This is a genomic window from Actinomyces acetigenes, from assembly GCF_031296635.1.
Classification (GTDB): domain Bacteria; phylum Actinomycetota; class Actinomycetes; order Actinomycetales; family Actinomycetaceae; genus Actinomyces; species Actinomyces acetigenes.
This window is the reverse complement of the sequence record NZ_JASPFC010000026.1, coordinates 1-40,895: the sequence shown is the minus strand read 5'-3', so window position 1 is coordinate 40,895 and position 40,895 is coordinate 1. Positions and strand designations below refer to the sequence as shown.

Genomic DNA, 40,895 nt, shown 5'->3' with positions numbered 1-40,895 from the left:
GCCTCATCGGCGTCGAGCCCGACGACGTCGTGGCCGTCACCGAGGACGGCGCACCCGCCGGGGAGCGCACCCTGGCCCTGTGGCAGCCGGCCCTGCGCGACCCCTGGGTGCTGCCGGTCCCCAGCGACGGCGGTCCGGCACCCGTAGGCTCCCCGAGCCCCGCCGCGCTCAACGGCACCAGCTCCTCCGCAAGCTCCCCAAACCCCACCGCGCCTCGGCCCGCGTACGCCGACGGCGACAGTCTCCCTGCCCCCAGAGCCACGCCGCCCCCGCAGCACGTGTCGGGGACAGAGGCCCCGCCGAAGGCCGGCACCGAGGTCATCGCCTCCGCCGCCCACGGCCGGCCTTCTGTCACGAGCGGCGCTACCCCGCCTGGCAGCGTCGAACCCGACTCGGGCGATCTGGGCGAGGACCCGTCGGCGCGGCGCAGCGCGGTCGTCGAGGCCGCCGAGCTGCTGGTGGACCTGCTGAGCGTGGGCGCCCGGGCGCTGGTGTTCGTGCGCTCGCGTCGTTCGGCGGAGGTCGTGGCCGAGCGGGCCCGCCACACGCTGGGGCTCTCGCTGCCCGAACTCGTCGGCACGGTGGCGGCCTACCGCGGCGGCTACCTGCCCGAGGAGCGCCGGGCCCTGGAGGCCGACCTGCGCTCGGGCCGGCTGCGGGCCCTGGCCACCACCAACGCCCTGGAGCTGGGCATCGACGTCACCGGACTGGACGCGGTCCTCATCGCCGGCTGGCCGGGCACGCGCGTCTCACTGGGTCAGCAGGCGGGCCGGGCCGGACGCGCCGGGACCCGCGGACTGGCCGTCCTCATCGCCTCCGACAACCCGCTGGACGCCTACCTGGTACACCACCCCGAGGCGGTCTTCGCCGCCCCCGAGGCCACGGTCTTCGACCCGGCCAACCCCTACGTGCTCGCGCCCCACCTGTGCGCCGCCGCCTCCGAGGCGCCCCTGCGGGCCTCGGACCTGGCCCTGTTCGGCCTGCCCGACGACGCCCTGCTGCGCGAGCTGGAGGGTCGGGGCGCGCTGCGGCGTCGGCCCACGGGCTGGTTCTGGAACGTCAACCTGCCCGGGCGGCCCCAGGACCTGACCTCCCTGCGCGGCGACGGGCCGCCCGAGGTGCCGGTGGTGGAGGCCGACACGGGCGTCGTCATCGGCACAGTCGACGGCGCGGCCGCCGACTCCACCGTCCACGAGGGCGCGGTCTACGTCCACCAGGGGCGCGTCTACGTGGTCGAGGAGCTGGCCGACGACGTCGCCCTCGTGCGGCAGAAGGCGGCGGTCGGCTACCGCACGCGGGCCCGGTCGCGCTCGAGCGTGCGCATCATCGCCGAGCGCGAGCAGCAGGTCTGGGGCCGGCCGGGTCCGACGACGCCGGGCGATAGCCGTGAGCCGTCGGCGCGCGAGCCGGAAGAACTGGCCGTCTCCGATGCAGGCTCCGGTTCCGGCGGCGACTCCGGCGGGAGTTCCGATCCGGCCAGTGGCGGTCCCGGTCCAGCCGGCAGCGGGCAGGCGGGGTCGGCCTCCGGCGCAGGGCACGAGCCCCCGAGCACGACGGCGATCACCTGGTCCTTCGGCTCGGTGGAGGTCACCAGTCAGGTGACCGGCTACCAGCGGATGGCGCTGCCCGGTGGGGAGGTCGTCTCCCAGCACGCCCTGGAGATGGACGAGCACGTGCTGCCCACCGCCGCCGTGTGGTGGACGATCCCACAGGAGGTCTGCGAGGCGGCGGGTCTGGAGCCCACCGACCTGCCCGGGGCTCTGCACGCCGCCGAGCACGCGAGCATCGGGATGCTGCCGCTGCTGGCCACCTGCGACCGCTGGGACATCGGCGGGCTGTCAACGGCGCTGCACCCGCAGACGGGGGCGCCCACGGTCTTCGTCCACGACGGGCACGCCGGCGGGGCGGGCTTCGCCGAGCGCGGCTACCGGGCCGGGCGCGACTGGCTGGAGGCGACGCTGGCCGTCATCGAGGGCTGCGGCTGCGCGAGCGGCTGCCCCTCCTGCGTGCAGTCGCCCAAGTGCGGCAACAACAACGAGCCCCTGGACAAGGCCGGGGCCGCCGTCCTGCTGCGGCTCCTGCTCGAGGCGGCGCCCCAGCACCCCTCAACCGCCGACCCCGCTCACCGAGAACTGTCCAGAACGGACGACTTTGACGCACCCTCCAGCCCAGTAACCAGAAGTAACTGAGCTTCGACCTGCTGCTTTGCGAGTCGCACTCCCCAGGAGCAGCGGCAAAGTCGTCCGAAACGGTCAATCCGGCCGCCAGACCTGACGCGACGTGATGCCACCCCATACGTGGGCATGAACGTAAATTCATAAGACGCTCTCCCTCATATTCATGAGATGCTCGCCCTCACGCAACGTGAGACTGATACGTTCCCAGCATGCTCCTTCGATTACTGCGCACGCACCTGCGCCCCTACACGGGGCTGCTGGTGTGCGTCCTGGTGCTTCAGTTCGCTCAGGTGATGGCCTCCCTGTACCTCCCAACCCTCAACGCCGACATCATCGACAAGGGTGTGGCCACCGGGGACACCGGTTATATCTGGCGGATGGGCGCGTTCATGCTGGGGGTGAGCCTGGCCCAGGGCGTGTGCTCGGTGGCGGCGACCTACCTGGCGGCGCGCGCGGCGATGAGCATGGGCCGGGACCTGCGCGGCGAGGTCTTCGACCGGGTCAGCGGCTTCTCGGAGCGGGAGATCTCCGCCTTCGGGGCGGGCTCGCTCATCACCCGCAACACCAATGACGTCCAGCAGGTCCAGATGCTGGTGATGATGAGTGCCACGATGCTGGTGACGGCGCCGGTCATGGCGGTGGGCGGCATCGTCATGGCGGTCACGCGCGCCCCGGGCCTGTCGTGGCTGATCGGGCTGTCGGTGCCGGTCCTGCTCGTGGCGGTGGGGCTCATCGTGGGCCGGATGCTGCCCCTGTTCCGCTCCTACCAGGACAAGCTCGACGCCATCAACCGGGTGATGCGCGAGCAGCTCACCGGCATCCGGGTCATCCGCGCCTTCGTGCGCGAGGAGGCCGAGACCGAGCGCTTCGGGGACGCCAACACCGATATCGCCCGGGTCGGCGAGCGCGTGGGCCAGCTCTTCGTCTTGCTGTTCCCGCTGGTGATGCTGGTGCTGGACGTGACGATCGTCGGCGTCATCTGGTTCGGCGGCCACCGGGTCGGCGACGGCGACGTGGAGGTCGGCACCCTCATCGCTTTCATGTCCTACCTCATGCAGATCCTCATGGGCATCGTCATGGCGAGCTTCATGACGATCATGATCCCGCGCGCCGCCGTGTGCGCCGAACGCATCAGCGAGGTGCTGGCAACGGCGCCGACCATCACCTCCTCCCCCGACGCCGTCGACACCTTCTCGGCCCCTGGAACGGTTGAGATGCGGGACGTCACCTTCGTCTACCCCGACGCCGACGCCCGCGTCCTGGCGGAGGTGAGCTTCACGGTCCAGCCCGGCACGACGACGGCGATCGTCGGTTCGACGGCGTCGGGCAAGTCCACGGTGGTGCGGCTGCTGGCCCGGCTGCTTCAGGCCAGCAGCGGGCAGGTGCTCATCGGCGGCACCGACGTGCGCGAGGCTGACCCCGAGGCGCTGTGGGCTCAGATGGGGCTCGTGCCCCAGCAGCCCTTCCTGTTCGCCGGCACCGTGGCCTCCAACCTGCGCCTGGGGCGTGAGGAGGCCACCGACGACGAGCTGTGGGAGGCCCTTCAGGTCGCCCAGGCCAAGGACTTCGTCTCCAAGATGGACGGGGGCCTTCAGGCGCCCATCGCCCAGGGCGGCACGAATGTCTCGGGTGGTCAGCGTCAGCGCCTGGCCATCGCCCGGGCCCTGGTGCGCCGACCCGACATCCTCATCTTCGATGACTCCTTCTCGGCCCTGGACGTGTCCACCGACGCGCGGCTGCGCGAGGCCATGGGGCCGGCCACGGCCGGTATCACGAAGGTGATCGTGGCCCAGCGCGTCTCCACGATCACCGAGGCCGACCAGATCCTCGTCCTGGACGGCGGCCACCTGGTGGGCAGCGGCACGCACACCGAGCTGCTGGCCACCTGCGCTGTCTACCGCGAGATCGTCACCTCCCAGCTCGGAGCGGAGGCCGCAGCATGAGCAGGAACGCGAGCAGCCGCATGGGCAAAAACACCAGCGGGAACACCGGCAAGAGCGCCGGGAGCGGCGCGGGCGCCGCCGTCGGCCCCGACGAGCTCAGCGAGGAGGACCTCAAGCTGGCCGCTGAGGCGCAGGCGTCCTCGGGCGACAGGCACGCCGGGCCGCCCCCGGGCAAGGCCGAGGCCTTCTGGCCCTCCTTCAAGCGGATGGTCGGGCTGCTGGGCGCCTACCGGGTCTCGCTGGTGGTCGTGGCCCTGGCCGCCGTGGGCACGGTCGTGCTGGCGGTGGCGGCCCCCAAGGTGCTGGGCCAGGCCACCAACGTCATCTTCGAGGGCGTGGTCTCCACGATGCTGCCGGCCGGCACCACCAAGGCCCAGGCCATTGAGGCCCTGCGGGCGCGGGGGATGGATGACTTCGCCACCATGCTCTCCGCCATGGACGTCGTCCCCGGCGCAGGCATCGACTACACCCGCCTGGGTCGGATCCTGACGGTGGTGCTGGCCCTGTACGTGGGTTCGGCGGTCCTGAACTGGCTCCAGGGCTGGCTCATCAACCGCATCACCATCAAGGCCCTCTACCGGCTGCGCGCCCAGGTGGAGGACAAGGTCCACCGCCTGCCGCTGAGCTACTTCGACACCGTCCAGCGCGGTGAGCTGCTCAGTCGCCTGACCAACGACGTCGACAACGTCACCAACACCCTCCAGCAGTCCCTGTCCGGTGCCCTGACCGCGATCCTCACGGTGGTGGGGGTGTTGGGGATGATGTTCTCGATCTCCTGGAAGCTGGCGCTGGTGGCGCTCATCATGTTCCCGCTCATGGGCGTGGTCTTCGGGGTGATCGGGCCGCGCTCGCAGAAGGCCTTCACCCACCAGTGGGCGCGCACCGGCAAGATCAACACCCGGGTGGAGGAGTCCTTCTCCGGGCACGCCCTGGTGCAGGTCTACGGGCGCACGGACTCGGTGCGCGAGGCCTTCGCCGCCGAGAACGAGGAGCTGTTCCGGGCCTCGCTGCGCGCCCAGTTCCTCTCCGGGATCATGATGCCGATCATGCAGGTCATCGGGAACATCAACTATGTGGCCATCGCGGTGGTCGGCGGCGCCATGGTCGCCTCCGGGTCGCTGCGCCTGGGCGACGTGCAGGCTTTCATCCAGTACTCCCAGCAGTTCTCCCAGCCCCTGAGCCAGCTCGGTGGCATGGCCACGGCCGTGCAGTCCGGGACCGCGAGCGCCGAGCGGATCTTCGAGCTGCTCGACGCCGAGGAGGAACGTCCCGACGACGTCGCCCCGAAGACCCCCGCAGGCACGGCCGACGCCTCGGGCGCAGCAGGCACCGCGACCGCCGATGCCGCTGGAGACGCCGCAGAGGCCGCAAATGCCGACCGGGCCGCGGGGGCCAGCCCCAGCGCCGCGACGGCTTCGCCGAAGGGTCCGACGGGTCCGGGTGTCATCGAGATGGAGCACGTGCGCTTCTCCTACAGCCCGGAGGTCGAGCTCATCCGGGACCTGTCGCTGCGGGTTGACCCCGGGCACACGGTCGCGATCGTGGGGCCCACGGGAGCGGGCAAGACCACGCTGGTCAACCTGCTCATGCGTTTCTACGAGCTCGACGGGGGGCGCATCCTCATCGACGGGCGCGACATCGCCACCATGACGCGCCACGACGTGCGGCGCCGCACCGGCATGGTCCTGCAGGACCCGTGGCTGTTCGCCGGCACGATCCGCGAGAACATCCGCTACGGGCGGCCCGGGGCCACTGATGAGGAGGTCGAGGCCGCCGCGAGGGCGTGCTTCGTCGACCACATCATCAAGGCCCTGCCGCAGGGCTACGACACGGTTCTGGAGGAGGACGCCGCCAACATCTCCGCCGGCGAGCGCCAGCTGCTCACGATCGCGCGGGCCTTCGTGGCCAATCCGGCCGTGCTCATCCTCGACGAGGCCACCAGCAGCGTGGACACCCGCACCGAGCTGCTGGTCCAGCAGGCGATGAACGCGCTGCGCGAGGGCCGCACGAGCTTCATCATCGCCCACCGCCTGTCCACGATCCGCGACGCCGACACCATCCTGGTCATGGAGCACGGCGACATCGTCGAACAGGGCAACCACGACGAGCTCATCGCGGCCGGCGGCGCCTACGCGCGCCTCCACGCGGCCCAGTTCGCGGGCGGCGCCACCGTCGCCGTCGAGGACTGAGGCTGGGGCTGAGCAGGGCCGGGGTGGGCTCGGGGCGGGCTGGCTGAGTCGGGTCAGGCTGGGCCTGAGGTCCGGCTGCATCCGCCGGTGTGAAGGCCGGTTCTCGCCAGTCTCGACCGTCGAGGACGCACGGTAGACCTCGCGGACTGTACCCGTGACAGGCGTCGTCGAGGGCTAACGTGCGTCCTCGACGCCTCAGGCGCCCCAGCGCACCGTCTCAACGACCGGATTCGGGCCGGTTCACGGCCTGGGCAGGGCATCGACGGGGCCGGCGCGGGCCTGGGCCGTGGCTTGGCGGGGTCGGCCAAGAATCGTCGTCGGGACGACGACGCTGACGGTGACGTCCTCGCCGGTCACGGAGCAGGAGCTCACCGAGGCGCCGTTGGCGGCGGCGACGCGCCCGGCCATGGCGCAGGGGTCGCCGGGGGCGATGACCGAGGACAGGACCGTGGCACCGGAGACGGCAGCGAGGTCGGCGGCGGCCCGGGCCCGGCCGGTGGCGCTCTGGGCCTGGATGAGGCCCGTGATGCCGAGCGCCGCCGCCAGCAGTACCGCGATGACGCCCAGCGCGTAGACGGTCCCCGAGCCGCGCTCGTCGCAGCCGGGACGATTTCCCCAGGCACCCCGCGTGGCTGGTTGCCGCACAGCTCGTCCAGCCGGGCGGCTGAGCGGCCCGCCGGTCTGCCGACTCAAGGTCGCGAGCGCAGTCGCGGCGAAGGCCAGCGGGTCTGGCGGATCCGGGGTGTGGGCCGGCTGTCGGCTCTTGTCTCCACGGCGGCTCATGGACTGCTCGGTTCGGTGTAGGTGCAGGCGCGGGCGCGCGCCGTCAGACCCAGCCCACCCAGGGGTCCGGGGACGGGTCGGGCGGCGGTGACGCAGGTGAGCTCGCCCTGCTCGAGGTCGAGGCTCACCCCTCCGGCCACGCGCTGGGCGGCGCTGGCGTAGTCGCCCTGGCCGATGGCGGCCTGGCGGGCGGCGGTGCGGGCGGCGTCGGCCACCCGCAGCTGGGTAACGCCTGCGCTGACCGCCGCCAGCACCATCAGCAGGACGAGGACGACGGCGGGCAGCGACAGTGCCGTCTCGGCCGTCACCATCCCCTGCTCCCCTCGTCCGGTACACCCGTCCTGGCCGCCGGCCCCACGGTCTCGTCGGGGCCGGCGACCAGGTGAGGGGTGCGGTTCCGCGCGGCCGGAGGGCCGGCGGGATGCGGGACCCGGGCGGCGACGTCGGCCCGCACCGGGTACCCGGGCCACTCGGGGGCGAGCGCGCCCACCTGCTGCGATGACGCCGCACATCACACCGAGAGCGCCGACTCGATGATGGACTGCAACGCCCCGCTCAAGCTGCCCGAGCGCATGAGCGCCAGCAGCAGGCCGGCGAAGGCCGCGGCCGCCAAGGTGCCGATGGCGTACTCGGCGGTGGCCATGCCCTCCTCCTTGGCCGCCAGTCGCCGCAGGAGTGACGGCAGCGCTGACGCATCACCCGGACGGGCCAGCATCACACTGGTGCGCAGAGCGCGCAGGGTGGTCCTGGTGGGTCTCCTCATGGTGGTTCTCCTCTGGTCGGTGGGGACCAGCGCACCGCTGCTCCCCAGCGGGCGCCGTGCCCGCACCATCAGCATCGGACCGCCCCGAGCCTGCGCGCTCGGGGGCTTGTCAGCCCTGTGGAGACCACTTGCAGTCCCAGCCCTGTGGACCCGGGGATCGCCCGCGCCTTCGCCGATCCGCCCGGCAATGTGGATGGAGGCACGGATCGCGCACTAGATGTGCCCGCCGTAGGCGTCGTCGGTCTCGGTGGAGACCCAGCGGTTCCGGCCCTTCCCTGTCACCTCCCGTAGCAGTGGAGTTTTCTCATCGGGGGTGGTGGCGCCGAGAAGGGTGGATAGGACTGGGGTGGGGTGTGTCTGAGCGGGGTGCACGCGGAACCGTGCGTCGGAGTTGTTTTCGATCAAGAAAACCTGCTCGCAAGAAAGGCTCCGCGAGGGTGTCCTATCACTCCACTCTCGACGTCCCTATCGCTACCGTGCGTACCGTCAGCGGCTGGCTGACCGCCCACCGCCACCCCCACGACACCCGACCCCGCCAACGGGTCGCCACCACCTGGGTCCAGGCCGTGGCGGTGCTGCGGTGGCTCAAGGACGGCACCGATGTGCGGGTCCTGGCCCGCGACAGCGGGGTCTCGCAGGCCACTGCCTACCGGTACCGGCACGAGGCCCTGGAGGTCATCGCCCAGCGGGCTCCCAACGACATCACTGACGTCCTGGACAGGCTCCGGCGCAGAGGCGAGCCTTTTGCGTGCCTGGACGGCAGCCTGGTGCGCACTGACCGGGTCGCAGCCCGCACCCACGCCCTGCCGGCGCTGTACCGGGCGGCCTCACTGGGGCCGCCAACCCTGGCGGACAAGGGCTACACCGGGGCCGACATCGGTATCAAGGTCCCGGACAAGAACCCGAGCCCCGACCCGACACCAGATGACGCAATGAGCCGATCGCCTGCATACGAGCGCCGGCCGAGAGAGCAAACGCCCCGATCAAGCACTTGAAGGCCCAACGACAGTCACCCTCAGCCCCACAGCCATCACCGATATTACCGACACCCAGGTCCAAGCCATCCAGGACCGCCTCAACCGCCGACCCCGCATCGTCTTGAAAGGACAGACCCCAACTGAGAAACTCAACGACATCATCAACGGTGCAAACACCACCCGACCCCACCGTGACAACAGTCCAGACAGTCTGCTACAATCTCCACAAAATCAATCCCCATCTACTCTTATCCTGGATATTAGAAATATGAATTCCCCAAATGTATCACTGCAAGCAGGCCCTGCATTAAAGAGTTTCTGGAGGGCGACATTTTTTGATAAACGAACTTTCTCGGCACTGTTGACCATACCTGCGGTCGCAACAGCACTGTTGGGCGCGTTCTTGCCCACCTTATGGGATCACCTCTCCTCATGGCCAGCCAGAAGTACTGCAATCATCGTGTTTGTTGCGACGGTGGCGCTCCCCACAGTTCTTAATACATACCGCGAGAAACTGATAGAGAAAGAGGTTCAGAGAGAAGAAAAGGACGAAGACGACATCACGAAAGAATTGGTTGGACTTCTTCAAAGCTATATTCCACAAGCCCTCGAAGGGCTTCCCGACCTACAAGGAAAAGGCACAAGAGGCCCGGAATTCAAACTCGTCAAGGAGGCAATCTTAGGAACAGTTCGAAGTATTTGCGGATCACCCAAAAATGAAGTACGCGCCGTCTGGTTCGACGTTGACGGAAATAAACTTGTCGCCGCCGAAAATCGAGGACGAGAAATGCGAACACATCGCGAATTCAGCAATAGAAACACTAAAAACAACGCCTCAGGTAATGAGGTCTGGGAAACCGCGAAATTGGGTACCGCAATCCTATATCCAAATTTGTCCAACCCGGATGAGCGACCCAAGCACTACCAGAGACCTTCTGGCCCCATCGAGTATGAGACGTTCATCACTTGCGGTATCGTCGACGCAAACGGGCAGGTTCTCGGCATGCTGAACATCGATGCGCGCGAAGCAGGATCGCTCACGGAAGTGGACCGTGCTATCGTAGGCTTGTGTGCGCGGATCGCATCAGTTGCATACTCACTGGCATAGACCTCATGCGGACCCGTCGAGAAGGAAGCGCAAGCATGACGAGGACGACGAAGCCCACGACTGCCCCACTGAGCACAAGCAGCGACCAGTTGCGCAAGATTGGCTCGTCTGATGAGGCCGTGGCACGGCGCTACTACGAGGAGGCCATGCGTCTAGCTGGAGCGACTGTAACTGCAAGCACTAGGACGACATCGACTAAGGCGAGAAGCCTTCGTAAACGCTCCGCACTAGTCAAGCAGTGGAAGACAGCCTAGGACTAGGAGGCTTATTCACAGGGCTTGCCGACGCTGGTATCTGTGCAGGTCACAGCACCTTTGACGGATGCTGTGAATAAGTTTCTAGGTCTTAATCAGATCTTTGTACTATATACGGCTCCTCTACAGACTTAATCTGGGAACAACAACGTCCACAAGGAGCCTCAGCCCTCGATGAGCTCGCGGATCTCGGCGGCGGTCAGGGCCGCCGGGCTGAGCCCACCCGAGCCCACCGCAGCACCCGTACCGCCCTCGCCGCCGGTCTCGGCCTCACCGGCCCCCTCGACGACCCGGGCGAAGAGCTCGGCCTTCTTCTCCTTGAGGGCCATGACCTTCTCCTCGATGGTGTCGGCCGAGACGAGCCGGTAGACCATGACCGGCTTGTCCTGGCCGATCCGGTGGGTGCGGTCGATGGCCTGCTCCTCGGCCTGCGGGTTCCACCACGGGTCCAGCAGGAAGACGTAGTCGGCCTCGGTGAGCGTGAGCCCGAAGCCTCCGGCCTTGAGGGAGATGAGGAAGACGTCGGCCTGGCCGGCCCGGAAGGCGTCAATGACCTCCTGCCGGTTGGGGGTGGAGCCGTCCATGTAGGCGGTTCGCACACCGGTGGCCTCCAGGTGCTCGCGTACGCCGGAGAGGTAGCGCGTGAACTGGGAGAAGACGAGGGCGCGGTGCCCCTCGGAGAGGATCGGCCCCAGGTACTCGACCAGCACCTCGACCTTGGCCGACGGGCTCGACCGCCGCCCCGGCCCCCTGCGGCCCGCTGCGGGGGCGGTGACCGCCTTGCCCTTCGCGGCCCTCGCGCCGCGGGCCGCCCTCTTGCCGGAACCGTCCTTCCCGCCGGCCGCACCGCCGCCCGCGTCCGCGGCCCCCTCAGTCCCGGCAGTGTCGATGTCCCCGGGCTCGGTCCCGTCCCCGCCGTCAACGAGCGCCGGGTCGAGCGCCATCTGCCGCAGGGTGGTCAGCGCCTTGAGCGCGGTGAAGCGCGACTGGGCGGTGTCCTCCTCCAGCAACCCAAGGATCCTCTGGCGCTCGCGGGCCAGGCGCTGGTCATAGGCCTTGCGGTGCTTGGCGCCCAGCTCGACGGCCAGGACCTGCTCGGTCTTGGCGGGCAGGTCCGCGGCCACCTGCTCCTTGGTGCGCCGCAGCAGGAAGGGCCGCATCCTGCGCCGCAGCCGCCCCAGCGCCTCGGCGTCCCCACGGTCGATCGGCTTGCGGTAGACCTGCCCGAAGCGCTCCGGGTCGGGCAGGAGCCCCGGCGCCGCAATGCTCATGAGCGCCCACAGGTCCATGAGCGAGTTCTCCAACGGCGTGCCCGTGATCGCGATGGTCGACGGCGACCGCAGCCGCCGCACGGCCTTGTAGGTGGCCGAGGTGTGGTTCTTGACGAACTGGGCCTCGTCGCACACCACCCAGGCCCAGTCCTGGGCGATGAACTCCTCCTCGCACAGGCGCGCGATCGTGTAGGAGGTGACGACGACGTCGCAGCCCTCCGCGATCTCCTTCAGGGTCTGCTCGCGCTTGGCGGCGGTCCGCCTCACGGCCCGCACCCGCAGCCCCGGGCAGAAGCGCTCGGCCTGCTCCACCCAGGAACCGACGACGGAGGTCGGCGCGATGACAAGCACCGGCCCGCTCCCCTCCGGCTCACCAGGCTCGCCGGAGTCGGTCGGCTCGTCGGCCGGCTCGTCGGCCGGCTCAGCGGCCGGGCCGCCTGCCCCGTCCTGCGGGGTGCCCCCCGACTCGGTTCCGGCGTCGACCGGCTCCCGCCCCTGGGCCTCCTCGCGCTGCTCGATGAGGCGCTGGACGGCGGCGAGCACCTGAACGGTCTTGCCCAGTCCCATGTCGTCGGCCAGGACCCCGCCGAGGCCCGCCTGGCGCAGGAAGTCCAGCCACCGGTAGCCCTCGAGCTGGTAGGGGCGCAGCGTCGCCCGCATCCCCTCGGGCACGGCCGCCCCATCACCGGCACCCTCACCAGCGCCCGCGTCGTCAGCGGCCCCGCCGGACGACCCGGCCGCGGCCTCGGCGGCGCGCGATCGCTCCAGCAGCCGACCGACCCGCTCCTTCCAGCGGGCCGTGGCCCGTTCGATGACGCCGAGGGACTCCAGGACCTCGTAGTAGCCGGCGTGCAGGGCGCTGACCCGCAGCTCGCCCTGCGCCTGCGGGTCGGCCAGCTCGCGGCCCTCCTCCATGAGGCGGGCCAGGGCCTCGATCTCCGGACGGTCGATGCTCACCCAGGTGCCCGACTCCAGGAGCACCTCGGGCTCCCCGGCGGCCACAGCCGCCATGAGCAGCGCCAGAGGGATCTCCTCTTCGCCCACGTGGACGCGCACGGACAGGGAGAACCAGTCTGGGCGGTCCTCGTCGTCACTGACACTGGTGGTGATGACCGGGGCGGCGTCGGCCTCACGGTAGTCGGGGACGTCGTCGTCGACCTCGACATCGAAGGCCTCCAGCTCGCGCAGGACCGGCAGCGTCTCAGTCATAAAACGGGCCGTGGCCATGCCGCGCAGGTCGAGGGGCTGCCAGAGGGCCGGGTGCTGGCCGGCCAGGGGCAGCAGGTGGTTGAGGACCTCGCGGGCCAGGCGAGTCTCGCCCTCCAGATCTCGGCCGGCGGTCTCGCCCTCGATGCGGCCCTCGGCCGCCGCGGACAGGTCGGGCAGGCCGTGAGCGTGCCGGACCTCACCGTCCTCGCTGACATAGCGAACGGACCACTCAGTGGTCAGGTGGTGCTCGGCGGCGTCGACATGGACCGCGAGCGCGGCGCGCAGCGTCGTGGGCCGGGGCATGCGGATGGAGGCGTCGGCGGACAGGACCGGCAGCGCCCGGGTGAGGGCCTCAAGGTGCTCGGTCTCGAAGCGCGCGACGTCCCCGGCCGGGATGGTGATGGCCTCGCCGTCGCCCAGCAGCACCCGGGAGAGGGCCTCGGTGGGGCGCGGCTCGAGAGGCATGAGAAGCAGCTCGCGCCCGGGCATCCACGTGTAGAAGCCATGAACCGGGTCGCCGATCGGCATGAGGGAGAAGTTCAGGCGCAGTCCGGGGACCAGCAGGCGGCGCAGCTCCGCGACGTCGTCGAAGTCCAGGGCGGGGGTGATGGCGACGCCGCCGTCCTCCTGGCGGGTGAGGTGGACGCCGCCGCGCAGGCCCTCGGCGAGGTGGACGGGCATGCCGCGGCGCTGAGCGGTGGTGAGGGTCAGGCCGGCCGCCACCCCGCGGCGCAGCACGTCCCAGACGCGGGCGGGCGCCGTCATCAGGGAGAGGCGGTCGTCGGCGTAGTAGAAGCCGTAGCCGCCGGCCATGCCGGACAGCTCGCGCAGAACGCCCATGACGGTGGGGTCGACGTCGTCATCCAGGCCCCCGGCGGCGATCTGGCTCCAGGAGGCGCCCTGCCGGTTCCAGCCGCGCTTGCCCTCAATGAGCGGCAGCATGGACAGGCCGGCAGGAGTGCCCCACATGCTGCCGGGATCGTCGATGATCTCCAGGGCCATCCGACGGCGCGGGGCGCGCTCCACCCGCAGCAGGCCGGCCAGCCGGCTCTCCCAGAGGGAGACCTGACCGGAGGCGGCGTCGTCGGGCCCCTCCTCCGCCAGGGCGCGCGCGGTGATGAGCAGGGCGGCCACGTGCTTGCAGTTGCTGCCCACCGGGCACGAGCAGGTGCCGGACCAGGCCGCCGGGGCGCTGCGGGCGCCCTGCTTGCGGAAGGCCATGGTCTGGTAGGTGTGCGCGCCCGATCCCTTGGACTGGGCGGTGATGATGTCCCCATCCCCGGCGACGCCGATGCCGCGCACCCGGCCCTTGCGCGCGTAGTCCAGACCGCGCAGAAAGGCCCGGTGGCCGACCCGACTGATGATCTGGTCATCAGTGAGCTCCACCGGCCAGTCGTCATACCGAATCGCGCGAGCCATGGTCCCAGGTTAAACGGGGGGTACGACACCTTCGGGCGTCATCCGGCCACCGAGCGCACGCCCAGCGCGAACGGCCCGGCCGCAGCCACGCGGTCAGGCGGGGCGGGCAAGAGGCAGGCCGCGGCCGGCCGAGAAGGCGAGCCGGCGGCGAGCGGGCGCCTCCCCCACGAGGAGGAGCCGGGTCGGGCCCGAATCTCGCACCCCAGAGGGATCACATTCCGATGACGGCGCGTTGTACTGGATTCATGAACGCGATGCTGATCTGTGAAGAGCTGTTCCTGCTGCTGACCAAGGACTCCGGGAAGCCGGAGAGCCGCATGACGTACCCGGCCTACGGGCTCACCGGCGCACTGCTCACCGACCTGCTGCTGGCCGGCCGCATCGGCCTGACCGAGGAGCGCAGCCCCCGCATCTACATCGTCAGCTCCGAGCCGACCGGGCACCCCGTCCTGGACCGAGCCCTGGAGATCCTGCCTGCCAAGAACGGCAAGCGATTCTCCTCCCTGGTGTCCTGGGGCAGGCTCAACCCCACCCGCCACATCGCCGAGTCCTTGGAGGCGGCCGGGGTGGTGCGCATCTACACCGGCGGGCTGTTCGGGTCGCTGAACCCCAGCTACCCCACGCTCGACCCCGTCCCCGAGCGGCACCTGCGCGCACGCATCGACGCCACCCTGCGCGGGGTGCAGCCACCGACCGCCTCTGATGTCGCCCTGCTGTCGATCCTGCAGGCGCTCAGGGTCGCGCCGACCATCCTGCCGCAGCAGGAGACCGGTCTCAGCCGCGGGGAGCTCAAGCGCCGGATCCAGGAGATCTCGGGGGAGAGCCCCGTGGGGCGTGCGGTGCAGCGGGCCGTGGAGGCCGTGACGATGGCCATCGTGGCAGCCGCGAGCGCCGGGGCAGCGGCCTCGTCGAGCTGATTCTGGGCCGCCCCTCCGGGCCCGTCCCGGCCTCGTCGGCGGGTAGCGTCATTCATCTCCGAGGGCCCGCAGCAGCAGATCCTGTTCGACGTCGGACAATGGCTCGGTCTCATCATCCCCGGTCGTAAAGGCGATCCCGGCGAGGACCGCCCCCAGGACCAGCCGGGCTCCGGCATGAGGATCCAGGTCGACGGCGCCCTCACCGCGCGCCAGGGCCTGATCCCGAATCTGCTCCAGGTGAGAGCGAGTGGCGGCGAGGAGTTCCCCGAGGAGCAGCTCCTTGAGCTCCGGATCCTGCGGCAGCTCGCCCAGAAGAGACAGCACCGCCTGACCTGTGGGCCCCGACAGCGCCCGGTTCTTGTGGGCGATGAAGGCCTGCAGGTCCCCTCGCAGTGAACCGGTATCGAAGGTCTTGGCCGCGGCGGCGCCGGAGCCTACAGCCTCGTCGGCCACGCCGGTCTCGATCATGCGCCTGGCCGAGGCCAGGACGAGCTCGCGCTTGGTGGGCCACCGGCGGTAGAGGGTGGCGGTGGAGACGCCCGCGCGCCGGGCCACGGCCGCCGTCGTCAGCGCGGCGTAACCGCTCTCGGCCAGGAGATCACGCACGGCCAGCATGATCGCCGGCCCCAGAGCGGCGTCAACCGGCCGCCCAGGAGTGCGCTTGCTCCTCGGTGCCTGTGAGCCGACTGCGTTCATGGGGAGATGGTACCGATCAATAGTGAAACTGATTGACTTCGTTTCCTAGGGCTGTCAGGCTACGCCCATGCGATCCTCGGAAACGCGCTCCATCAACGACTTCGATTCCACCATCGACCTGAGCAGCATCCCGGTCGACACCAGCAGCCCCGTTATGGTCACCGGCGCCACCGGCTACCTGGGCAGCTGGGTCACCAAGGGCCTGCTCGACGCCGGCATCACCGTCCGTGCCGCCGTGCGCGACCCCCAGAACACGAACAAGGTGGCCCACCTGAACCGCATGGCCGAGCAGACACCGGGTACTCTGCGTCTCTTCGCCGGCGACCTGCTCCAGCCCGGCTCCTACGACGAGGCGATGGAGGGCTGCGCGATCGTCATTCACACCGCCTCGCCCATTCTGCACTCGACGGACGACCCACAGCACGACCTGATCGAGCCGGCCCTGGAGGGAACCCGTAACGTGCTGGCCGGAGTCGAGCGCACGCCGTCGGTCACGCGGGTGGTCCTCACCAGCTCGATCGTGGCCATGTACGGCGACGCCGTCGACATCGAGGGCTACCCGGGGCGAATCCTGACCGAGACCTGCTGGAACACCACCTCCTCCGCCGGCCACCAGCCCTATCCCTACTCCAAGACCCTCGCGGAGAAGGAGGCGTGGCGGCTGGCCGCCGAGCAGAGGCGATGGGACCTGGTGACCATCAACCCGGCCATGATCGTTGGTCCCGCCCTGGGGAGCGCACCCACCAGTGAGAGCTTCTCGACCGCGCGGATGCTCATCGACGGCACTGCTCGCCTCGGAGCGCCACGCCTGGGAATCAGCGCCGTCGATGTCCGCGAGGTGGCCCAGGCGCATATCGCCGCCGCTTTCCTGCCTGAGGCCCGCGGGCGCTACATCGTCTCCGCTGAGGACACCGATCTGTTGGCCCTCGCCGGGAGACTGCTGCCGCGCTTCGGGCGGTCTTTTCCTCTACCGCGGCGGCCTTTGCCCGGACCGGTGCTCCTGGCGATGGCACCCAGGGTCGGGCTGACACGAGCCTACGTGCGACGCAACGTGGGCTACACGGTCCGCGCCGACGCCTCGCGGAGTCGGCACGAGCTGGGCATCCGCTACCGACCGGTGCAGGCGTCGCTGGAGGAGATGGTCGAGCAGGTGCTCGGCCAACGGGGATAGGCACCCGTTTGCTCGCCGACGGAGGCCGTCACTCTCCGCGGGGCCGACGACGTCGGGCCGCCCGGGAGGTGGCGCCGTGTCTGCGCACGTGGTGCCAGCGCTCGCGCCACAGGGCGTGCTCCTGCTCGATTTCGGCCAGGCGCGCGGCCAGGCGGTGGGACTCCTCCAGCGACAGGCCCCGGGTGTGCATCCCCAGCTCGGCCAGACGCGCCATCGCCGGTGTCGCCTGCTCGCGCAGGTCGGGCAGGCCCACCAGATCGGGCTGCGCCGGCCGCCTCGCTTCTGTCGCCGGGGTGCGCTCCGTCACCGGCAGCCTGATGCCGCTGGGCGGCGACGCCGGTCGGCGCGGCTCCGAGACCTGCTCGCCGACCGGGACCGTGGCCTCCTCGGGAGTGCGTCCGTCGGGGGCGGCCGGCCCCTGGACCACGCGCATCACCTCGTTGGCCGGAACGTGGTCGCTCCGGTCGCCCAGCGCCAGCCCGGCGGCCGGCAGGACGAGCACCGACAGCACCCCGGCCAGCACGAGGGTGGAGGCGAAGGAGGTCGACATGGCCCCGGCGCTGACCGCCACCTGGGTGACGGCCACGATGATGGGCAGGGCCGTCGTCGAGTAGACGGCGATCTGGAGGCTCTGGCGCATTGAGTAGGCGCGCGAGCCGTCCCTGCGGCGCTCCGCCCGGGAGGCCAGCCACACCGGCACGCCCCGCACGAGCACCAGCAGCACGAAGAAGGCCAGCAGGTTGACCAGGTCCCCGCCGTTGAGCCTGGCCTCGATGCCCATACCGGAGGTGACGAAGAAGATCGGGACGAAGAACCCGTAGGCCAGCCCGTCGAGCTTCTCCTCGAACTCGGCGTCGCCCTCGGGCAAGGCGTGACGCAGGACGAAGCCGGCGGCGAAGGCCCCCAGGATGACGTCGAGGTCGAAGATGGCGGCGATGGCGCACAGCCCCACCAGGAGCAGGACGGTGGCGCGGATGGTGGTCTGGGCCGTCGTCGAGGCCCCCAGGTGGATGGCCTCGACCAGGCGGCGCCCCACGCGCTTGACGCGGCTGGTGAAGCGGACGATGAGCAGGGTGATGAGGAGGAAGACACCCAGGATCACCATGCTCGCCCAGGTGGAGCGTGAACCCAGCAGCAGCGCCATGACGATGACCGGCCCCACCTCGCCGACGGCGCCGTGGTTGAGGATCGAGGCGCCCACCGCCGTGGGCAGCAGACCCCGGTCGCGCAGGATCGGCAGGATCGTGCCGATGGCCGTGGAGGTCATGGCGGTGGCGATGGCGATGCCGTTGGCCGACGCCGCCCCTCCGGTCACCCCGATGACGCTGACCGCACCGAAGGCCAGCCCCAGCGAGAGCAGCCAGGCGACGGCGGCGTGGCGCCCGCCCGCCCCGCGCAGCTCGTTGACGTCGATCTCGTAGCCGGCCATGAGGAAGAGGAAGGCGACGCCGAGCTCGCGCAGCAGCTCGATCGAGGAGTCCTCGACGGCCAGGCCCAGGCCGTGGGGGCCGATGAGCATTCCGCCCAGGATGAGCAGGACGACCTCAGGCACGAGCCGTTTGGGAATGGTCCAGGAGATCAGCGGCGCCATGAAGGCCACTGCGACGATGAGCAGCAGGGAGGTGAAGACCTCGGCCATATCGTCTCCTTGTCTCCAGTCGGGTGCGGGGATGCGGGCAGTGCGGGGCGCGGGGCCGGGCCCGGCGCAGGTCCGCACGAGCCAGTGAGACTACCCCGACCCCGGACCGCCGGGCCCGCTGTCGGGGCTACCGGGCGCGCGAGCCGCCACAAGGCGTCACAATGGAAGCATGCTTATGCCGTACTCTCCCTCCGCCGAACCACTCACGCGCCTGGCCGATGGGACGGTCAAGCAGATCAGCCCCTTCACCGGCACCGAGGTGTGGACCGTGCCGGGCCGCGCCAACCGGCCCATCTCGCACCCGGTGGCGGAGGTTCGCCCGCTGGAGGAGGCCGACCGCACCCACAGCTGTGCCTTCTGCGCGGCGCGCTACCTGGATACGCCCCCGGAGAAGGCACGCATCGTGCGCGGGGCCGACGGCGGTTTTGAGCGCCTCGACGCCGTCGCCGCCTCCGCCCTGTTCGACACGGTGGCCGAGTTCCGGCGGGTGCCCAACCTCTTCGAGATCCTCTCCTTCGACTACTGGCACACCAACCACGGCTACGAGATCCCTGACGCCGCCCGCGAACGAATGGAGGCCTACCTGGCTGACCCGGCCGGCGTCGAGCACGTGGAGCGGGTGGCGCGCACCAAGCTGGCAGCCGCGGGCGCGGACCCGGCCTCCTGGGACACCATGAGCGAGCGGGACCGCCACACTTTCCTGGCGGCCTTCTTCGCCGGGGGGCACGACGTCATCATCGGCCGGCGCCACTTCACCGACGACGCTCTCGACACCACCGGCCTGGCCGGCTCGGGAACGCTGAGCGTGGCCGAGCACCGCGCCTACACGCACCTGGCGATCCACGCGATGCACAGCCTGTACGAGGCCAACCGGTGGGTGCGCTACGTGGCCGTGTTCCAGAACTGGCTGCGGCCGGCCGGGGCGAGCTTCGACCACCTGCACAAGCAGCTGGTGGGCATCGACGAGCGCGGCGTGACCAGTCAGCTGGAGCTGCAGAAGGTGCGGGCCAACCCCAACCTGTACAACGAGATGGCGGTGGACTACGCCGCCTACCAGGGCCTGCTGGTGGCGAGCAACGACCACGCGGTGGCCTTCGCCGGGTTCGGGCACCGCTACCCGACGCTGGAGGTGTACTCGACGTCGGCCATGCCCGAGCCGTGGCTCATGAGCCGCGAGGAGGTCGACGCCGTCTCCGACCTGGTGCACGCCCTGCACGCGGCCACGGGCGCGGACGTTCCCAGCAACGAGGAGTGGCACCACAAGCCGCTCGACGTGGACCAGCCCATGCCCTGGCACATCACGCTCAAGTGGCGGGTCTCCACCCTGGCCGGTTTCGAGGGCGGCACGAAGATCTACCTCAACACCATTGACCCGTGGACGCTGCGTGACCGAGTGGTGGCGCGCCTGGAGGACCTGCGGGCCGACCGGCTCATCGCGCCGATGGCCGTGGGTGAGGAGTGCCCGACGGCGCCCAACCGGCTCCTGTACAACCCGGTCCTCACCGCCCGGCCGTAGCCGGGACGCGGAGTCAGGCCGCGCCGTCCGCGCTTCCGGGCAGGACCCAGGCGTACTGCACGAGGGTTGGGGCACGCCCACCGACTCAATTTGTGACATGCAACACTTTTCCTGCGCGCACCTTGTCTCTCTAGAGGGCCGTACGTACATTAGCCACACACGAAGGAGCCCCCATGTCGCCCACAAAAACCCAGAGGATAGATCTCCGCGCCACACGACGCCAGGAGACCCTGATTCAGCAAGCCGCCTCCCAGACAGACCGCTCCGTCAGCGAGTTCATCCTGTCCTCAGCGACACTTGAGGCTGAGCGCATTCTCGCCGATCGTCGCTGGTTCTCCGTGACATCAGAGCAGTTCGATGCCATTGAGGCCGCGCTGGACGCTCCGCTGGAGGAAACGCCCCGCTTCGCACGCCTATGGAACCGCCCCTCACCCTTCGGGACCCACATCGACCTTAACAACGAATCGTGAGTAGCGGACACCTCGAGGCCCCTCGACGCCTCACCCGACAGGATGTCACGACAGGATTTCACAGCGGAGCAGTAGAACTGGACGACTGGTTCCAGCGATACGCATGGCAGAACCAGAAGGCCAACAACGCCGTCACATATGTCACTACCCAGGATGATGTCATTCTCGGTTACTACGCCATCACGACGGCTGCCTACTCCCGCGATGACGCACCGGAGGGACTCAATCACCGCAGCCGACCTGAGGAGATTCCGTGTATCCTCCTGGCCCGGCTCGCAGTGGACGAGCGGGCCCAGAGGCACGGAATCGGCGCAGCACTGCTCAAGGACGCGATCGAGCGGTGCTACACGCTCAGCCGAGAAGTTGGCGCCGCTGCCCTTGTCGTGCACTGTCGAGATGAGCAGGCACGTTCCTTCTATCTCACCAACGGCGACTTTCTTCCATCACCCGCTAACAAATTGCACCTGCTGCTCTCCATGAAGCAAGTGACCCGAACACTCAACGACTCATAATTTTCTCTTTCGCCACCCTTGCTTTAGTGAGCCATTCTAAATGGTCAAACTCTCGGAACACCAAACTACCTCTAACATATTCACACGGATCCCAAAACCACCCCCGAAGATTTCTTTGTTCGATTTCCTCAAATAAAAGATCGAAGTCATTCAAGCGTTGTTCCAGCAGATAGATCGTTGCCAGATCAACCAGAATAGCCGTTTCGTCAGCTTGACGGAGGCCTCCACTGTCATTACGCGCCTCCGATTTGATTTGCTCAAGAATAAGCTTAGCACCTAACGGTGTCGTCGCCATGAGAGAACAGGCCAAAATTAACGAGCAGCGAGCATCTCCGGGGGCCCTACGCACAGCTCTGCGTGCGAGATCAAGAGCTCCACTATAATCGGAGACTTGCAGAAGTTTAACAACTTGCTCCCGTTGTTGCTGATCCGTCATTCCCTCAATGACATCCCCCGCAACACCCCGAATAAGCAAGCGATTTGATAGCTCACTCACAATATCCACCATAGATATGTGGCGCTCATTCAAAATGGAAGCCGGAATTCCCAGACGTTCAACCACCCGATGTGAGCTATCTAGATAAGCCAGTTCCCACATAAGTGAACTTGCTGACCACTGATTCAAATAGGTCATCGTTAAGCGCTCAAAAACCCATATGGTTGCATCTTCTCCTGCTGGAAGCACTAGATCTGATTGCTCAACATCAGTTTTGGTGTACCCACTTACTCTATAATCAACCAAATGAGAAACTGCTGCCGTTTCACACCATCTATTCGCCAGTTTCTTAAGTGACCCCTCGTTAGCGATAAGCATTAACTGACTCAACCCAGCAGGCCGAACCCGCTCGCCTTCGCTAAGCTCCTCGTCTAAAATCTTTACCCACTGAGAAAATGGTCCATCGCCAGAATAAGACAACTCGCCTACATAATATCGAATCACCAATTCCATCATGGCATGTCGAATCAGTCTTTTACGTAACCATGTTCTTAGCACCATATCTGCACCAAGGCCACGCTCACCCAACCGCGCCAAGGCAGAGGTGAGACGTATTGTCCGCCGACGTGACAGTTTCGACTCCCGTCCGTCGATAGCCTCACTCACAAGTCGAAGCAGCGCCGTAGTTGGCCACGATTGATCAGGACAATCATGGCCACAATTAAGCAGAAGTCGCCCTGCATCGAAATCCTGACCTGAGCCGGCAACGAATTCACGAAAATCATTGCACGCTTCCGTTCCCCCACAGAACGAATGACCTGTTCTTTCACATTGAGCAGCAATACGTATGATCGACTCTGAGACTTCACGCAGTTCCATGGGCTCACACTCCACGCGCAGGGCGGACAGGGATCTTTCAGATTCTACCCATCTTGCGAAGTAACAAACTGATACCCGGTGTCGCTAACCTCTAGTCACGATCGATCTTACGTCTACATAGGTTGGAGCCCGGCTACTGCATGTTGACGCTCCTGGCTCATACTGTAGAACCTTATGGTGGCGCGCCTGGAGGACCTGCGGGCCGACCGGCTCATCGCGCCGATGGCCGTGGGTGAGGAGTGCCCGACGGCGCCCAACCGGCTCCTGTACAACCCGGTCCTCACCGCCCGGCCGTAGCCGGAACGCGGAGTCAGGCCGCGCCGTCGGCCCCGCGCGGCCGTCAGCAGCCCAGGGCGCTGCGCTCCTCCGACCCCACCCCGCCCAAGCGCCCACACCGTGAACGTCACTGACCTTGCGCGCTCACTCCTGTACGTACATTGTCTGTGCCACCAAGGAGGCCGGAGCGTACCGATCTCAACAGCCCGCAGAACCCAGAGAATCGATCTGCGCGCCACGCCGCTCCAAGAAGCTCTGATTCAGCAAGCCGCCTCCCAGACGGACCGCTCCGTCAGCGAGTTCATCCTGTCCTCAGCGACGCTTGAGGCTGAACGCGTTCTTGCCGACCGTCGCTGGTTCTCCGTGTCATCACAGCAGTTCGATGCCATTGAGGCCGTGCTGGGCGCTCCGCTGGAGGAGACGTCCCGCTTCGCCCGTCTACTGGCCCGGCTCGCAGTGGACGAGCAGGCTCAGACGCGAGGGATCAGTGCAGCACTGCTCAAGGACGCGATCGAGCGGTGCTACTGGCGCACTCAATAGGCACCGTCTACCACCCCTCCCAAACACGAAGCGCCATAAAACACTCAAACCGAATTCGCCACTTGGTTGTTTAAGTGGTGGACAAGATGGGTCCTGCAACCCATGGTTAGTTGTCCCCATGTTTGAAATCCCATCCCAAGAGCATCCACATTAAAGTAATAAGACCGATCGTCCCCGACCGGCCGATGCCTACCACATCCACCTCACCCCATCCCCTCAAGCATGAACCACGGGTGCACTAACAGTACGTGATTTGACATCGCCGTGATCACTTCCCGAAACTCAGAGAAAGTAGAACCCATGACAGAGACCGCTTCAGACAGTGCTGACAGCAACAAGGTTGACAATATGAAGCTGAAGGCGATCGAATACGTCGCCGACGAGACTTCCGCAGTTCAAACGTTTCTGAACTCCACGTGGATAACAAAAGACCACACCTATAGCGAAGAAGGATACACAGGAGTTGTCACTGGCCACCAGACCGTCAGCCAGATGCAGTCCCGCCTAGGCGAGAACCTATGGAACTCCTCGATAGCCGAGCAGTATTTTCAACGAGTCAGAGACTCCCTGAACTCGACGGACACTGCACTCAATTCGATTTCAGGCACCCTTAAAACCGCAAGAGATTACCAAGTCAACTGGGTCGGCGAAAAGGTTACGCCCGAGAGCGAAGAGGCGTCATGGCAAGCCGCCCGGTAGGAAACCGGGACACAAGCAGTTGACAGACATATCCTCGCCAGCAATCTTCCCGTTGCGACACCACTCACCTCATCATAGAAATAAGCCCCGCAGATGATGATCTGCAGCACACACCCAGAGAATGCGAGAAACAACAATGACGTACGTTAAGTATGATATGACAGGAATGAGGGCATTGATTGATGATCTCAACGATCGTGCCGCAGAAATCGACACACAGCGCAGGCGCATCAGAGATTGTAGTACGCGTAACCACGATCCCGTGCCTGATGCTGCCCTCGCGCTTGACAAATCTTCGGGACAGTCCGATGCGGCGGCGACTACCAATATGGGCGCATCCGCAAGCGCAGTAGAGCAAATTGCCTTCGACCTCAAGGAAAGACACGACGTTATCGTCGAGATCAATAGCCTTGGAATTAGTGACGCCTTCAATTCGGGCACATTGACATACTACATCCCTGACGACCAGGATGATACCGTTGTAAACATGCGGACTTTCAATGTCGATGCGGCACGGCAGGCCAGATCGGAAGCCGAAGAATCAAAGACACTAACCGGCGACGACCTGCTTTCCTTCTTGACCAGCAAAGTCCACAGCGGCCAGAACAACCCAATATATGCCGCGGTGTTCGCAGACACCCTGGGGGCAGAGGGCATGGCAAATCTCGCTGAGAGCGTTCAGACGTACTGGGAATTATGGCAACAGAATCCAGCAACCAATGGCACCGAGGACATTGCAACAAAATTCAATGAGACTCAGGAGAAGTACTTCGGCGCATTGTCCGCGCTTTCCATAACTCTCGGAACAGCATCCGCATCCCAAATATGGACACCCCAACACAAGCAAAAGTATGCACATAGCCTGGCATCACTTACTAACGATGACAACACGCCGCCGTATATGCCTTACGCAGTCAATCTACTTCTGTCCGGGGCAAACCACTCGGCAACAAACACAACTACTTTGGGAGACGCTGCCGCCCAAGCTGGAGGAGTATTTGACTCGGAGTTCCTCTCGACCGTTGCTAAGGACCTTCAAGAGTACGAGCAGAACTCCTCGGGAATACCCTCATGGAAAACGAAAATGATGACCAACATGTACCCCATGAGGAGGATGGGGGACTGGGATCCGTTTACCGGACTCCTTACCGCAATGGGCCGGAATCCTGAGGCGGCACTGAACTACTTCGTTCCACCATCAGAAGTAGTTCACGGAGACAATGGTTATACGGTAGAGGACTCACCGACATTCAGTTGGATCATGTCCCGCCACTGGGATGAGACAAGCATGGAGGGGCTGACTGCCGCATTTGCCGGCGTCTCTACGCTCCGCGTTCCTGACGAAGGATCCAAGGATGAACAAGCAGCCTGGATCACCGAGCAAGCCACGCTAGCACTGTCAGGCCTTAGCAATACATCAAAGTTCAGCCCAACCTGGTCTCCACTATCTCGCCAGAACGCGGCCATCATGCTGGGAAACTCTATGCCAGACGTTGATGCCGCCGCACGCAAAAGTGATGCCTCGCAACCATCAAGTCCTTCTGAGAAAAGTTATCCAAAGGTATGGTCCGCTGTTCGCACAAAGGAAGTTCGAGCCCTCCTTCAAGAGGTTGGAACTGACGATACCGCACTAGCCACACTCGGAGAATCGGCTGCACGTTTCTGCGCTGAAAGGACAAAGGCCGACTCGGATATAGAACAGTACACCAATAGCTCCACAGAAACAGCAGTAAGACAAATTGGAAACGACTGCAAGTCCAATGACATGATGATCGGCTTCATACTAGGTACAGCTCAGAAGGGCAGAGAACTCGGCAGAGAAGAGAAAGACGCAGGTATTAATTTCCTATTCTCGGCATTATCGAACGGCATGAAGTTTATTCCCTCACCCCAGTCTGCCGCAGTTGGCTCCGCCGTTTCTATCGCTCAGTCCTATGCTCTGGACTATACCAAAAGCGTGGTCACATCCAGCTCATCAGACAGCACGGCAATGAGCGGCAACGCACCAACGAAACCCGATATCGAATCATATGGGTCAGCATGGAGAGCACAGAACATAGCCAATACTTTCAACACCCTCACAGAAGCGGGTCTTATTCCTGATGGCGCACACCTTAATGCTAATGGCGGGGATTATGACTATCCTCTTATTAAGGCCGACGGGACCATTGATATGGATAAGCTCACGATCAAGGCAGACGGGTCGAACGATAAAGAAGATATCGATAAATACAGCAGCATACTGAATAACCTGTCTAACGATAGTGAGTTCAACGTTTTGGGAGCCCAGAGTGAAGACAGAGAAACGGCATACAAGTTAGGAGTCGACGAAGGCCGTAAATGACTAGGGTGACGTCTGGTCCTTGTCCGTCGCCCGCTCGGGCATAGTCCGTTCTCGTGGGGTGCCCAGTCGCCCGTCTCATACCTCACGTCCGTTCCGCATCACCGATTCGCCCGCTCGGCTATCCCAGTGGTCGTAGGGATGGTCTTTGGCGATGACCGTCCCTGTTGCATGCCTGGCAGCAGTCATGCAACAGGGACGGTGGGTCCATGGGAGTAACCCGTCAGCGATCCCAGGGGGTATGCACCGGGAGCACCAGTCGTCAGCAGCCCAGGGCGCTGCGCTCCTCTGACCCCACCCAGCCCGAGCGGCTCTCCAGGGCGCGGAACCAGCGGGCCAGCGCCGGCCAGAAGGAGACTGACGGCGCCTCCCCGCCGGGGTAGTGCTGGCGCCCGCCGTACTCGTAGGACTGGACGGTGGTGAACAGGCGGATGTCGCTGCCGGTGGGCTTGTCGCCGCACAGGTACTGGCCAATGGCGACGACGGCGGACAGGGCCGGCCCGTCGAGCATCGTCAGGCCGTCCTCACGGGAGGCCTCCATCCGCGTGGCGCGGGCCAGGAGGGTGTCGATGACGTCGAAGCCCACGAGGACGCCGTTGGCCGCCGCCGCGGCCTTCTCCGGGTCCTGGGAGTGAGTGGCCACCGCGTGGCCGACGTTGATCTGCGAGCCGATCCACGTATCCCAGGCGTCGGTGGAGTTGCGACGGTTGAGCGGATAGAGGTCCGGGGCGCCCTCGCGCTGGAGGTCCCACCAAGCAGTGGACAGGTCGAAGAGCATGTCGCCGGAGTCGTCGCTGACGACCTCGCCGGTGGTGGTGTCCACGAGGGCCGGAACGGTGGGGGGCGGCTCGTAGCCGGGGGTCTTCTCGTAGACCTCGGCCAGGGAGCGGGCGCCGAGCGCCGGATCCACGCCGGGTTCGCCGTCGGGACCGGTCAGCTCCCAGTAGCCGTCCGCACCCTTGCCGTAGCTCCAGGACACAGGGATCGCCTCGGTCAGGCCCAGCAGGCGCCGGGCGATGAGGACGCGGCGGCACCACGGACAGGCCCCCGATGCCACGAGTCGGTAGCGCCCCGCCTCCACGGGCAGGTCGCCGCTGGGTACGAATCGGTGTGAGACTGCGATGGCCAAGGGGTGCCTCCCGGGAGGGTCGTCGAGGGGTTGGATGCCCACGGCTAATCATTCCTCGCATATCGGCCGCCGTCACCCGATTCTCACGGGGCGGAATCTCGCATCCCGTACCCGCCGACGCCGACGGTCCTCACTCAACGGGGACATCCTGCGCGTGGGGTTGCACTACCTCTCGGCCAGGGCGGCGTCGCAGTCCAGGACAGTGTTGTGGGCCGGGGAGGAACCGCATCGCGGGCCGCGCAGCCCGCGCCACACGTCAGCGCAGCGTCTCCTCGATGGAGGCCACGAACTCCAGGGCGTCATGCCCGTCCCAGTACGGCTCGCCCAGCAGGTCGCGCACGCGGGCGCAGGCGGCCAGGGCCTCGTCGCGCTCGCCGCGCTCGGCGTGCAGGCGGGCCAGCATGCACAGGGCGCGCGAGGCCGAGTCGCGGTCCTCGGTGTCCATGTAGCCGTCGTAGGCGGCCTCGCAGTGCTGGACGGCCTGCCAGTTCTGGCCGGTGCGCCACAGGATCCAGGCCATGTCGTCGTGCCAGTCGCCGATCTCCCACGCCGAGGAGTAGCCCTCGGTGTCGGCCACGCCGGCGAAGGCCTGGCGGGCCTCCTCCATGATCTGGCGAGCCTCGTCGAGCCGGGCCCGGGCCATGGGCAGGGTGAGGTCGTCCACCAGCGCCCGCGCCGAGCGGCGCAGCGCCCGCCCCCGGTCCAGGCAGCCCTGGTCGGTGCGGGTGTCCTCCAGGTCGGCGGCCTGGCGGAACAGGGCGGCGGCGCGCACATTGTCCTTGAGGTTGGAGGCGGCCATCGCCGCGTGCGAGAGGTACTCCCCCGCCAGCGCCCGGCGCCCCTGGTCCTGCAGGATCCGGGCGGCTTCCAGCGAGTGCTCGGCGACGCTCTCCTCCTCACCCATGGCCATGCCGGTCTGGGCCAGGAGCCGGTGCAGGTACAGGGCGATGCTCCTGGCCCCGGTGCGCTGGGCCAGAGCCAGCGCGGACTCCAGGACCTCGGCGCTCTCCAGGAAGCGCTCAGAGGCCTCCAGCGCCGAGCCCAGGGACAGCAGGGAGGCCACGGCGTACAGGGTGATGCCGGCGGCCAGCATGATGTTGGCCTGCTCGCGGAACTGGGCGATGGCCTCATCGAACTGGCCCACCTCCATGGAGGAGATGCCCAGCAGACGCCGACCGCGGGCGGCCAGGACCGGAGAGACCTTCTCGTGGCGGCGCATGACCTCCTCGGCCAGCAGGCAGCCGTTGTAGACGTCGCCGCACTCGGCCAGGACCTCGGCGCGCGCCATGTCGAGGATGTCGTCCATCCGCTCGGCGTGGCGGTCCTCGGGGACGGCGTCGGCGGCGCGGGCGACGACCTGGATCGCCCCGAGCGCCTCGTCCTTGGCGTGCAGGTCGGTGAGGACCGAGGCCCCCACGAGCAGGGCGTCGGCGGCCAGGACGAGCGCGTCGGTGCCCCCGGGGTCGAGCAGCTCGGTGGACACCAGGTCCTCGACCTGGGCCTCGATCTGCCCGATGAGGGAGGTGGCCCGTTGCAGGCGCTCATCGCGCACGGTGTCCTGGGAGCGCTCGGCGATGGAGTCGGCGGTGATCTCGTTGTCGAGGTTGAGCAGGTCCACGTAGTAGGCGCCCAGTGGCCCGAAGGCCAGCTCGATGAGGGGGCGGATCCGCAGGCGCTCGGCGATGGCCTCGTCCATCTCGGTGCGGCAGGTCATGGCGGCGGCGCGCAGCAGCCCCGTGTGGTACTCCAGGCCCGGGATCTCCTCACCGATCGGGGGCAGCAGGTCGCGCGTGGCCACCTGGTCGACGACGTACCAGTAGTCCATCGTCGAGGAGCCGATGGTGCGGCGGTGGTCGGCGTAGCGGCGCACCGCCTCCTCGCCGTTGCGCACCGGCCGGGGCCGCACGAGGTCCACCAGGGGGAAGGGCTCATTGCCGCTCTGGTGGCTGGTGGCGGCGTGGGCGCGTCGGCCGGCCGTCTCCTGGCTCGACGACGTCGTGCGGGGCGCGTGCTCCTGGACCAGGCCGTTGTCGTCGGCCACGAGACCCAGGAGGGAGGCGACGTCGGGGGCGGCGCCGTCCTCGTCCACGGTCAGGCTCGTCTGGGCCGCCTCGGGCAGCTCCTCGGAGGGCTCCAGGAGGTCGACCTCCACACCCAGCCCGTGGACCGCGCCGGGGGCGGCGTCGAAGGCGGCCCGGGCCAGGGAGCGCTCCAGGTGGTCGGAGACGGTGGAGTTGCCGTTGCGCGTGTCGAACTGCTGGGCCAGGCGCCGGGCCCAGCCGGTCATCTCGGCGTAGGCGCGCGAGATCGTGGTGGAGGACTCCAGCCCCGGCAGCGGGTACCACAGGTCGGCGGCCGGGACCTCGACGCCGAGGGGCTCCTCGCCGCGGCCGGCCCGCTCGGCCTCGCGCAGCACCAGGCTCATGCCGCGCAGGGCCGACAGCAGCACGTAGGCGGACTCGGTCTGCGCCAGCCAGGACAGGTGACGGCGCAGGATCTCCAGGCCCCGGTCCACCCGCCCCACGAGGGCCAGGTACTCCAGGTGGTAGGACAGGGAGATGAGGGCCTTGGGGTTGCGGCGGATCTCCCGGTAGGAGCGCAGGTGCGCCTCCCAGGCCGCCCGGGGCCGGCCGGAGGCCAGCAGGGGCAGCAGCACGAGGGACTGCGTGGTCTGGGGCTGCACTGAGCAGCTGACGGCGCCGGTCAGCGCGGGCACGGCGGTGGCCACGGCCAGCTCCCAGGCCTCGGTGCGGTAGGCGAAGGCGACCTGGCGCATGGGGTCGCAGCCCTCGCAGTCGGCGTTCTCGTCGCGGTGGGTGGCCCGCCAGGCGGCCAGCTCCTCGGCGGCCTCCTCCTCGAGGCCCAGCAGGCCGGCGACCGAGGCGCGCTCTCCGTGGACGACGTGCATGGAGGCGCCCCCGGAGCGGTAGAACTCCTCGAGGCTGGCCTCGAGCTGGCGCACCTTGTCCTTGGAGACCCTGGGGTTGGCTGCCGCCACGGCCACCGCCCACTTGAAGTGCCAGTGCAGGGTGCGCACCTGGGCGTCGTCGAAGGCCTCGGGGCGGCGCTGGTAGCGGCCGAGGTTCCACGAGAAGGGCGCCAGCGCCTTCCACGCCTCGTTGCCCTGCTGGTAGGCCTCGGTCAGGGCCAGTCGGGTGGCGATCCGCAGGTCCTCGTCGCCCAGTGCGTCCGCCCAGCTGACGGCCTCCGCGATGAGGGCCGAGGTCTGGGGGCCGTGGCCGAGGGCATCGGCGTAGGCCAGACGCTCGAGGATGTCTTCGCGTGTGGTCATGGAGTCTGTCCTTCCGGGCGGAGCCTGACGTTGCACCGTCATGAGGCGAAGGCTTCCACCGTGTGCTGCAAGAACGCACGGAATGCGGTCCGTGTACCCCAGGGACGCCGTGGGTGGAGCGTCATCCCGCACCGCTCACCGGTGAACGGCGGCATGGGCATGTCGGGCTCCTTTCGTCCAGAGGGCAGTTGTCCGACGTCCAGTGTTACCGAACAGTTATAGAATCCGCTACTGCAACGGCCAGCGGCAACTCCGCCTCAGGGCATGTCGGGGACGAGCGCCCCCACCGGACCGGCCGGCTCCAGGACCGCCCACCCCGACGCAGGCTCCCACCACTCCAGTGTTTCCAACGGATGCCGCCGCGCCGGGTTCGTCAGACCTGCGCGAGCTAGGACACGAGCAGGGGCTTGGGGGTGTCGGTTGTCTCAGCCCCGGTTCCGCCCTCAGCATCACCCGGAGCGCCGGGGGCCGGCCCGTCGACGACGGCGGCCATCTCCACCGTCGCATCGGCCGTGTCGGCAGCCACGCCGACGGTCACATCGGCCGTCATCGCGGCGACAGGAGCCTGCGCGCTCAGGTGAGCGGGCTCTCCTCCCACGGCCTCAGCAGCGCCGGCGCCGCCGGCGGTCCCGGCGGCCTGGGCAGGCCGGGGCGCCTCGGGCAGGGCAATCACGGTCGCCCCGCTGCCCTCGCCGTCGCCATGGGTCTCGACCTCGGTCTCCGGCCCGCTCTTAGCCCGGGACGCGGGTGCGCTCTCAGCCTCCGGCCCGGCGTCGGGCCGCCTGTCGGCAGGGGCGTCCTGGGCGGCCAGGAGACCGAGGACCTCGCGCAGGGCCGTATCGACGCCGTCGAGGATGAAGTCCAGGGTGCCGGCCAGCTGGGCGTCGTCGAGCCCGACCCCGATGTTGGTGAGGACCTCGGCGCACAGGCCCAGGCCGGCGTCGTCGACCTCGGTGTAGAAGGCGGGGATGAGCCGGCCGCTGGAGACCTCCTGGGCCACGGCGCGCACCCGCGAGAGCTCCGCGGAGCCCGGCAGGTCGGCGGCGAGCTGGTAGTGGGCGCGCACGGCGAGGATCCGGCGGTCGACCACCATGAGCACGTAGTCGAACCCGGCCGCCGAGAAGCGCACCACCCCCTCGGACAGGTCGAGGTCGTATCGGTGGCCGCGCGCGGCCAGCCAGGCGGCGAGCCGCCTGAGGGTCACGGTCGGGGTCACTGACCCCTCCGGCTGATTCCACCAGGCCATCAGTCCTCCTCCCAGGTGACGAGCTCGGGGAAGCGCTCCTGGACGGTGGAGAAGAAGGCAAGGGTCATGCCCAGGCCCATGTCCATGAAGGCGTCGAGCTGGGCCTGGCTCATGCCCGCGCCGACGTAGGCCACCATCTGGGTGCTCAGCAGGAGGCGGCCGGGGTCGTGGGCGGGGGTGACGGCCAGGTCCGGGCCGTAGGTGGAACGGTGCTGGGCGTCGATGAAGGCGCGCATCTCATCGAGGCGCTCGGCCGCCGGGCGCCCGCGCCACATGCCGGCCACGACGAGGGCGGCCTCCTGGTCGTGCAGGTAGACGCCGATGTCGCAGCCCGGGAAGCCCATGAAGACGGCGCCGTCCTCCTCGGGGCCGGCGGTGATGCCGTGCTGGGACAGCCAGGTCTCGACCCGCTGAAGGGTCAGAGCTGGTTGGGCGCTCATGGGATCTCTCGCCTCCTTCCCGGTGCGGGACGTGATGCGGATTCGGTGCGGGTGGCGCCGCTGGGGCGTGCGGCGCGCAGCTGATGATCCGGCCTGGGGCCGGTGGTGATGCAGGGTGGGCCGTCAGAACTCGATGTCGGAGGCGATGTCCGCGACCGTGTCGACCTGGCCGGTGCCGACCTGTGTGCTGCGCACGCTACCCGTTGAGGCCCCCCGACCCCTAGTCGAGCGCGGGGCGCCGACGGCGTCGGGTCGGCTCCCGGCTGCCGGGATCCCTGAGCCCGCCGGCCCGGCGGGGCCCCGGGAGGCGGCGGGGGCGCCGGGCCCCTCCGGGAGTCGCGCCAGCGCCTGGTCCAGGGAACGGCCCAGGACACCGGAGGCCGACTCGGCCAGGGTCAGGCAGCGCGAATCCATCTGCTCGGAGGCCGTGTAACCACGGCGGCCGGCGGCCGGGCTGCGTCGTCCTTTGCCGGCGCGCGCGGTGGGCTCGTTGCGCCCGGGGCGAGTGCGCTGGGGGGCACCCGCAGAGGCGGCCCCCACTCTCCCGTCCTCCCTGGCACCGGATGACCGGGAGAAGGAGGCGCTGTCTTGGGACTTCTTGCGGAAGCCGACCATGGTGGTCCTTTCGGGAACGGTTCCGAACGGCGTCGGGCCGCACGGGGGACGAAGAACTGACAAGCCGACGGGACGGCGAAGGAGTCGCGGCACGTCGTCGAACTCGAGCCGTCTGCGGATCGCCCGAGTGCCAGGCTGGGCGGACGGCGGGTGGGAACGCTAGCGGGGCACCTCGCAGGAGAGCTGGTCGGCGGCGTGGGCCTGCTGGCTCCACAGCTCCTCGGTGAAGGTGTTGTCCAGGATGGAACGGGCCAGGGGCTCGTCGGGGCGCATGATGTCGCGCACCGTCTGCAAGATGAGCTGGCGGCGGTCCTCGAGGCCCTCCTGGCCCAGGATCTGGGCTGAGCGGCCCAGGCCACCCATGAAGTTGACGTACTCCATGGCGTGGTACTGGGGGGAAACCTCGTCGGGGCGCAGCTGGTGGGTGCGGGTCTCCAGCGCCTTGCGCACGTCGCGGCGCAGGGCCTCCTGGCCGCCCTGGGAGCGCACGTAGAAGGGAAGCAGCCGGTTCATCATGAGGTAGTGGGCGATGGCGTAGTCGACGTAGTAGAAGAAGGCCAGGCCCACCCCCTCCTCGGCGGCCTGCTCCGACTCGGACTTCTGCCACTCGGCGTAGCAGGTGGTCTTGGCGACCTCCTTGGCCCAGGTGGGCGCGGCCGCCATGGCCTCGGTGGGCTGGAAGGCCACGCGCGACTTGCAGCGCGGGCAGGTGATGAACACCGGCATGTGGTAGAGCTCGGGCAGCGGCACCGGGTCGCCGCACTTGTCGCAGGTGAAGGAGAACTGAGCCTGGCGCCAGTCGGTCATGGCCCGGTTCCACTCCTCGCGGGCCTGCTCGGCGCGGCCGGGGGCGAAGACCTCCTCGATGATGTTGCGCAGGCGCGCCTCGAAGCCGCCCACGAGGTTGGCCGCGTCCTGGAGGCGGGCGGAGAGCTGACGGTCCTCGTCGATGGACAGGTCGGCGTCGATGTCCAGGAAGGGGGCGAAGTGCTTGGCGAAGACCCTCTGGGCCTTGGTGTGCAGGAACATGATCTGGGCCTCGACCTCCGAGCGGAAGGCGGAGACGGAGGCCGGATCGGTGATCTGCATCTCCATCGCGGTACGGGCCGAGCTGACGCCGAACTCCCGGGCGCGAGCCTCCAACCGGTCCAGGTAGGTGCTCAGGCGCTGAGTGAGTGCCTGAAGCCGCCGGTAGTAGCGGACGTAGGCGGACATGTCAGGCTCCTTGCGGTGGAGGATCGGGATTATCACTGAGGAAGGCGCCGATTGCCGAGGCTGTAGACACGCGACCCGGGGCCGGCGACCACGCCGACGCACGAGCCCGGCACAGAGACGCCCACGGCTGCCAGCACTGTGGATGCTACTCAACTAGAGACTTCAACTGCGACCTGTTCGTGATCTTTTGACATCGCCAGGCTCAGCATCCGGGCAGGACTCCCCCTTGCCATTCCTCCGACGACATGACTTCTCGTCCGCCCACAATGGCGGCGCCATGCAGGAGAAAAGTCCTGGCGTGACCCGCGTCGGAGCGAACCGAGAAACGCCGATAAGTGACAAGGATCACGACGTCGATGTAGGTGCGATCCGGCTGGCCGGAGCCTGCGACGAGACCTTCCTGTGACCCGCAGCTGGCCCAACGGCCCTTGAACCGCGTGTTCGTAGGGTAGGTCGCCAGTTCGTACCCTTAACCCCCGAACGCGAGGCATAAGGTACGAACGCGACGACGGGGCCGGCGGCTACGCGCGCACGCCCTCCACGTCCTTGAGGGCCTTGGTGAGAGCCTCCGCCACCCCACGCGCTCCAAGACTGCGGTTCTTCGCACTCAGACGCTTGAGTGCCCACCTGAACAGGTCTTCCTGGGAGGCCCACTCCGGGTTCTTCGCACATGCCTGGGCCATGAGCCCCACCAGCTCGCGGGGATGGATCTCCTGGATGGACCCCACATGGTCCAAGGCGTTACGACGGTAGGTCGGAGCCGCGAGCGCGTCGTCCCGGCAGGCCCACACGAAGCCGTCCTCGTCGAAGTAGGCGAAGGCCTCCCCCAGGGCCGCCCGGATCGACTCCTCGCGTGATTTGACGGTTCGCGACAGTCCGAAGGCGCGGGAGATCTTGACGTAGAGCCGATGCTTGGAGATCGGGGCCTCGACCTGGCAGATGGCAGTGGCGACCTCGACAAGCACCTTCCTGGCCTCAGGGTCAGTACTGGCTCGGTCGAGGATCTCCAGGGGGCGCACACCCGCCGGGGTCCAAGCGGTGTACTCCTCGCCAGGGGCACGCGGGCCGGAAGCAGGAACCGGCGCCTCGCCGCCCACGTCGGTGGCGCCCCGGGCATCAGCCTTCGAGTCGTCGTCGGTCAGCGACGCAGCGTCCTCAGCACGGGCAGCCTGCCCCGACTCGAGCACGGTGGTTGACGGCGTCGGCGGCACCCAGTGGCCGCCGGCTGCCGTGACGAGTCGGGCGACGACGGCCTTCGGGTCTGCCACCCATTCGGGCATCCAGACCCGCTCGACCCGCTGCCAGCCCATGGTGTGCAGGACCTCGACCGGCAGCAGGTCGCGGTCGACGACGCCCTCTCGTTTGTTCCACTGCGGCCCGTCGAGCATGACGGCCACGGTGGGGAGGTCTGGCTGGTCGGCACGTGCCAGCACGAGGTCGATCTCGAAGGTGGAGTGACCGACGCCGGTGTGGACCACGAGCCCGGCAGCGTCCAGCGCCTCGGCGATCTCACGCCGGTGCCAGTTAAGGGGGCTCTGCGAGGCCGGCAGGGCCCGTGGGGCCCGTCCCTCGGCGGCCTGGTGGAGGTAGGCGCGCAGGTCCTTGACTCCTCGGTGGGCCGTGCGCTCGGCGTGCAGGTCCTGGGGGTCGAAGCTGGTGAAGATGATGATCTGCCTGCGGGCCCGAGTGATGGCCACGTTGAGGCGGCGCTCGCCGCCTGCGTGATTGAGGACCCCGAAGTTCAGCGGCAGGTCACCGTGCGAGTTGGCGGCGAAGGTCGCTGAGAACAGGATCGTGTCGCGCTCCTCACCCTGGACGTTCTCCAGGTTTCTGACGAACAGGCCGTCGCGGGCGTCGAGGGCCTCAATGACTCGGGGTGATGCGGCCTTGCGCAGCCTGTTCTCGATGAGGTCGCGCTGGCGGTCGTTGAAGGTGATGACGCCCAGCGAGGGCAAACGCTCGGGGGATGCCTCGACGTGCCGGAGCACCTCCTCCACGACGCGTTGAGCCTCGTGCGGATTGGTGTTCGGAGAAACACTGGGGTGCCGAGCCCTGTCCTCGGGCCGGAAGTAGCGGCCGCGAACCCGCCGCAGTGAGATGCCGTGCCCACCGGGGCCGTCATCAGAACCGGCGGCCATGGTCAGCGGGCTCGGGAAGGTGAGCAGCTTGCCGTCGTAGTAGTGGCGGTTGGAGAAGGCGACGAGGGACTCGTCCCGGCTGCGGTAGTGCCAGGTGAGACGGCGCTGAAGCAGACCACTATCCAGGCACCGGGTGAGGATGGAGTCGGCCTCGGCCGCCTGCTCCCCTCGTGTCTCGCCGGCAGCGGGGGTGGGGGGCATCTGCTTGGGGTCACCGACCACGACCGCACTGCGGCCGCGCCCCATGGCACCCACGGCATCGGCCACCCGGATCTGGGAGGCCTCATCGAAGACGACAATGTCCACGTAGCGGCGGTCGGCCGGGAAGAACCGGGCCACCGAGTCGGGCGAGACGAGTAGGCAGGGAGTCAGGGCGGTGATGAGGTCGCCGTAGGTGCGGATCAGCTCGCGCACACTCATGGCGCTGCGACGACGGTTGAGCTCGCTGCGCAGTGCCTCGGCGCGGGCGGCGGCGCCCTGAAGGACCTGGTCGCGGTGGGCCAGGACGACGTCGAGCAGTTCGGGGGTGAGGGCTGCCCGCAGCTCTTGGAGAGTGCTGCGGTAGCGGTCGATGAGCCGGTTGTGGGCGGCGGCGTCGAAGGCGTCCAGGCCGGTGGCGCGGGCCCGCTCCTCCAGGGCGGCTTGGGCGGCCGCAGAATCGGCGGAGTCTTCAGAGCCCCCGAGCTGGGCAAGTATCTCTCGGAGCCTGCTATAGGACGGGCCAGCCGGTGCCGGCTCGTACAGGCCTCGGCGGTAGGTGTCGAGCTCGGCGCGGATCCCTGCCAGCTCGGAGCGCAGCACAGTCGGGTTAGAGCGCTCAGCCACTTCACCGGCGCCGACCTCGGACCCGGCGCCGTCTCCGGGCTCTCCTCGCCGCAGGGCCAGGGCGCGGCGCAGTGCCCGACGAACCTCGGTCGGCTTCATTCCGTTGTCGTGCAGGTTGAGCAGCAGGTCCCCGATGCCGGTCTCCTCGCGCAGGCGCCGAGCGACGACGTCGAGGGCTGACTTCTTCTCGGCGACGAACATGATGGTCCGCCCCGTGGCCAGTGCCCGGAAGATGAGGTTGGAGACGGTCTGGGACTTTCCCGTTCCGGGCGGCCCCTCGACGACGAGGCTGCGTCCGGCGACGGCGTCGGCCACGATTCGGGCCTGAGCGGAGTCCGCGGCCAGGGGCAGGTCCTGGGTCGCCTCGTCGATATCGAGATCCGTGTGAGCCGGCCCAGCCGGGTCCACGAAGTTGTGGTGCCCTCCGGCCATGAGGTGGGCGACGAGAGGGTTGGCGGAGATCGTCGGCCAGTGGTCCTCGAGGTCCTTCCACATCCGGTAGGTGGAGAAGCGGAACAGTCCCAGGTGGACCGTGGGGGTGACGACGTCGTCCCAGCCGGCACGTCGCAGACGGTCGCGCACGTTGTCGAGAGTGGCTCGAAGGTCGATGCCGTGCTCGTCAAGCTTCGGGCTCCTCAGCTCGGTGAGCTCGATACCGGTGTCCCGCGCGAAACGGTCGAGGAAGGAGTAGTTGGGTGTGGAGGCGCCGGTCTCGTCGAGGATAAGCCTGAAGTCGTCGCCGATCCGCTCGAGGTTGACCGGAATGAGGATGAGCGGGGAGTGCAGGCGGCTGCCGTCACTGTCCCAATGGAGGGTGCCGATGGCCAGGTAAAGATTGTTGGCGCCGGTCTCCTCGACGGCGGTACGGGCGCTGGTGGCCAGGGCCTGGAGGCGCTGCACACGCTCCTTGGGTGCCAGCTCGACCTCGACGGTTCGTTCCTGCAGGAATGATTCCGCTCGGATCTGCTCCTGCTGAAGGTCGTCGTCGGACAGCCCAGCGGGCCGGTATCGCCCCGCGGCGAGGGTGATGTACTCCTTGTCATTAACAAGATCCTCGAGCTCATCGATGAGCGCCGGCGGGACGCGCAGCTCCACGGCGTCGCGAGAGATGCGATTGATGAGGGGGTTGCGCAGGGAGAGGTCGAGCAGGCTCTTCTGCCAGTTTTGGACCGGTGTGGGCGCCTTGGGCACGGGCAGGTTGTCAGAGGTCATGGAGTTCATGCGGTTCATGGGTGGTGAAGGGATGGGCGTCATCCCGCTCGCCCGACTCGGCTGGGCCGGCTCGGACGCCCCGCACACCACGAGCCTGTCGTTGAGGGACGCCGATGGCCGCCGGTGGACGGCCGCTGCGGGCAGGGGATAGGGATTGCTCCGGCCGACAAGCGCAGATTACAACGGCCCTGAAAGGAACAGACCATTCCTCCGAAGAGCCCCTCCCCCGCGTGTTCGTAGGGTAGGTCGCCGGTTCGTACCCTTAACCCCCGAACGGGCGGCATAAGGTACGAACGCGACGGCGGGTCTTCCGCACTGGTGTCTTACAGGCGGGCGGTGCGGGCGGGGTCGAGGCTCAGGGCGACGCACGTCCCGGGAGCGTGGGGGCGCCGGGTCAGGGCGGTAGCACGGGTAGCACGGGCCGGCTCACGCTCAGCCGGGACATCCGCCCCGACTCCGGCCAGCCCGTCCGGTCCGGCCAGCCCGTCCGGCCCCGCCAGGCCTGCGAGCCGTTCGGGGTTGAGCTCGACCTCCACCTCCCACTGGCCGCGACGCAGCCGCGAGGCCAGCACGGTGGCCGGCACGGTGGCCGGCACGGTGGCCGGCAGGGTGGCCGGCAGCGTCCCCGGTGTCTCCGGTGCCGCCAGTGTCTCCGTCTGCGCGGACCCACCCCGCTCCCCCGGTTCCCCCTCAGCGGCCTCCACCACGCGCAGCGCGCCGGGGGCGAGGGCAAGGTCGCCGACGACGTCGAATCCCAGGAACCGCGCCACCTTGCTGCTGGCGGGGTCGGCCCACAGGCGTTGAGGGGTGTCCAGGCGCAGGAGGCGGCCCGCCTCCATGACGCCGACCCGGTCGGCCACGGTCATGGCCTCGTCCTGGTCGTGGGTGACGTAGAGCGCCGTCGTACCGCCCTGGCGCAGGATGGTGCGCACGTCGGTGGCCAGCTGCTCGCGCAGGGCCCGGTCCAGGGCGGACAGGGGCTCGTCGAGCAGCAGGAGCCTCGGCGCCGGGGCCAGCGCCCGGGCCAGGGCCACCCGCTGGGCCTGCCCACCGGACAGGGTCGTCACACGCCGCCGCTCGAAGCCGGGCAGGCCGACGAGCTCGAGCATCTCGCGCACGCGCTCGCCCCGCTGGGCACGCGGCAGGCCGGTGAGCCCGTAGGCGATGTTGCTGCCGACGTCGCGGTGCTCGAAGAGCTGGCCGTCCTGGAACATGAGGCCAAAGCCGCGCTTGTGGACGGGCACGCGCACCATGCTCCGCCCGTCCCAGGCGACCTCGCCGGCGGCCACGTCCTCCAGGCCGGCCACCGCCCGCAGCAGGGAGGACTTGCCCGAGCCCGAGGCCCCCAGGAGGGCGACGACCTCCCCGGCGGCCACCTCCAGGTTGACGCCGTCGACGGCGCGCAGGTCCCCGTAGGTCACGGCGAGTCCGCGCACGGACAGGCCCGTCGAAGCACTGGTGCCACTGGCAGTAGGGCTCATGGCCGCTCGCCTCCGTCCGTCCTGGGCCCGCGCACCCGAGCCGCCTCGTTGCTTCCACCCGTCGCGCCCGCCGCTTGCCCACCGGCCCGCAAGGAGACCCCACGATCCGGGGCCGGCAGACGCTTCGACGTCCCAGCCGGCCCGGGCGCCGGGTCCGAGGCGGATACGGCGTCCGCCCGTCGCTCGCGGCGAGTCTCAATGCGACCGCCGCATCCGCCCGCAGTGCCCTTGACGCCCGCCAGCCTGCGCCCGTCCAGGTTTGCAGCGCTCAGGAAGTCTGCCGATCGACTGCTTCGTGCCCCCACGTGCCGACGTCGCCCGGGGCCGAGCCGGGTCTGGAGCCACTCGCAGCCGAGCATGACGGCGGCGCTGCCCACCGCCAGGACCACGCCCCCTGCCAGCGCCATCCCCTGGTTCTGGGAGCCGGGGCTGCCGATGAGCCGGTAGACGACCACCGGCAGGGTCGGCTCCTGGGGGCGGGCCAGGAACGACGTCGCTCCGAACTCCCCCAGCGACGTCGCCAGGGCGAAGCCGGCCGCCAGCCCGCCGGCGCGCAGCAGCTGGGGCCCGTCCACGGTCGCCAGCACCCGGCCGGGCCCGGCCCCCAGGGCGGCCGCCGCCTCGCGCTGACGCGGGTCGATGGCGCGCAGCGCCGGCAGTAGGGTGCGCACCACGAGCGGCACAGCCACGACGGCCTGCGCCAGCGGCAGGATCCACCAGGAGCGGGTCAGGGCCAGCGGCGGGCGCGCCAGGGTGATGAGGAAGCCGAAGCCGACCGTCACGGCGGACACGCCCAGCGGCAGCATGAAGGCGGCGTCGAGCCCGGCGATGACTCGGGCCAGCGCCCGGCTGCGGGGTCGGCGCGAGACCACCAGGCACACCGCCACCCCCAGGCTCAGGGCGATGGCCGCCGCCGCCACGGACACGGACACCGAGTTGGCGGCCGCCTCCCACACGGTCACGAGCAGGGCGCTGCGCCCGCCGGTCGAGCCCAGGTCGGTGTAGTTCGCCAGCGTCCAGGCGCCGTCGCGCTGCAGGGAGCGCGCCACCAGCACCGCCATCGGCGCCACCAGCAGCCCCCCGACCGTGGCCGCGGTGACCGCGAGCGCGGGGGTGT

At 68.2% G+C, this 40,895-nt stretch carries 29 protein-coding genes; 13 read left to right on the top strand and 16 right to left on the bottom strand.

Annotated elements, in window-relative coordinates:
• The 3 genes from RIV14_RS10255 to RIV14_RS10245 form a co-directional block, all read left to right on the top strand.
• Positions 1-2,189, top strand: a 2,189-nt coding sequence (locus tag RIV14_RS10255; protein ID WP_309325169.1) for a DEAD/DEAH box helicase, incomplete at its 5' end; no start/stop codon positions are given.
• Between the two features lie 197 nt (positions 2,190-2,386).
• Positions 2,387-4,120, top strand: coding sequence for an ABC transporter ATP-binding protein (locus tag RIV14_RS10250; RefSeq protein ID WP_075372465.1), 1,734 nt, complete (start codon positions 2,387-2,389; stop codon positions 4,118-4,120).
• Positions 4,117-6,309 (top strand): ABC transporter ATP-binding protein, encoded by a 2,193-nt coding sequence (locus RIV14_RS10245; protein ID WP_075372464.1) that lies wholly within the window; start codon positions 4,117-4,119, stop codon positions 6,307-6,309. Before RIV14_RS10250 ends, RIV14_RS10245 begins: the two co-directional genes overlap by 4 nt.
• Before the next feature lie 240 nt (positions 6,310-6,549).
• Here the strand turns inward: RIV14_RS10245 and RIV14_RS10240 are convergent, their stop codons facing one another.
• From RIV14_RS10240 to RIV14_RS10230, 3 genes are all read right to left on the bottom strand, one after another.
• On the bottom strand, positions 6,550-6,954 hold the full coding sequence (locus RIV14_RS10240) for an Rv3654c family TadE-like protein (RefSeq protein ID WP_075372463.1): 405 nt from the start codon (positions 6,952-6,954) through the stop codon (positions 6,550-6,552).
• Between the two features lie 134 nt (positions 6,955-7,088).
• A complete protein-coding gene (locus RIV14_RS10235; RefSeq protein WP_075372462.1) occupies positions 7,089-7,403 on the bottom strand; it encodes a TadE family type IV pilus minor pilin in 315 nt (104 codons plus the stop codon).
• A gap of 200 nt (positions 7,404-7,603) precedes the next feature.
• Positions 7,604-7,855 (bottom strand): DUF4244 domain-containing protein, encoded by a 252-nt coding sequence (locus RIV14_RS10230; RefSeq protein WP_081381842.1) that lies wholly within the window; start codon positions 7,853-7,855, stop codon positions 7,604-7,606.
• Between the two features lie 476 nt (positions 7,856-8,331).
• Between RIV14_RS10230 and RIV14_RS10225 the strand changes: the two genes are divergently transcribed.
• Together RIV14_RS10225 and RIV14_RS10220 are read left to right on the top strand one after the other, a co-directional pair.
• On the top strand, positions 8,332-8,850 hold the full coding sequence (locus RIV14_RS10225; RefSeq protein ID WP_143224208.1) for a transposase family protein: 519 nt from the start codon (positions 8,332-8,334) through the stop codon (positions 8,848-8,850).
• A gap of 103 nt (positions 8,851-8,953) precedes the next feature.
• Positions 8,954-9,940: a GAF domain-containing protein gene (locus RIV14_RS10220; protein WP_075372459.1), complete on the top strand. Its 987-nt coding sequence runs from the start codon at positions 8,954-8,956 to the stop codon at positions 9,938-9,940.
• A 418-nt stretch (positions 9,941-10,358) separates the two neighbouring features.
• Here the strand turns inward: RIV14_RS10220 and RIV14_RS10215 are convergent, their stop codons facing one another.
• Entirely contained in the window at positions 10,359-14,093 is a 3,735-nt protein-coding gene (locus RIV14_RS10215; protein WP_075372458.1) for a DEAD/DEAH box helicase, read from the bottom strand.
• A gap of 254 nt (positions 14,094-14,347) precedes the next feature.
• On the opposite strand from RIV14_RS10215, the gene RIV14_RS10210 reads away from it, so the two are divergent.
• A complete protein-coding gene (locus tag RIV14_RS10210) occupies positions 14,348-15,010 on the top strand; it encodes a GOLPH3/VPS74 family protein (protein WP_075372457.1) in 663 nt (220 codons plus the stop codon).
• A gap of 48 nt (positions 15,011-15,058) precedes the next feature.
• Here RIV14_RS10210 and RIV14_RS10205 read toward each other — a convergent pair whose 3' ends face one another.
• Positions 15,059-15,706, bottom strand: a complete 648-nt coding sequence (locus tag RIV14_RS10205; RefSeq protein ID WP_143223455.1) for a TetR/AcrR family transcriptional regulator — start codon at positions 15,704-15,706, stop codon at positions 15,059-15,061.
• A gap of 67 nt (positions 15,707-15,773) precedes the next feature.
• Here RIV14_RS10205 and RIV14_RS10200 point away from each other — a divergent pair, with 67 nt between their 5' ends.
• Entirely contained in the window at positions 15,774-16,877 is a 1,104-nt protein-coding gene (locus RIV14_RS10200) for an NAD-dependent epimerase/dehydratase family protein (protein ID WP_075372456.1), read from the top strand.
• Between the two features lie 28 nt (positions 16,878-16,905).
• Here RIV14_RS10200 and RIV14_RS10195 read toward each other — a convergent pair whose 3' ends face one another.
• Positions 16,906-18,516, bottom strand: coding sequence for a cation:proton antiporter (locus RIV14_RS10195; protein WP_075372455.1), 1,611 nt, complete (start codon positions 18,514-18,516; stop codon positions 16,906-16,908).
• A gap of 169 nt (positions 18,517-18,685) precedes the next feature.
• On the opposite strand from RIV14_RS10195, the gene RIV14_RS10190 reads away from it, so the two are divergent.
• The 3 genes from RIV14_RS10190 (at position 18,686) to RIV14_RS10180 (ending at position 21,014) form a co-directional block, all read left to right on the top strand.
• Positions 18,686-20,032 (top strand): DUF4921 family protein, encoded by a 1,347-nt coding sequence (locus RIV14_RS10190; RefSeq protein ID WP_075372454.1) that lies wholly within the window; start codon positions 18,686-18,688, stop codon positions 20,030-20,032.
• A 173-nt stretch (positions 20,033-20,205) separates the two neighbouring features.
• Positions 20,206-20,502 carry a type II toxin-antitoxin system TacA family antitoxin gene (locus RIV14_RS10185; RefSeq protein WP_075372453.1) on the top strand — a complete coding sequence of 99 codons (297 nt, stop codon included), beginning with the start codon at positions 20,206-20,208 and terminating at the stop codon, positions 20,500-20,502.
• Positions 20,499-21,014: a GNAT family N-acetyltransferase gene (locus RIV14_RS10180; protein ID WP_075372452.1), complete on the top strand. Its 516-nt coding sequence runs from the start codon at positions 20,499-20,501 to the stop codon at positions 21,012-21,014. The genes RIV14_RS10185 and RIV14_RS10180 overlap by 4 nt, the downstream gene beginning before the upstream one ends.
• Here the strand turns inward: RIV14_RS10180 and RIV14_RS10175 are convergent.
• The gene (locus RIV14_RS10175) at positions 21,001-22,329 is read right to left on the bottom strand and encodes a hypothetical protein (RefSeq protein ID WP_143224207.1); all 1,329 of its coding nucleotides are present in this window, start codon (positions 22,327-22,329) and stop codon (positions 21,001-21,003) included. The two genes, RIV14_RS10180 and RIV14_RS10175, sit on opposite strands and share 14 nt — an antisense overlap.
• 396 nt (positions 22,330-22,725) lie before the next feature.
• Here RIV14_RS10175 and RIV14_RS10170 point away from each other — a divergent pair, with 396 nt between their 5' ends.
• The 3 genes from RIV14_RS10170 to RIV14_RS10160 all read left to right on the top strand — a co-directional run bounded on the left by RIV14_RS10170 (position 22,726) and on the right by RIV14_RS10160 (position 26,188).
• Positions 22,726-23,145 (top strand): type II toxin -antitoxin system TacA 1-like antitoxin, encoded by a 420-nt coding sequence (locus RIV14_RS10170; RefSeq protein WP_275531674.1) that lies wholly within the window; start codon positions 22,726-22,728, stop codon positions 23,143-23,145.
• Between the two features lie 300 nt (positions 23,146-23,445).
• On the top strand, positions 23,446-23,844 hold the full coding sequence (locus RIV14_RS10165) for a hypothetical protein (protein WP_143224206.1): 399 nt from the start codon (positions 23,446-23,448) through the stop codon (positions 23,842-23,844).
• Positions 23,845-23,980: 136 nt separating this feature from the next.
• Positions 23,981-26,188: a DUF6571 family protein gene (locus RIV14_RS10160; protein WP_143224205.1), complete on the top strand. Its 2,208-nt coding sequence runs from the start codon at positions 23,981-23,983 to the stop codon at positions 26,186-26,188.
• A 259-nt stretch (positions 26,189-26,447) separates the two neighbouring features.
• Here RIV14_RS10160 and RIV14_RS10155 read toward each other — a convergent pair whose 3' ends face one another.
• The 9 genes from RIV14_RS10155 to RIV14_RS10115 all read right to left on the bottom strand — a co-directional run.
• The gene (locus RIV14_RS10155; protein WP_081381267.1) at positions 26,448-27,314 is read right to left on the bottom strand and encodes a glutathione S-transferase C-terminal domain-containing protein; all 867 of its coding nucleotides are present in this window, start codon (positions 27,312-27,314) and stop codon (positions 26,448-26,450) included.
• A gap of 256 nt (positions 27,315-27,570) precedes the next feature.
• A complete protein-coding gene (locus tag RIV14_RS10150) occupies positions 27,571-30,606 on the bottom strand; it encodes a tetratricopeptide repeat protein (RefSeq protein WP_075372450.1) in 3,036 nt (1,011 codons plus the stop codon).
• Positions 30,607-30,994: 388 nt separating this feature from the next.
• Positions 30,995-31,822 (bottom strand): hypothetical protein, encoded by an 828-nt coding sequence (locus RIV14_RS10145; RefSeq protein ID WP_256699287.1) that lies wholly within the window; start codon positions 31,820-31,822, stop codon positions 30,995-30,997.
• A gap of 29 nt (positions 31,823-31,851) precedes the next feature.
• Positions 31,852-32,292, bottom strand: a complete 441-nt coding sequence (locus RIV14_RS10140) for a YbjN domain-containing protein (protein ID WP_075372448.1) — start codon at positions 32,290-32,292, stop codon at positions 31,852-31,854.
• A gap of 123 nt (positions 32,293-32,415) precedes the next feature.
• Positions 32,416-32,907 carry a hypothetical protein gene (locus RIV14_RS10135; RefSeq protein ID WP_075372447.1) on the bottom strand — a complete coding sequence of 164 codons (492 nt, stop codon included), beginning with the start codon at positions 32,905-32,907 and terminating at the stop codon, positions 32,416-32,418.
• A 159-nt stretch (positions 32,908-33,066) separates the two neighbouring features.
• The gene (locus tag RIV14_RS10130; RefSeq protein ID WP_070659301.1) at positions 33,067-34,122 is read right to left on the bottom strand and encodes a hypothetical protein; all 1,056 of its coding nucleotides are present in this window, start codon (positions 34,120-34,122) and stop codon (positions 33,067-33,069) included.
• A 521-nt stretch (positions 34,123-34,643) separates the two neighbouring features.
• Positions 34,644-38,297: a DUF4011 domain-containing protein gene (locus RIV14_RS10125; protein WP_256699286.1), complete on the bottom strand. Its 3,654-nt coding sequence runs from the start codon at positions 38,295-38,297 to the stop codon at positions 34,644-34,646.
• Between the two features lie 323 nt (positions 38,298-38,620).
• Positions 38,621-39,778: an ABC transporter ATP-binding protein gene (locus RIV14_RS10120; RefSeq protein WP_075372445.1), complete on the bottom strand. Its 1,158-nt coding sequence runs from the start codon at positions 39,776-39,778 to the stop codon at positions 38,621-38,623.
• The coding region (locus RIV14_RS10115; protein WP_428978879.1) for an ABC transporter permease at positions 39,775-40,895 on the bottom strand (1,121 nt) is incomplete at its 5' end. The genes RIV14_RS10120 and RIV14_RS10115, both read right to left, overlap by 4 nt.

What these genes read in the sequence shown, in the direction of transcription:
- RIV14_RS10245 (WP_075372464.1), top strand. Translation starts at nt 4,117, where the DNA reads ATGAGCAGGAACGCGAGCAGCCGCATGGGCAAAAACACCAGCGGGAAC.
- RIV14_RS10140 (WP_075372448.1), bottom strand. Translation starts at nt 32,292, where the DNA reads ATGAGCGCCCAACCAGCTCTGACCCTTCAGCGGGTCGAGACCTGGCTG.
- RIV14_RS10235 (WP_075372462.1), bottom strand. Translation starts at nt 7,403, where the DNA reads ATGGTGACGGCCGAGACGGCACTGTCGCTGCCCGCCGTCGTCCTCGTC.
- RIV14_RS10190 (WP_075372454.1), top strand. Translation starts at nt 18,686, where the DNA reads ATGCTTATGCCGTACTCTCCCTCCGCCGAACCACTCACGCGCCTGGCC.
- RIV14_RS10160 (WP_143224205.1), top strand. Translation starts at nt 23,981, where the DNA reads ATGACGTACGTTAAGTATGATATGACAGGAATGAGGGCATTGATTGAT.
- RIV14_RS10135 (WP_075372447.1), bottom strand. Translation starts at nt 32,907, where the DNA reads ATGGTCGGCTTCCGCAAGAAGTCCCAAGACAGCGCCTCCTTCTCCCGG.
- RIV14_RS10250 (WP_075372465.1), top strand. Translation starts at nt 2,387, where the DNA reads ATGCTCCTTCGATTACTGCGCACGCACCTGCGCCCCTACACGGGGCTG.
- RIV14_RS10185 (WP_075372453.1), top strand. Translation starts at nt 20,206, where the DNA reads ATGTCGCCCACAAAAACCCAGAGGATAGATCTCCGCGCCACACGACGC.
- RIV14_RS10205 (WP_143223455.1), bottom strand. Translation starts at nt 15,706, where the DNA reads ATGAACGCAGTCGGCTCACAGGCACCGAGGAGCAAGCGCACTCCTGGG.
- RIV14_RS10120 (WP_075372445.1), bottom strand. Translation starts at nt 39,778, where the DNA reads ATGAGCCCTACTGCCAGTGGCACCAGTGCTTCGACGGGCCTGTCCGTG.
- RIV14_RS10125 (WP_256699286.1), bottom strand. Translation starts at nt 38,297, where the DNA reads ATGACCTCTGACAACCTGCCCGTGCCCAAGGCGCCCACACCGGTCCAA.
- RIV14_RS10215 (WP_075372458.1), bottom strand. Translation starts at nt 14,093, where the DNA reads ATGGCTCGCGCGATTCGGTATGACGACTGGCCGGTGGAGCTCACTGAT.
- RIV14_RS10210 (WP_075372457.1), top strand. Translation starts at nt 14,348, where the DNA reads ATGCTGATCTGTGAAGAGCTGTTCCTGCTGCTGACCAAGGACTCCGGG.
- RIV14_RS10130 (WP_070659301.1), bottom strand. Translation starts at nt 34,122, where the DNA reads ATGTCCGCCTACGTCCGCTACTACCGGCGGCTTCAGGCACTCACTCAG.
- RIV14_RS10230 (WP_081381842.1), bottom strand. Translation starts at nt 7,855, where the DNA reads ATGAGGAGACCCACCAGGACCACCCTGCGCGCTCTGCGCACCAGTGTG.
- RIV14_RS10195 (WP_075372455.1), bottom strand. Translation starts at nt 18,516, where the DNA reads ATGGCCGAGGTCTTCACCTCCCTGCTGCTCATCGTCGCAGTGGCCTTC.
- RIV14_RS10150 (WP_075372450.1), bottom strand. Translation starts at nt 30,606, where the DNA reads ATGACCACACGCGAAGACATCCTCGAGCGTCTGGCCTACGCCGATGCC.
- RIV14_RS10200 (WP_075372456.1), top strand. Translation starts at nt 15,774, where the DNA reads ATGCGATCCTCGGAAACGCGCTCCATCAACGACTTCGATTCCACCATC.
- RIV14_RS10165 (WP_143224206.1), top strand. Translation starts at nt 23,446, where the DNA reads ATGACAGAGACCGCTTCAGACAGTGCTGACAGCAACAAGGTTGACAAT.
- RIV14_RS10175 (WP_143224207.1), bottom strand. Translation starts at nt 22,329, where the DNA reads ATGGAACTGCGTGAAGTCTCAGAGTCGATCATACGTATTGCTGCTCAA.